The 57,671-nt window shown below is 32.3% G+C and carries 53 protein-coding genes (1 of these 53 running past the window's edge); 50 read left to right on the top strand and 3 right to left on the bottom strand.

Annotated features, from left to right (window positions below; translation table 11 throughout):
• The 6 genes in view from infA to rplQ are tightly spaced (at most 32 nt apart) and all read left to right on the top strand, a layout consistent with a single transcriptional unit that may run on beyond the window.
• On the top strand, nucleotides 1-147 hold the 3' portion of the coding sequence (gene infA / locus KJ971_07070) for a translation initiation factor IF-1 (GenBank protein MBU1145599.1). 75 nt of this gene lie to the left of the window's left edge; only the last 147 of its 222 coding nucleotides appear in the window; its start codon lies off the left edge, out of view; its stop codon occupies nucleotides 145-147.
• 32 nt (nucleotides 148-179) lie between these two features.
• Nucleotides 180-296 carry a 50S ribosomal protein L36 gene (gene rpmJ / locus KJ971_07065; protein MBU1145598.1) on the top strand — a complete coding sequence of 39 codons (117 nt, stop codon included), beginning with the start codon at nucleotides 180-182 and terminating at the stop codon, nucleotides 294-296.
• 11 nt (nucleotides 297-307) lie between these two features.
• Nucleotides 308-673, top strand: a complete 366-nt coding sequence (gene rpsM, locus KJ971_07060) for a 30S ribosomal protein S13 (GenBank protein MBU1145597.1) — start codon at nucleotides 308-310, stop codon at nucleotides 671-673.
• Nucleotides 674-689: 16 nt separating this feature from the next.
• A complete protein-coding gene (gene rpsK, locus KJ971_07055) occupies nucleotides 690-1,076 on the top strand; it encodes a 30S ribosomal protein S11 (protein MBU1145596.1) in 387 nt (128 codons plus the stop codon).
• 21 nt (nucleotides 1,077-1,097) lie between these two features.
• Entirely contained in the window at nucleotides 1,098-2,039 is a 942-nt protein-coding gene (locus tag KJ971_07050; protein MBU1145595.1) for a DNA-directed RNA polymerase subunit alpha, read from the top strand.
• Between the two features lie 17 nt (nucleotides 2,040-2,056).
• Complete coding sequence (gene rplQ / locus KJ971_07045; protein ID MBU1145594.1) at nucleotides 2,057-2,416, top strand: 50S ribosomal protein L17; 360 nt, start codon at nucleotides 2,057-2,059, stop codon at nucleotides 2,414-2,416.
• Between the two features lie 99 nt (nucleotides 2,417-2,515).
• Here the strand turns inward: rplQ and KJ971_07040 are convergent, their stop codons facing one another.
• Entirely contained in the window at nucleotides 2,516-3,694 is a 1,179-nt protein-coding gene (locus KJ971_07040; GenBank protein MBU1145593.1) for an NADP-dependent malic enzyme, read from the bottom strand.
• Nucleotides 3,695-3,879: 185 nt separating this feature from the next.
• Between KJ971_07040 and KJ971_07035 the strand changes: the two genes are divergently transcribed.
• From KJ971_07035 to KJ971_07005, 7 genes are all read left to right on the top strand, one after another.
• Entirely contained in the window at nucleotides 3,880-4,596 is a 717-nt protein-coding gene (locus tag KJ971_07035) for a CBS domain-containing protein (protein ID MBU1145592.1), read from the top strand.
• Nucleotides 4,597-4,684: 88 nt separating this feature from the next.
• Nucleotides 4,685-5,494, top strand: coding sequence for an energy-coupling factor transporter ATPase (locus KJ971_07030; protein ID MBU1145591.1), 810 nt, complete (start codon nucleotides 4,685-4,687; stop codon nucleotides 5,492-5,494).
• On the top strand, nucleotides 5,470-6,327 hold the full coding sequence (locus tag KJ971_07025) for an energy-coupling factor transporter ATPase (GenBank protein MBU1145590.1): 858 nt from the start codon (nucleotides 5,470-5,472) through the stop codon (nucleotides 6,325-6,327). Before KJ971_07030 ends, KJ971_07025 begins: the two co-directional genes overlap by 25 nt.
• On the top strand, nucleotides 6,327-7,292 hold the full coding sequence (locus KJ971_07020; GenBank protein MBU1145589.1) for an energy-coupling factor transporter transmembrane protein EcfT: 966 nt from the start codon (nucleotides 6,327-6,329) through the stop codon (nucleotides 7,290-7,292). The genes KJ971_07025 and KJ971_07020 overlap by 1 nt, the downstream gene beginning before the upstream one ends.
• Nucleotides 7,289-8,272, top strand: coding sequence for a tRNA pseudouridine(38-40) synthase TruA (gene truA, locus KJ971_07015; GenBank protein ID MBU1145588.1), 984 nt, complete (start codon nucleotides 7,289-7,291; stop codon nucleotides 8,270-8,272). Before KJ971_07020 ends, truA begins: the two co-directional genes overlap by 4 nt.
• A gap of 112 nt (nucleotides 8,273-8,384) precedes the next feature.
• Nucleotides 8,385-8,942 (top strand): helix-turn-helix domain-containing protein, encoded by a 558-nt coding sequence (locus KJ971_07010; GenBank protein ID MBU1145587.1) that lies wholly within the window; start codon nucleotides 8,385-8,387, stop codon nucleotides 8,940-8,942.
• Nucleotides 8,939-9,298: a hypothetical protein gene (locus tag KJ971_07005; protein ID MBU1145586.1), complete on the top strand. Its 360-nt coding sequence runs from the start codon at nucleotides 8,939-8,941 to the stop codon at nucleotides 9,296-9,298. Before KJ971_07010 ends, KJ971_07005 begins: the two co-directional genes overlap by 4 nt.
• Before the next feature lie 71 nt (nucleotides 9,299-9,369).
• Here KJ971_07005 and KJ971_07000 read toward each other — a convergent pair whose 3' ends face one another.
• Nucleotides 9,370-10,236 (bottom strand): metal ABC transporter permease, encoded by an 867-nt coding sequence (locus KJ971_07000; protein ID MBU1145585.1) that lies wholly within the window; start codon nucleotides 10,234-10,236, stop codon nucleotides 9,370-9,372.
• Entirely contained in the window at nucleotides 10,236-10,907 is a 672-nt protein-coding gene (locus tag KJ971_06995) for an ATP-binding cassette domain-containing protein (protein ID MBU1145584.1), read from the bottom strand. Before KJ971_06995 ends, KJ971_07000 begins: the two co-directional genes overlap by 1 nt.
• Nucleotides 10,908-11,020: 113 nt before the next feature.
• Between KJ971_06995 and tmk the strand changes: the two genes are divergently transcribed.
• The 37 genes from tmk to nusG all read left to right on the top strand — a co-directional run bounded on the left by tmk (nucleotide 11,021) and on the right by nusG (nucleotide 57,505).
• A complete protein-coding gene (gene tmk, locus KJ971_06990) occupies nucleotides 11,021-11,644 on the top strand; it encodes a dTMP kinase (GenBank protein MBU1145583.1) in 624 nt (207 codons plus the stop codon).
• A 15-nt stretch (nucleotides 11,645-11,659) separates the two neighbouring features.
• The gene (locus KJ971_06985; protein MBU1145582.1) at nucleotides 11,660-12,694 is read left to right on the top strand and encodes a hypothetical protein; all 1,035 of its coding nucleotides are present in this window, start codon (nucleotides 11,660-11,662) and stop codon (nucleotides 12,692-12,694) included.
• Complete coding sequence (locus tag KJ971_06980) at nucleotides 12,663-13,523, top strand: stage 0 sporulation family protein (protein ID MBU1145581.1); 861 nt, start codon at nucleotides 12,663-12,665, stop codon at nucleotides 13,521-13,523. The genes KJ971_06985 and KJ971_06980 overlap by 32 nt, the downstream gene beginning before the upstream one ends.
• 14 nt (nucleotides 13,524-13,537) lie before the next feature.
• Nucleotides 13,538-14,284 carry a methyltransferase gene (locus KJ971_06975; protein MBU1145580.1) on the top strand — a complete coding sequence of 249 codons (747 nt, stop codon included), beginning with the start codon at nucleotides 13,538-13,540 and terminating at the stop codon, nucleotides 14,282-14,284.
• 5 nt (nucleotides 14,285-14,289) lie between these two features.
• Nucleotides 14,290-15,144 (top strand): 16S rRNA (cytidine(1402)-2'-O)-methyltransferase, encoded by an 855-nt coding sequence (rsmI, locus tag KJ971_06970; GenBank protein MBU1145579.1) that lies wholly within the window; start codon nucleotides 14,290-14,292, stop codon nucleotides 15,142-15,144.
• Between the two features lie 33 nt (nucleotides 15,145-15,177).
• The gene (locus KJ971_06965) at nucleotides 15,178-15,744 is read left to right on the top strand and encodes a DJ-1/PfpI family protein (protein ID MBU1145578.1); all 567 of its coding nucleotides are present in this window, start codon (nucleotides 15,178-15,180) and stop codon (nucleotides 15,742-15,744) included.
• Complete coding sequence (gene metG / locus KJ971_06960; protein MBU1145577.1) at nucleotides 15,741-17,678, top strand: methionine--tRNA ligase; 1,938 nt, start codon at nucleotides 15,741-15,743, stop codon at nucleotides 17,676-17,678. The genes KJ971_06965 and metG overlap by 4 nt, the downstream gene beginning before the upstream one ends.
• 6 nt (nucleotides 17,679-17,684) lie before the next feature.
• Nucleotides 17,685-18,557: a YitT family protein gene (locus tag KJ971_06955; GenBank protein MBU1145576.1), complete on the top strand. Its 873-nt coding sequence runs from the start codon at nucleotides 17,685-17,687 to the stop codon at nucleotides 18,555-18,557.
• 118 nt (nucleotides 18,558-18,675) lie between these two features.
• Complete coding sequence (gene rplM, locus KJ971_06950; GenBank protein ID MBU1145575.1) at nucleotides 18,676-19,098, top strand: 50S ribosomal protein L13; 423 nt, start codon at nucleotides 18,676-18,678, stop codon at nucleotides 19,096-19,098.
• A 27-nt stretch (nucleotides 19,099-19,125) separates the two neighbouring features.
• A complete protein-coding gene (gene rpsI, locus KJ971_06945) occupies nucleotides 19,126-19,506 on the top strand; it encodes a 30S ribosomal protein S9 (GenBank protein MBU1145574.1) in 381 nt (126 codons plus the stop codon).
• Nucleotides 19,507-19,720: 214 nt separating this feature from the next.
• Nucleotides 19,721-21,334, top strand: coding sequence for an alpha-glucosidase (locus tag KJ971_06940; GenBank protein MBU1145573.1), 1,614 nt, complete (start codon nucleotides 19,721-19,723; stop codon nucleotides 21,332-21,334).
• 33 nt (nucleotides 21,335-21,367) lie between these two features.
• Nucleotides 21,368-23,491, top strand: coding sequence for a glycoside hydrolase family 3 C-terminal domain-containing protein (locus KJ971_06935; GenBank protein ID MBU1145572.1), 2,124 nt, complete (start codon nucleotides 21,368-21,370; stop codon nucleotides 23,489-23,491).
• 32 nt (nucleotides 23,492-23,523) lie between these two features.
• A complete protein-coding gene (locus KJ971_06930; GenBank protein MBU1145571.1) occupies nucleotides 23,524-24,765 on the top strand; it encodes a hypothetical protein in 1,242 nt (413 codons plus the stop codon).
• 1 nt (nucleotide 24,766) lies between these two features.
• Nucleotides 24,767-25,726, top strand: coding sequence for a LacI family transcriptional regulator (locus tag KJ971_06925; protein MBU1145570.1), 960 nt, complete (start codon nucleotides 24,767-24,769; stop codon nucleotides 25,724-25,726).
• Between the two features lie 123 nt (nucleotides 25,727-25,849).
• Nucleotides 25,850-28,237 (top strand): glycosyl transferase family 36, encoded by a 2,388-nt coding sequence (locus KJ971_06920; protein MBU1145569.1) that lies wholly within the window; start codon nucleotides 25,850-25,852, stop codon nucleotides 28,235-28,237.
• A 17-nt stretch (nucleotides 28,238-28,254) separates the two neighbouring features.
• The gene (locus KJ971_06915) at nucleotides 28,255-29,703 is read left to right on the top strand and encodes a hypothetical protein (protein ID MBU1145568.1); all 1,449 of its coding nucleotides are present in this window, start codon (nucleotides 28,255-28,257) and stop codon (nucleotides 29,701-29,703) included.
• A gap of 36 nt (nucleotides 29,704-29,739) precedes the next feature.
• Complete coding sequence (locus KJ971_06910) at nucleotides 29,740-32,688, top strand: extracellular solute-binding protein (protein ID MBU1145567.1); 2,949 nt, start codon at nucleotides 29,740-29,742, stop codon at nucleotides 32,686-32,688.
• A gap of 88 nt (nucleotides 32,689-32,776) precedes the next feature.
• Nucleotides 32,777-33,613: a sugar ABC transporter permease gene (locus KJ971_06905; GenBank protein ID MBU1145566.1), complete on the top strand. Its 837-nt coding sequence runs from the start codon at nucleotides 32,777-32,779 to the stop codon at nucleotides 33,611-33,613.
• Nucleotides 33,610-34,488, top strand: a complete 879-nt coding sequence (locus tag KJ971_06900) for a carbohydrate ABC transporter permease (protein ID MBU1145565.1) — start codon at nucleotides 33,610-33,612, stop codon at nucleotides 34,486-34,488. The genes KJ971_06905 and KJ971_06900 overlap by 4 nt, the downstream gene beginning before the upstream one ends.
• 8 nt (nucleotides 34,489-34,496) lie before the next feature.
• Nucleotides 34,497-36,530, top strand: coding sequence for a DUF1282 family protein (locus KJ971_06895; protein ID MBU1145564.1), 2,034 nt, complete (start codon nucleotides 34,497-34,499; stop codon nucleotides 36,528-36,530).
• Entirely contained in the window at nucleotides 36,517-38,808 is a 2,292-nt protein-coding gene (locus KJ971_06890) for a hypothetical protein (protein ID MBU1145563.1), read from the top strand. The genes KJ971_06895 and KJ971_06890 overlap by 14 nt, the downstream gene beginning before the upstream one ends.
• Nucleotides 38,801-39,676, top strand: coding sequence for a sugar ABC transporter permease (locus KJ971_06885; GenBank protein ID MBU1145562.1), 876 nt, complete (start codon nucleotides 38,801-38,803; stop codon nucleotides 39,674-39,676). Before KJ971_06890 ends, KJ971_06885 begins: the two co-directional genes overlap by 8 nt.
• Nucleotides 39,676-40,593, top strand: coding sequence for a carbohydrate ABC transporter permease (locus KJ971_06880; GenBank protein ID MBU1145561.1), 918 nt, complete (start codon nucleotides 39,676-39,678; stop codon nucleotides 40,591-40,593). The genes KJ971_06885 and KJ971_06880 overlap by 1 nt, the downstream gene beginning before the upstream one ends.
• Before the next feature lie 182 nt (nucleotides 40,594-40,775).
• On the top strand, nucleotides 40,776-42,032 hold the full coding sequence (locus tag KJ971_06875) for a hypothetical protein (GenBank protein ID MBU1145560.1): 1,257 nt from the start codon (nucleotides 40,776-40,778) through the stop codon (nucleotides 42,030-42,032).
• A gap of 74 nt (nucleotides 42,033-42,106) precedes the next feature.
• Nucleotides 42,107-45,901, top strand: coding sequence for a hypothetical protein (locus KJ971_06870; protein MBU1145559.1), 3,795 nt, complete (start codon nucleotides 42,107-42,109; stop codon nucleotides 45,899-45,901).
• A 215-nt stretch (nucleotides 45,902-46,116) separates the two neighbouring features.
• Nucleotides 46,117-47,892 (top strand): ABC transporter ATP-binding protein/permease, encoded by a 1,776-nt coding sequence (locus KJ971_06865; GenBank protein MBU1145558.1) that lies wholly within the window; start codon nucleotides 46,117-46,119, stop codon nucleotides 47,890-47,892.
• Between the two features lie 45 nt (nucleotides 47,893-47,937).
• Nucleotides 47,938-49,701, top strand: coding sequence for an ABC transporter ATP-binding protein/permease (locus KJ971_06860; GenBank protein ID MBU1145557.1), 1,764 nt, complete (start codon nucleotides 47,938-47,940; stop codon nucleotides 49,699-49,701).
• Nucleotides 49,702-49,825: 124 nt separating this feature from the next.
• Nucleotides 49,826-51,346, top strand: a complete 1,521-nt coding sequence (gene cls / locus KJ971_06855; protein ID MBU1145556.1) for a cardiolipin synthase — start codon at nucleotides 49,826-49,828, stop codon at nucleotides 51,344-51,346.
• A gap of 21 nt (nucleotides 51,347-51,367) precedes the next feature.
• Complete coding sequence (locus tag KJ971_06850; protein ID MBU1145555.1) at nucleotides 51,368-52,654, top strand: DNA recombination protein RmuC; 1,287 nt, start codon at nucleotides 51,368-51,370, stop codon at nucleotides 52,652-52,654.
• A 111-nt stretch (nucleotides 52,655-52,765) separates the two neighbouring features.
• Nucleotides 52,766-52,963 carry a cold shock domain-containing protein gene (locus KJ971_06845; GenBank protein MBU1145554.1) on the top strand — a complete coding sequence of 66 codons (198 nt, stop codon included), beginning with the start codon at nucleotides 52,766-52,768 and terminating at the stop codon, nucleotides 52,961-52,963.
• A 207-nt stretch (nucleotides 52,964-53,170) separates the two neighbouring features.
• Nucleotides 53,171-54,508, top strand: coding sequence for a cysteine--tRNA ligase (gene cysS / locus KJ971_06840; GenBank protein MBU1145553.1), 1,338 nt, complete (start codon nucleotides 53,171-53,173; stop codon nucleotides 54,506-54,508).
• Nucleotides 54,505-54,882 (top strand): ribonuclease III, encoded by a 378-nt coding sequence (locus KJ971_06835; GenBank protein ID MBU1145552.1) that lies wholly within the window; start codon nucleotides 54,505-54,507, stop codon nucleotides 54,880-54,882. Before cysS ends, KJ971_06835 begins: the two co-directional genes overlap by 4 nt.
• Before the next feature lie 90 nt (nucleotides 54,883-54,972).
• The gene (gene rlmB, locus KJ971_06830) at nucleotides 54,973-55,689 is read left to right on the top strand and encodes a 23S rRNA (guanosine(2251)-2'-O)-methyltransferase RlmB (protein ID MBU1145551.1); all 717 of its coding nucleotides are present in this window, start codon (nucleotides 54,973-54,975) and stop codon (nucleotides 55,687-55,689) included.
• A gap of 3 nt (nucleotides 55,690-55,692) precedes the next feature.
• The gene (locus tag KJ971_06825) at nucleotides 55,693-56,232 is read left to right on the top strand and encodes a sigma-70 family RNA polymerase sigma factor (GenBank protein ID MBU1145550.1); all 540 of its coding nucleotides are present in this window, start codon (nucleotides 55,693-55,695) and stop codon (nucleotides 56,230-56,232) included.
• 61 nt (nucleotides 56,233-56,293) lie between these two features.
• Nucleotides 56,294-56,440 carry a 50S ribosomal protein L33 gene (rpmG, locus tag KJ971_06820; protein MBU1145549.1) on the top strand — a complete coding sequence of 49 codons (147 nt, stop codon included), beginning with the start codon at nucleotides 56,294-56,296 and terminating at the stop codon, nucleotides 56,438-56,440.
• Nucleotides 56,441-56,449: 9 nt separating this feature from the next.
• On the top strand, nucleotides 56,450-56,944 hold the full coding sequence (gene secE / locus KJ971_06815; protein MBU1145548.1) for a preprotein translocase subunit SecE: 495 nt from the start codon (nucleotides 56,450-56,452) through the stop codon (nucleotides 56,942-56,944).
• A gap of 18 nt (nucleotides 56,945-56,962) precedes the next feature.
• Nucleotides 56,963-57,505 (top strand): transcription termination/antitermination protein NusG, encoded by a 543-nt coding sequence (gene nusG / locus KJ971_06810; protein MBU1145547.1) that lies wholly within the window; start codon nucleotides 56,963-56,965, stop codon nucleotides 57,503-57,505.
• Nucleotides 57,506-57,671: the final 166 nt, after the last annotated feature.

Below are 57,671 nucleotides of genomic sequence, written 5' to 3'. Positions count from 1 at the left end.
GAGCTAGAAATCGGACACCGAATTCTCGGTCACGTTTCTGGTAAAATCCGTATGCATTACATACGCATTTTACCAGGCGATAAAGTCAAAGTTGAACTATCAACATACGATTTAACACGTGGACGAATAACGTATCGCATGAATTAAAAATAAAGAAAGGTTTTAGGGAGGTAAATGGTATGAAAATTAGACCATCTGTAAAAAAAATCTGTGATAAATGTAAGGTAATTAAGCGCAATGGCAATGTTATGGTCATTTGCGAAAATCCAAAACATAAACAAAGACAAGGAAAATAGGAGGGTATTCGATGGCACGTATTGCAGGAGTAGATATTCCTAGAGATAAACGCGTGGTTATCTCTTTGACCTATGTTTTTGGTATTGGCAAGTCGACATCAATTAAAATTTTGGCGGCTGCAGGAATATCAGAGGACAAAAGGGTTAAAGATTTAACAGAAGACGAAATCGTAAGAATTCGTCAAGAGGTTCAAAAATTAAGAGTTGAAGGCGATTTACGTCGTGAAGTTGCATTAAACATTAAACGTTTAATGGAAATTGGATCGTATCGTGGAATTCGTCATCGTAAAGGTTTACCAGTACGTGGGCAAAACACGCGTAATAACGCGAGAACACGTAAAGGTCCAAGAAAAACCGTTGCGAACAAAAAGAAATAGAAGGAGGATATAGAATATGGCACGTACTATTACAAAAAAACGTCGCGTGAAAAAGAATATTCCTTCTGGGGTAGCACACATTCATTCGACTTTCAATAACACAATTATAACTATTACTGACAGTGCAGGTAACGCCATTGCTTGGAGTTCTGCAGGCGCTATTGGATACAAGGGCAGTCGTAAATCGACGCCATTCGCTGCAGGTCTTGCTAGTGAAGCTTGCGCAAAAGCAGCAATGGATAACGGTGTTCAAAGAGTTGAAGTTTCGGTAAAAGGACCTGGTCCTGGTAGAGAAGCAGCCATTCGTAGTTTACAAGTGGCAGGACTTGAAATCACCGCAATTAAAGATGTAACACCAGTTCCCCATAATGGATGTCGTCCACCAAAACGGCCTCGCGGATAGGAGGTAATTATATTGAAGGACTTGAAATTCGAAAAACCAAAAACAATTACTGAAGAAATTGATGAAAATTATGGCAGGTTTGTAATCACACCTCTAGATCGTGGATTCGGTATAACACTTGGAAATTCCTTAAGACGAGTTTTATTGTCTTCACTACCTGGTGCAGCTATTATAAACACGGTCATTGATGGCGTTGAACATGAGTTCACCGCAATTGAAAACGTTGTTGAGGATGTCACCACGATTGTATTAAATTTAAAAGGAGTTATCTTAAACATTGATTCTTTAGTTCCTACAGTTGAAAAACGGATGGAGATCATTGTAGATGGTCCTTGTGATGTTCATGCATCAGATATCATCGCTGACGATGAAGTCTTAATTGTGAATCCAGATCATTTTATTTGTCATGTAAATAAAGGCAAACGTTTCCGCATGGTTATGCATGCAAAAAAAGGTAACGGGTATGTCAGTGCTGAAAAAAATGCAGCGTATGATAATATGGTCGGTGTCATTCCGATTGATAGTATTTATACACCAGTAATTCGTTCGAATTATACAGTGGATAAAACTAGAGTAGATGACAGTGCAGATTATGATAAATTGACAGTTGAGGTTTGGACAAACGGTTCAATTGGGCCAAAAGAAGCTATTGGTATGGCCGCTAAAATGTTAATTGATCATTTATATTCTATCGTTGAACTATCTAATAGAGCAATGGCTGAAGATTTCATGATTGAACGTAAAAGCGAAGAAACTACAAGAAACTTAGAAAAACCAATTGAAGATTTAGATTTATCAGTAAGAAGCTATAATTGTTTAAAACGCGCTGGAATTCATACTTTAGGTGAACTAATTGAAAAAACCGAAGAAGATATGATGAAAGTAAGAAACTTGGGTAAAAAATCTTTGAAAGAGGTTAAGCAAAAGCTTGAAGAATTAAATTTAAGCCTTGCAAAACATTAACTGTTAGGAGGTAAATCATGGCTAGAGGATATAGTAAACTTAATCGTAGTAGCGATAATCGTAAAGCGCTTATTCGCGACCTATCTACACAATTGATTTTACATGGGAAAATTGAAACTTCCGTTGTGAAGGCAAAAGAACTAAAACGCACCGTCGAGAAACTAATTACACTTGCAAAAAAAGGTGATTTGAATTCTTTAAGAATCGCAGGAGCTACTGTTAGAGGGTTAGAACTTAACAATCAAACAGCATTGCAAAAGCTATTTAAAGAATTAGGACCTAAATACCTTGAAAGACATGGCGGTTATACAAGAATTTATCGTATTGGACATCGCTTAGGCGATTCATGCCCAATGGCAATCATTGAATTCGTATAAAAAACTAAAAGTTAAGTATTGAGATTTCTCAATACTTTTTCTTTATAATAAAAGCACATGGATTGTGTTCCATGTGCTTTTATATTATGTGAATGGTGTTTAAGGATGTATTCTTGATACTTTGGAAGTTACTGCAGCGCTCGCCACCGCTTTTGCCACCGCTTTATGAACTTTTGGGTCAAATGCGAAAGGAATAATAAAATTAGGTGCTAATAAATCCTTGGTAACCAAAGAGGCAATAGCGTAAGATGCCGCTTTCATCATTTCTAAATTGATATCGCTCGCTCTTTCATCTAAAGCTCCTCTAAAAATTCCTGGAAATACAAGAACATTATTAATTTGATTTGGATATTTGGAACTGCCTGTTCCAACAATATAAGCACCTGCTTCCTTAGCGTCTTCATAAGAGATTTCAGAAACGGGATTTGCAAGCGGAAAAACGATTGAAAAAGGATTCATACTTTTAATCATTGTTTTTGTTACACAATTTGGACCTGAGACGCCGATAAAAACATCGGCTCCTTTTAATGCGTTTTCCAAAGTCCCTGTCAAATGATTTTTATTTGTACGTTTCGCAATTTCTCTATGAATAGGACTTAACGTTAGGTCGTTTTCATCAATAATTCCAAATTTATCACAAAGAATAATATCTTTGATTCCATAATGAAGCAAATAATCGGCGATTGAAATTCCTGCCGCTCCGGCACCATTAATGACAATTTTGACAGACGGCATCTTTTTATTTGCAAGGGATAAAGCATTGATTAATGCAGCACATACAACAATTGCCGTTCCGTGTTGATCATCATGAAATACAGGAATATCTAAAATGGCTTTCAATTTTTTTTCAATTTCAAAGCAACGAGGAGCAGAGATATCTTCTAAATTAATACCACCAAAACTTCCAGACAAAAGTGAAATCGTTCTAACAATTTCATCTGGATCTTTTGTTTTTAAACAAAGAGGGAATGCATCAACTTCTCCGAAGGTTTTAAACAAGACGCATTTTCCTTCCATAACGGGCATTCCCGCTTCAGGCCCAATATCACCTAGTCCGAGAATAGCTGTACCATCTGTAATAACAGCGACTAAGTTATGCCTTCTAGTATAAACATAACTTAATTCAATATTTTTTTGAATTTCTAAACAAGGTTCAGCAACTCCTGGAGTATAAGCCAAAGAGAGTTCATAGCTATTTGATACAGAGACACGGGGAGAAATCTCGATTTTCCCTTTTAATTTTTCATGTAATTTTAAGGATTCGCTTAATATATCCATTTTTTATACCTCATAAGTTATTTTAACATATTTATAGGGCGTTCAAAAGTGGTTTTTACATGGTTTTTTGTTTTTGCTAAAGTTATTATCAAAACGAAGCATTGTTTTTTCATCTTTAAATATCTTAGATTTGGATGTATAATAGATTTAGAAGGTAAATTTCTTTTTGAAACGAGGTGTTTATATTGTCAAGAAGAGAAGAGTTTTTAAAGTTATTTAATGATTTAGAACGATATTTACGAATCGAATACAGTTATGGAAAATACAGTGAGTCTAGTTTCATGGGGACTCTTTATAAAATAAGGGCCAAAAAAAGTAATGCCTTAATTGGAAATAAAGCAAATTTTGATACGTTATCACAAGCTGCCCAACTAAGAAATATAATGGTTCATAACGAAAACATCGCCGTTCCTTCTGAAATCTTTTTAAACGAATTTAAAAGTATTGTTAAAAAAATCACTCATCCTAAAAAAATATATCAAGTTATGATGCCCATTCACAAAATGAAAGTAGTCTCTTTAGATTCTTCCATTGAAGAAGTCATGCTTTTAATGAAAACAGAAGACTATTCAAATGTCCCTGTTGTATATGAAGAGGCATTGGTTGGCGTATTTACTGAACGAACTTTATTTCATTTTTTTGCTTTGAAGAAAGATGTTTCTATTGGAAAAGACATGAAAATGAAAGAATTATTGGAAGCAATGGATTTGGATTATGATCCAGCAAAATACTTTGCATTTATAAAACGAAGTGCAGATATTTACGAAGCACTAGATTTGTTTAATCGTGATTTTAAAGAAGACAAAGAATTAGAAATGCTTTTTGTAACGGAAAACGGATTGTCTTCTGAAAAAATACTAGGGATTGTTACTTTGTGGGATTTAGAGCATGCGTTTATGTAAAGAAACGTTTATTTAAAATTTGGGCGAGTTAACGATGTTTAATTCGCTTTTTCTTATAATATTTGATATAATATTTAGGCCGGTGGTGATGTTTATGAGTTACATTGAAGTAAATGATTTATCTTTTTCATACAATCAAAAACGCATGATTTTAAAAAATATTAATTTACACATCAATAAAGGCGAGTGGATTGCTATTTTAGGGCACAACGGATCTGGAAAGTCCACACTTGCAAAAACCATGGTGGGTTTGCTTGAACCATCAAGTGGAGAGGTCATTGTTGATGGGTTAAAATTACAAGAAGATACCGCCTATGATATTAGAAAAAAAATAGGAATTGTTTTTCAAAACCCTGACAACCAATTTGTAGGAGTCACGGTAAGAGATGACATTGCTTTTGGAATGGAAAATTTATGTTTTACAAAAGAAGATATGCTTCATAATATCGATTTTTATGCAAAAAAAGTAGATATGTTGGATTTTTTAGATAAAGAGCCATCATCCCTTTCGGGGGGACAAAAGCAACGAGTAGCTATTGCGGGTATATTAGCAATGAAAACAGAAGTCATTATTTTTGATGAAGCCACCTCTATGTTAGATCCTTATGCTAGAGAAGACTTAATGAATTATATTAAATTATTACACAAAGAAGGACTTACTATTATCATGATCACACACGAAATCGAAGAAGCGTTACTTGCTGATCGATTATTTATATTAAAAAATGGAGAAGTATATCAAGATGGGAAAGCGGCGTCCTTAATGAAAGATCCTTCTATATTTCATGAAGCATTTTTAGAGCTTCCAATGGCTTTAAAAATTGCAAATCAACTAGGAGATTCTTCTTTATCTAATGAAGTGAAAGGATTTTTATGGGAATACAGTTTAGAAAAGTAAGTTATCAATATGCCGCAAATCAAAAAGGATTTTATCAAGCGATTAAAGATATTTCATTTTCCATAAATTCGAAAGATGAGTTTATCAGTTTAATTGGGCATACGGGATCAGGAAAATCAACTCTCGCTCAACACATGAATGCACTTATTTTTCCAACAGAAGGCGAAATTGATATTTTTGGATCATTGATAAAACAAAAAAGAGATAAACACATTAAATACAATAGTCTAAGAAAAAAAGTGGGATTAGTTTTTCAATTTCCTGAATATCAATTATTCGAAGAAACAGTTGAAAAGGACATCATGTTTGGACCGCTTAATTTTAAGGTTTCCGTTGAGGAGGCCAAACAATTAGCAAAAACCGCTCTTCAACTTGTAGGACTTGATGAAAGTTATTTAAAAAGAAATCCATTTAATTTATCTGGTGGAGAGAAAAAACGAGTATCCATTGCGGGTATTTTAGCTCTTGACCCAGAAATACTAGTTTTAGATGAACCAACATCAGGACTAGATCCTCTTGGAAAAATACAAATGATGGAATTGTTTAAAAGTATTCAAGAATCTACCCATAAAACCATAGTCGTCATTACACATGATATGGATTTGGTTTATGCATATTCTTCAAGAGTGTTAGTTTTAAAAGAAAGCAAGCTTGTTTTTGATGGTTCTCCTGAAGCTTTATTTCATAACGATAATTTAGCACAATTTCATTTAGATTATCCTTCAACGATTAAAGTTTTGCGAGAAATTAAACGTCATTTTCATCTTGAAATCAATGAATATCAAAAAACATCAGATGAAGCGGTTATGGAACTAAAGAAGGTGTTGCCCTAATGAAAAATATTATCATTGGACAATACGTTCCAGGGGAAGGATTCTTTTACAAGCTAGATCCTAGAACTAAAATCATTGCCATCGTTGTATTAATGGTCGCCATTTTTATGCTTGAAACAATCACTCAACTTCTTATAACGCTTGGATTCGCTCTTCTTATTTTGATTGTAGGAAAACTTTCAATTATAAGAATTATAAGGGGATTAAGACCAATCTTTGTTTTATTGATATTTACATTTATCTTTCAGATTGCATTTAATAAAGACGGAATTATCCTTTTAAATAAAACGCTTTCTTTTTCTGTTTCGAGTGTGATAGGAATCGTTTTATTAACCGTTCTTTGGCGGTTTTTAGCAAGCTTTAAACGGATGAAAATTATATTGTTTTTCTTATATATTTTGGGGATTTATTTTATAATGGTTTACTTTAATTATTTTCAAACCTTTACCTCGTTTCAATTAATTATTTACGAAAAAGGAGTTGAAATGAGTATTTTTGTGGTAATCAGACTATTAATTGTAATTACGTTATCTACCGTTTTAACTTTGACCACAAAACCAACTGATTTAACTCAAGGATTAGAAAAATTAATGAGACCTTTAAAAGTGATTGGACTTAATTCAGAAGACTTTGCTTTAATTATATCCATTAGTTTACGATACATTCCCACCATCTTGGATGAAGCCAATAAAATCATGTTAGCTCAAGCAAGTAGAGGTTCAGATATTTCGGAGGGTAAATTAAAAGATAAAATTAAGCAAGTAGTATCGCTGCTTGTTCCGATGTTTATTATCGCTTTTAAGCGAAGCGAAGAATTAGCAGATGCAATGGAATCAAGAAATTTTATTCCGGGAAAATCTCGAACCAGAATCAATGAATTATCTTTTCGGTTATTAGATTTTATTACGGTATTTCTTTCAATCGCTTGTTTGGGAGCGAGTATTTTAGTGAAGGTCCTATTATGATGAGTTATAGCCTTGAATCGATTGATTCTATTTTGTCAGAGGATGTCGGATTAAAAGTTGATGCATTGGTTGTCTTAAATAAAGAGAATGTATCGAAATATATTCTGGAACATTCTGAATTGTTTTCTGAGATTTTTGAGAATGTAAACTTGGATTTTAACATGAATTATGGATTTTCTTCATTAGGATTTCCTTATAAAGTAGGTATCTTAAATAATAAAATCAACCGTCTTGTTTTATCAAGAAAAACCACGCATCTTCAAAGAGTACAATTAAAAATAAGGTATGATGGAACGGATTTTAACGGATTTCAAATTCAAAAAAATTCACGTTCAGTTGCAGGTGAATTAACAAAATTAATTTCTAAAATCAATGATTGTCCAACGGTTTGTTATGGAGCTTCACGGACAGATTCAGGGGTACACGCGATAGAACAAATCGTGCATTTTGATACATCCAGAGATTTGAGTGTTAAAAAATGGAAACACTATTTTGAAAGTGAATTGCCAAAAGATATTACGATAGAAGACGTTAAATTTGTTCACCCACTCTTCCATTCAAGATATGATGTATTTACCAAGGAATATCGTTATCTTTTAAATACGGCTGAATACGACCCCTTGAGAAGGCACTTTGAATGGACGGTAGGAAAACTTGACGAAAATAACTTAGAGAAGAATTTAAATCTCTTAATTGGAACGTTTGATTTTACTAGCTTTTGTACAGGAGAAAAAAATTCAAAAATTAGAACGATTTTTGAAGCTTCATTTATAAAGAGAGAAAACACTATCGAACTTGTGTTTGTTGGAAACGGGTTTTTGCATCATATGATTCGATTGCTTGTTTTTCAACTAGTGAAAATGGCTAAACAAGAGATCCAGGATGATATTTTGCAGATTATAAATGAAAAAAGCAGAAAACATACGACAAAAATTGCGCCTGCAAACGGACTATATTTAACAAAAATCACATATGAATAAAAGTTCGAAACATTCGAACTTTTATTATTATAAGCAAAATTAATAAATTACAAGTTCAACTTTTAGTTGCTTTAATTTATATTTACAAGTGTTATAATAAAGGTGTCAGAAGATGATGAAAGAAGGTGTTCTCTTGCTAGATTTATTAAGAATAGGACAAAAGTTATTTGATTTAAGACAGACAAATGGATTCACACAAGCACAAATAGCAGATCAATTGTTTGTTTCACATCAAGCAGTCTCTCGTTGGGAAACAGGAAAGACGTTGCCCTCAATTGATAATTTATGTGTATTGATGGGAATGTATCAATCAAGTTTAGAAGAAATTTTATGTTTGAATATTGATTCTAACATCCTTTCACTTAAACAATTATTTGAGGAGCATAGTCCAGAATGGGTCATTCATGAAATCATTCGTGGAAACATTAAGGCATTTAATTTTGCCGATGTGATTCATTTGCTTAGTCAAGAACAACGAGATTATGCACTATTTTTGTACATTGAGAATAATGTTTTGATTGAATGCAACCTGTGGCCAAGGTTAAGCATTGAAGAAAGAATGAGATTACTCATTGCGTACAAAACGAAAAAGTACCATCTTCCCATTGAACAAATATACCCACAATTCACTTATGCAGAAAAAAAGAAATTAAAGGAGAAAATAAAATGAAATTATTACGCATGTTACCATTTTTAGAAGAAGAAGAATTAGAAGAATTAGTTCAAAAAATTATAAATAAAGAATTCGATAATGAAAAAATCAACCCAGTATGTATCATTCCGTTCTTAAACGAAGAACAAGTTGCTCGTTTATTCAATAGTTCTCTTAAAGGAGAAATATCAATCAATCCAGAAAAATTCTTGCCTTTTGTCTCTGAAAAAGATTTAGAAGAAGTTCTTCGTAAAATTGAAGCAAATGAAATTGATACTATTTCAGCAGATTCTCTGCTTCCGTTCTTAAATTCGGATCAAATAAAAAAATTGTTTCAAGATATATTAAATGATTTAAAACCTCAAGATAAATAAGTTAGAAATCCATTTTTTATACAAAAAACCACTCACAAATTGATGAGTGGTTTTTTAAAATGAAGAATAAATTACTTATTTTGTTTTGCTGTCTGTCTTTTTACAGAAATTCTTTTAATAATTGCAACAATTAATAAAATAATTACATTAACAGATACAATGGCGGCTCCACTAGGAATGGTTAAAGAATAAGCCATCCACAATCCGAAAAAAACAGATAATTCAGAGAAGATAACGCTAGATATTAACGTTGATTTGTAGCTCCAACCCACTTTCATTCCAGCTGCTACTGGAATAATCATCATGGATGAAATCAATAATACTCCTGCTGATTCTAATAATACCGAAACAACAATCGATAACATAATCATAAAAATTATTTGAAAGATATTAACATTAACTCCTAAAAATTTGGCATTGGTTTCTTCGAAACTAACCGCAATAATTTGTTTTCCAAATAAAGCAAAGAGAATCCCTACTACGATAGCGGTTACTAAAATTAACACCACATAATAATCGGTTACCGTTAAAATAGAACCAAATAGATAATTATAAAGAGAACCAGTTTTTTTAGATAAAGAAAAGAAGATTGCACTTAAAGCAGCTCCGAGGCTTATTACGATAACCATCGAAATTTCCTTATAATTTTTATAAGATCTTCGAAATAATTCGATTAATAATCCACCTATTACTGAAAATAATAAGCCTAAATATATTGGCTTTTCAAAAAAGATTGAGATTCCAAAAGTAGATAAATATAAGCTAACTGCAATTCCAACTAAAGAGAAATGACCTAACGTATCGGCGATAAAGGATAATCGCCTGATAACAACTATGGAGCCAATAAGAGGAGCTAATATACCTAGTAAAATGCCGGCAGTCAGTGCTCTTAACATAAAATCTTGTTGAAACAAATCGGTGAAGAAGGACAGGAACATTACAAATTCACCTCCGATAAATCACACTTTTCTTTGGTTAGGAAGGTGAAAGTTGTATCTGATTTCATCGTTAATACATGAGAGTAAAGTAATTCTTCAAAAGCATCGGTATGTGTAATTAAGATAATGGTAATTCCTTGTTGGTTTAGCAGGTTGATTGCACGATAAAAAAATTCGGTATTTAATCGATCTATCGAAGCGGTAGGTTCATCTAAAATTAACAATTTAGGACTGTTAATCATAGCCTTTACAATAAAAACTCTTTGTAATTGTCCACCTGAAAGATTGTTAATATTTTGATTTATTAAATCTAAAATCCCCATTTGATCTAATAATTTTAATCGATCACTTTGTTTGGTTTTCTTTAAACTAGATACAGAAAGTAACTCATTAACAGTGATTGGAAACTCATAGTTAAAATCTTCAAATTTTTGGCTAACATAGCCAAAATTTGTCCAATCTTTAAAATTATTAATATCTTGATGGTCAAAAAAAATCATCCCATTTTTAACGGGGTTTATGCCTAATAAACATTTGATAAAAGTGGACTTTCCAGAACCATTCTTTCCTTTGACTATTAAGTAGTCGCCAGAGTTTAAAGTTAAGGAAAGACCATTGATTACTGATTTATGCCCATAAGCAAACGATAAATTATGGATGTCAATTTGCATACCATCACCATGCCTTTTGCTATATTGTATCATAATTAGATACTATAATAAAATAATTTATTCAAAATTCGGTCATTTTGTGAGATAATAGAAAGGTAAAGCAGGTGGATAATATGAAAGGAATCTTTATTTCGTTCGAAGGGACGGAAGGTTCAGGAAAAACATCCGTTATTAAACAAGTTGAAAAATATTTTACAGCCAAAGGATACCATGTTTTAGTCACAAGAGAACCTGGCGGAATTCGAATATCTGAAATGATAAGAGATATTTTATTAGATAAATCTCATATAGAAATGGATCCAAAAACAGAAGCATTATTATTTGCCGCTTCTAGAAGGCAACACTTAGTCGAAAAGATTCTTCCTTCACTTGAAAGAGGAGAACTAATATTATGTGATCGCTATATCGATAGTTCATTAATTTATCAAGGTGTCGCTAGAAATTTAGGAATTGAAGAAGTTTTTACAATTAATAAATTTGCGATTGATTCCAACATGCCAGATCGAACTATTTTTGTTGATGTTAGACCTGAAGTTGGTTTAAAGCGAGTCTTTAAAACTCCGAACCGCGAAGTGAATCGATTGGATTTAGAAGAAGTGGAATTTCACAAAAAAATATATCAAGGGTATATCGATTTGATGAAAAGATTTCCAAATCGAATTAAAAGAATTGATGGTGAAAAATCAATAGAGGAAGTCGCAAAACTAGCGATTCAATCTATTGAAGAAATCCTGTAGTTAGAGGTGGTAGTTTTGTTTGAATCATCATGGGAACAATTATCCATATATCAACAAGATATTTCTCGTATTTTAATAAATAGCTTTAAATATAACAAACTAGCTCATGCCTATATTTTTGAAGGGCCTTTGGGTACCAAAAGAATCGAGACAGCTTTTTTACTTGCCAAAACGCTTTTATGTAAAGACAAAGATGAATTATTCAATCCTTGTGGAGTGTGCCATAATTGTAAAAGAATTGATAATTTAACACATCCAAATGTTTTTTATATTCAAGCAGAAGGTGAAGTTATAAAAAAGAAGCAAGTAAAAGAATTATTAGATGAATTCTCGAAATCCGCGATTGAAGATGGACCTCGAGTTTATATTATTAATGAAGCAGATCGCTTTAATCAAGAATCCGCAAATACGTTATTAAAAACAATGGAAGAACCAGGAAATGAAATATACCAAATCCTTGTGACAGATCAAATAAATGTGTTACTAAAAACAATTGTTTCAAGAGCACAAGTGTTACACTTTAAACCAATAGATAAACATTTAATACAAAAAGACTTATTGCAAAAAAAAGTTGATCCTTTGGTCGCAAGTGTTGTCTCAGAATATACAAATAACTATGATGCTGCAGAAAGCATTGCAAATTCTAGCGAAATGGTTCAAGTAATTAAGTTTGTCACAAATTTATACAAATCACTTTTAGAAAAAAAACAATCAATGGTAATTATGTTCAAAGAAAATCACGATTTGATTTTATCAAAAAGTGATATGATTGATTACTTTTTAACTTTGATGATTTTTTATCAAAAAGATTTATTAAATTACAAATTAAGGCATTTAGACCAAATCATTTATAACACAGAAGAAAGCACAATAGAAAAGTTATCTGAAATGATTAGTCAAAATACAATTGAAGACAACCTAGACAAAATGCTTGGGTTAAAGTCGAGATTAAAGTATAATATCAACAGCCAGTTAGCGTTTGACAAAATGCTTGCTCATCTAGAAAGAGGTTTTAATTATGGAGTATCAAGTCGTAGCGATTCAATTTAATCGTTTAGGGAAAAAATATTTTTTTAGTACTGACAATATAGATTTAAAAAGCAAAGACAAAGTTGTAGTTGAAACAATCAGAGGGATTGAACTTGGATTTGTAGTTTCTGATATTTTAACCATTCAAGAATCAGATTTAGTGTCCCCTTTAAAACCCGTTTTACGGATAGCTACTGAAGAAGATTTAATGCAATATGAAGATAACAAAAAACACGAGGTTTTTGTTTTAGAAAAAACATCAGCTTACGTGTTTAAAAATAATTTGGATATGAAACTTTTAAACTGTGAATTTACATTAGATCGCTCAAAATTAATTATTTATTTTAATGCGGATGGACGTGTAGATTTTAGAGAACTTGTCAAAGATTTAGCAAATGAGTTTCATTTGAGAATTGAATTAAGACAAGTTGGCGCAAGAGATGGAGCTAGAGTTCTTGGAGGAATTGGGCCATGTGGATTATTAACATGCTGTACTACTTTTCTTGGAGAATTTGAACCAGTATCGATTAAAATGGCAAAGAATCAAAATTTATCGTTAAATCCTTCCAATATTTCAGGACTATGCGGTAAACTTTTGTGTTGTATCAATTACGAAGATTCTAATTATAAAGAATATCGAAAAATGATGCCAAAACTTGATTCTTACGTTGTAACGCCAGATGGAAGAGGAAGAGTTACACAAGTTAATTTTGTTACATTAATGGCAAAAGTTGATTTTGATAATGGAGGTTCACATACATTCCATGTGTCAGAACTTCAATTTAAACAAAAAGCCATTGAAGAGGATTTGGAAGCAAATGTAGAAAGCTTAAAAGATTTAGAAGAATAAATTTGGTGATAGTTATGAATAATAATGAAGAGGTTCTTCATGATTTACTAGGATATGACGGATTAAAAATCTTCCAAAGAAAAGACATGCTGTCTTTTTCTTTGGATTCTGCACTTTTGGCCGATTTTATTAGAATTACCCCAAGAGTTAAGAACATCATGGACTTCGGAACGGGTAATGCGCCCATTCCTTTATTTTTATCTTTAAGAACAACAAAACCCATTGTGGGAATTGAGATATTAGAAGATGCTTGTTTTTTAGCGAAAAAAAGTGTATCTTATAATCACCTTGAACACCAAATTACAATTGATAATATTGATATTTTAAACGTACACGAGCACTATTTACCAAGTAGTTTTGATATCATTAGTTGTAATCCACCCTTTTATAAAGTCACGCCTTCAAGCGTTACAAATAAATTAGATGCAGTAAGCATCGCAAAACATGAAGTTTTAATCGATTTGGAGCAAATCATTCTTCAAGCAAAAAGAATGCTAAAAATTGGCGGTTCTTTTCATTTTATTCACCGTGTGGAACGATTAGAAGAAATAATATTATTACTTCACAAACATCATTTTGCGATAAAAAGGATGAGATTTGTTTATCCTGTTAAAGGAAAAAAAGCAATGATGGTTTTACTGGAAGCGAATAATAATGGTAAAACGGGTAGTCTTGATTTGTTAGAGCCACTTTACATTTACAATGAAGCAAGAGAATACACAGAAGATGTTCTTAAAATATTTCGTATTGGGAAGGGTTGATTAATATGCAAAGACAATTGCATTATCAAAATAATATAGCAACTCTTTACCTTATTCCAACTCCAATTGGAAATTTAGAAGATATTACTTTTAGAGCAATTAATATCATGAAATCCGTTGATGTTCTGTATGCGGAAGATACAAGAGTGTCTTCTAAATTGCTTTGTCATTATGAAATTAATAAGCCTCTAAAAAGTTACCACGAACATAACAAACGTCTTCAAACAGAAGAAATTATAAGCGCTTTAGAAATGGGTCAACATATTGGATTAATGAGTGATGCAGGTATGCCTTTGTTTAATGATCCTGGATATGAAATTGCACAGGCCGCTATGGAAAAAGGATATAACGTTGTTTGTCTTCCTGGAGCTAATGCAGCTATTACAGGTTTGTTAATGTCAGGAATTCAGCCAACCCCTTTTCTCTTTTTTGGATTTTTAGACTCCAAAAAACTTAAAAGAATTGAAGAATTAGAATCTTTAAAATACCATGAAGAAACATTGGTGTTTTATGAAACCCCTCACCGTATAGAAGAAATGATTCAAGATATTTATCAAGTGTTTGGGGATAGAGTTGTTTCAATTATTAGAGAAATTTCAAAAACCTTTGAGGAAGTTATCAAGGGAAAAGTATCTGAATTATCTTTATTACAAGGATTAAAAGGTGAAATGGTAGTAGTAGTAGAAGGTTATGTTTCTAAAGTAGAATATGATACAAATATTAGTCTCGTAGAACAAGTAGATTATTTTATTGCTTCAGGATTATCAAAAACAGAAGCAATGAAAAAAGTATCGCAAATGACACGAATTCCTAAAAATAAAATCTATCAAGATTATTTAGAAAAAAAACTAAAAAAGTGATATAATAATAGATTGTTTAAGAGGTGATTATTCATGCGTTTTGTATGTTTATTAGCAGACGGATTTGAAGACATTGAAGCGATTGGTACCGTCGCTCTTTTAAAAAGAAGCGGAATTGAAGTGGAACTTGTTAGTGTTTTTGGAAAAAAAACCGTGACAGGGGCTTTTCAGACTGAAGTGGTTGTAAATACAAAAATGAGCTCAATTGATGTCGATGAGTATGATGGCATTTTTATACCAGGAGGCAGGCAAGCCTACGTATTAAGAGATACTCCAAGTGCTTTAGAATTAGTGATTAAATTTAGTGAACAACAAAAATGGTTGATGGCAATTTGTGCAGGACCAAGTGTCTTTGGAGTGATTGGGTTACTGGATGGGAAGCACTATACTTCTTTTCCAGGAACGGAAGTATATATGCCAAAAGGTATAAGAGAAAACGCATTAGTGGTGACAGACGGAAACATTATTACCGGAATTGGTGCAGGAGCAGTACATGAATTTGCGTTTGAGATTATTAAAAACGTTTTAGGAAAAGATAAAGCCGACGAAATTAAAAAAAGAACTTTATATAAAGCTTTTGAAACGAGGACAGAAGAATGAAAAAAACTTTTTATATAACAACCCCTATTTATTACACAAGCGGTAAATTTCATCTTGGGTCAGCGTATACTACTTGTCTATGTGATACTCTAAAAAGATACAAAGAATTACAAGGGTATGAGACTAGATTTTTAACTGGCACAGATGAACATGGGTTAAAAATTGAGGAAGCCGCAAAGGCAAATGGAAAAACACCAAAAGAATACGTAGATTATATCGCAACTCTTGCAAAAGATTTGTGGTCTTTACTCAAAATAAATAACGATGATTTTATTCGAACCACTGAAAAAAGACATGAAGATATTGTTCAAAATATCTTTGAAAAACTGCTTTCGCAAGACGACATTTATTTAGGAGAATACGTTGGAAACTACTGTATAGATTGCGAATCATACTTTACTCCGACTCAATTAGTGGACGGGAAATTGTGCCCTGATTGTGGAAGAGAAACTTCCATTGTAAAAGAAGAAACCTATTTTTTAAGACTAACAAAATATTCCAATCAATTATTGTCTTTTATTGAGAATAATCCTGATTTTATTACTCCTGAAACTCGTAAGAATGAAGTCGTTAAATTTATTCAATCCGGATTGACGGATTTAAGTGTTTCTAGGACAGCTTTTGATTGGGGAGTAAAAGTCAAAAGCGATCCAAAACACGTTATCTATGTTTGGATTGACGCATTGTCAAATTACATTAGTGCTTTGGGTTATGGTTCAGAAAAGGATGGGTTATTCCAAAAATTCTGGATGAATGGTGATGAAATTGTTCACATAATTGGTAAAGATATTTTAAGATTTCATGCAATTTATTGGCCGATAATCTTAATGGCTTTACATATACCGATTAAATTTAAATTATTTGTTCATGGGTGGTACTTGATGAAAGATGGAAAAATGTCCAAGTCAAAAGGAAATATCATTTATCCTGAACCACTTGTTAGTCGTTATGGATTAGATGCTTTTCGCTATTTTGTGGTGCGAGAACTTCCATATGCAAATGATGGATTATTTACTCCTGAAGATTTTGTTTCAAGAATCAATACAGATTTAGTAAATGATCTTGGCAATTTGATAAGCAGAACCATTAGCATGGTAAATAAGTACTTTTCGGGTTCTGTAAAAAAAACAAATCATAACCATGAACTAAAAAAAGTGGAAATCGAATTAGAAGAAATGATACAGTTTGCTTTTGAAAATTATCAAAACTATATGAATGATTTAAAAGTTAGCCAAGCTATTTTTGAAATCACAAAACTTGTTAGTAGAACCAATAAGTTAATCGATGAAACTTCCCCTTGGGATTTAGCTAAAGACGATGAACTTCTTGGTGTGTTAGAATCAGTAATGTATCACCTATTAGAGGCTATACGTGCCGCAACTATTTTATATATTCCGATTTTAATAGAATCCTGTGATAAAATTTTTGATTCTCTAAACGTTGAAAAGACGCTTCGTACTTTCGATACGTATGGATTTGGAGAAAAAAAAGAGTACCATGTTGTTAAAAAAGCAGATCATCTTTTTCCACGACTTGATAGTGAAAAAGAAATTGAGGTTATTAAAGAAATGATGAACCCTACACACAAAAAAGAATTAATTTTAAAACCAGAAATTTCTATTGATGATTTTGACAAAATTGAAGTTGTAGTTGGAAAAATTGAAAAAGCCGAAACACATATAAACGCTAAAAAATTATTAGTATTGCAAATTGATACTGGAGATAAAGTAAGACAAATCGTATCCGGAATAGCTGAGTTTTATCGTCCGGAAGATTTAGTAAATAAAAAAGTTTTGGTAGTCATAAATTTACAAAGTGTAAAACTTCGTGGAGAGTTAAGCGAAGGCATGATTTTATGTGGGGAAACAGAAAATCATACCTTACATATCATTGAAGCACCTAATTCGTTAAATACAGGAGATGTCGTTAAATAATAACTTATGAATAAATTAGATATGAAAAAAGAAGCAAAAACCTTGCTTTTAGTCGTTGTTGGAACGGCAATTTATGCTTTAGGAATTGTGTTTTTTATTGATCCCTCCAAATTGTATACCGGAGGTATCACTGGGTTATCTCAACTCTTCATTAATATAATTGAACAAGTCACATCAAATAATGTCATTCTCAACCTTGGAATATTATCATTTGTTTTACAAATACCTTTGCTTATATTTGGGTATTTTAAATTAAGCAAACGATTCATTGTTTATACAATTATTTCGGTTATTATTGCCTCTGTAATCTTTTTGTTTCGTGTGCCAGAGAGTATTTTAGGCAATGATATACTAACATGCGCCATCATTGGCGGAATGTTAGGCGGGCTTGGGAATGGAATTTTACATAATGTAGGAACTTCAGGCGGAGGAACTTCAATTATTTTTCAATATTGGAGCATCAAAACCGGAAAATCAGTAGGGTTTTATCAAATCATTTTTCATGGAGCAATTATCTTAGCTGCAGGCTTAATTTTCGGACTTAATATAGCTATTTATACCATCGTGTCTCAGTTAATATCGTCTATTGTTTTAGATAAAGTGTTTACAGGATATAATTTTATGAAACTTGAAGTTATTACAACTTGTGGAATTGAACTTGCGGATGAGTTAAAGACCAGACTTCCACACGGAGTGACGATGCTTGACGCTATTGGAGCTTATACACATCAAGAAAAAACGGTCATTTTTGCCGTGATTTCAACTCATGAAATCCAAAAATACTTAGCGATTATAAAAGAGATTGATCCAAATGCGTTTGTAGTAATGACGGGAGTCTCAAAAGTCAAAGGTAAATTCACGAAAAAGATTATTAATTAGAATCGATAATAGTTGACTAAAAAGGCCCTAGATGATATTATAGTTAAGGTACATTTTTTATTTTAGATCCCACAAGCTCTTTAATAAAAATTAAGGAGGAAATAAAATGAAAACTTACATGGCAAATGCACAAACAATTGAACGCAAATGGTTTGTAGTAGATGCAGCTGGAAAAAGATTAGGTCGCTTAGCTACCGAAGTCGCTAGTGTTTTAAGAGGAAAACATAAACCTACTTTTACACCACACGTGGATTGTGGAGATTATGTTATCGTCATTAATGCTAGTCAAATTGAATTAACAGGTAATAAATGGAATGATAAAATCTATTATACCCATTCAAATTATCCTGGAGGTTTAAAGACTAAGACAGCGAAAGTTATGATGGAAGAGAAACCAATTAGAATGGTTGAACTCGCTATCAAAGGAATGTTACCAAAAGGAAAATTAGGGGATCAAACGTACACAAAATTATTTGTCTATGCAGGACCAGAACACAAACACCAAGCACAACTTCCGGTTGTGATGGAATTGAAAGGATAGGAGGAACCAAGATTGGCTAAATCAGTAATGTATCGCGGCACAGGAAGACGTAAGTCAGCTGTTGCTAGAGTTATATTGAGACCTGGTAAAGGGTTAATAATGATTAATGGAAGAGAATTTACAAAATATGTCCCTTCATCACTTGCCCGCTTGGATGTCTCTCAACCTTTAGTTTTGACTGCAAACGAAAGTACTTTTGACATCTCTGTCAATGTAAATGGCGGAGGCTTAATAGGACAAGCGGGAGCAATTCGATTAGGAATTACTCGTGCTTTATTAGAAGTAAACCCTGAATACCGCAAAATTTTAAAACCAGCTGGATTAATCACAAGAGACCCACGCGTGAAAGAACGTAAGAAATACGGTCTTAAAGGCGCTCGTAGAGCACCACAATTTAGTAAACGTTAATCTGCCAAAACCAAAAAACACAGGAACCACATCCTGTGTTTTTTTAATTTTATAAAGATAAACTGATTCATTATTCTAAAAATGATCTATTTAAATACGATAAAAAATATAGATTTTGTTAAGGAAAAGAATTGTATTTTTGTATTTTCTCGTGTAAAATAGAATTGAAAATCGAAACGTTTCTATTTTCTGATTTAAGGAGTTTAATTTGAATATGAATGATTCTGTAAAGTGGTGGCAAAAAGCCGTTGTCTATCAAATTTATCCATTGAGTTTTAAAGATTCCAATCACGATGGAATCGGTGATATTTTAGGAATCATCGAAAAATTAGATTACATAAAAAATCTAGGGGTTGATGTTATTTGGTTAAGTCCGATTTATCAATCTCCGATGGAAGATAATGGGTATGACATTTCAGATTATTATCAAATTGATCCGGTTTTTGGAACCTTTTCAGATTTTTTACAATTATTAAAAGAAGTTCACTTAAGAGACATGAAGATGATTATGGATTTAGTCGTTAACCATACTTCAGATGAACATATTTGGTTTAAAGAATCAAAAAAATCACTTGATAATCCATATAGAGATTATTATATATGGAAAGACAAACCCACCGACATATCATCTGTGTTTTCTGGTTCTGCTTGGGAATTTGATGAAAATACAAAACAATATTATTTTCATTTATTTAGTAAAAAACAACCTGATTTAAATTGGCAAAATCCAAAGTTAAGACAAGTTATTTATGAAATGATTAATTACTGGTTGAATCTTGGAATCGATGGATTTCGGTTAGATGTCATCGATTTAATCGGAAAAGATATTGAACATGTTCAAATTGGAAATGGTCCTTTTTTAGACCAAAACTTAAAAGAACTTTATGATACTTGTTTTAAGGGAAGAAATATCATGACTGTTGGAGAAATGCCTACTCTTTCGATTCAAAAAGCTGCGCAAATAACCAATCAAAATGCGCCTTTACTAAACATGATTTTTCAATTCGAGCATCTTTCGTTAGATGAAATTCCAAAACGCGGTAAATGGATGCTTCAAAAATTAGATTTAATAGAATTTAAAGCTTATTTTGACAAAATACAAAAAACAAATTTTAATCATGGATGGAACAGCCTGTTCCTTTCAAATCATGATCAACCACGTGTTGTATCTAGATTCGGCAATCTTTCCTACCGCAAAGAAAGCGCGAAAATGCTGGCGACAATTCTTTATTCAATGCAGGGAACTCCTTATGTTTATCAAGGGGAAGAAATTGGAATGACAGGCGTTCGTTTTCAAAACATTTCTGAATATAAAGACGTTGAAACCTTAAATATGTATCATGAATTTTTAGATAAAAAAGTACCAATGAAAGACATTATGGAATCTATCTATGCAAAAAGCAGAGATAATTCAAGAACTCCTATGCAATGGAACAATCAATTATATGCAGGCTTTTCCGATGAAAATCCATGGCTTATGGTTAATCCAAATTATAAAGAGATAAATGCAACATTCGATTTAGAAGATCAAGATGGAGTTTTTTTCTTTTACAAGAAACTATTTGAAATTCGAAAATCATATACAGTCTTCGATTTAGGTGATTTCAATTTAATTTATCCAAAAGACGCTTTTCTTTTTGCTTATACTAGAAAGTACAAAGAGCAACTTATTTTAGTAATCGGTCATTTTAATAATCAAGAAGCAGAGTATGATTTAGAAGAGTTTAAAGACATGGATTGTTTATTAACAAATAAATCCTCATTAAAACTATCTAATAAGACGATGATTTCTCCTTATTACTGTGCAATTTATTATAAGAATCATTAATACGCTTTATACAAGGAAAAGAGGATTTATTTCATGAAAGACTTATTAAAACAATTATCCACAAAAGAGAAAATCGGTCAACTTTTACAAATAGCTCCTTTCTTCTTTGTAAAAGATTTAAAGAAAGAAGTATCTGGTCCTGTAGAAGACCTTCATTTGAATGAAGAGTTAATATTTTTAGCAGGATCTGTTTTGGGAGTGGGTAGTCCTGAAGAAATGATATTAGTACAAAAGACCTATTTAGAGAAAAGTCGTCATAAGATTCCACTTATCTTTATGGCAGATATTATTCATGGATATAAAACAATTTTTCCTGTTCCAATTGCACTTGCTTCTTCTTGGAATCCATCGCTTTTAGAAACCGTTGCAAGAATTTCGGCGCTTGAAGCATCTACTTCAGGAATTCATGTGACCTTTTCGCCAATGGCAGACTTGTCAAGAGATCCAAGGTGGGGAAGAGTGGTAGAAGGATTTGGAGAAGACCCATATTTAACGGGAAAATATGCAGAAGCAATGGTAAGGGGTTACCAAAATGATGGAATTGAAAAAGTAGGTTCTCTAGCTAGTTGCGTAAAGCATTTTGCAGGGTATGGAGCTTCAGAAAGTGGAAGAGATTACAATACAGTTGATTTATCTAGACAAACACTTCATGATCAATATTTTATAGGATATAAAAAAGCTATCGATGCGGGAGCAAGGCTGGTGATGACTGCTTTTAATGTAATAGATGGTGTTCCTTCAACCGCAAACAAGTATTTACTAAGAGATGTCTTGCGAGATACTTGGAATTTTAAAGGTGTTACCATTTCAGATTATGATTCTTTAAAACAAATAATTGCTCATGGATATGCAGAAGACATGGAAGAAGTAGCGCTGAAGGGAATCACAGCGGGGTTAGATATTGAAATGTCATCTTCTGCCTATAGCAATCACTTAGAAACACTTATTCAAAAAAAACAAGTACAGATGTCATTGTTAGATGAAGCGGTGCTTCGAATATTAGAATTAAAAAAAGATTTAGGTTTGTTTGAGAACCCATTTAAAGGAATCGAAAACGAATCAATGAAAAATCTTGTCTTATCTTTAAGTCATTTAGAGGCAAGTTTAAAAGTAGCGCATGAATCAATGGTTCTCTTAAAAAATGAAGACATTTTACCTTTGACAAAAGGTGCGACTTTAGCACTTATCGGGCCATATTCTACATCTAGAGCGACAGTTGGACCTTGGAGTTGGCATGGAAGAAGAGACACAAATACGACGCTTGAAGAGGCTCTTATTAAAGCGGACCAACGTTTGATTTTTGTAAAGGATAGTATCAGTTTATTAGATTATACGTTAAAGGATATAAAACAAATCCAAAGAGCTGATGTGGTAATAGTTGCTATTGGTGAAAACGAACGGTTGTCCGGAGAAGCGCACTCTCTATCTGATATTCACCTACCTTCAAAACAAGATTTATTAGTTAATATGGTAAAAGCTTTAGGTAAAAAAGTTCTAGTCATTTTGTTTAATGGAAGACCACTACTTCTAGAAAATATTTTAGATGCCGATGCTATTCTTGAGACTTGGTTTTTAGGCTCAAAAACAGCTGAAGCCATTACAGATGTATTAACAGGAAAAATTAATCCGTCTGGTAAACTACCAATGAGTTTCCCTAAAAGCATTGGACAAATTCCTATCTATTATAATCATTTGAATACAGGACGGCCTTATATTGGACCCAATGATGATAATGAATTCGTGTCAAGGTACCTTGATGTTTCGAACGAACCACTGTTTCCATTTGGATTTGGGCTTAGTTATTTAAAGTTAACTTATAAAGATTTAAGATTAGACAAACTAAAAATAACATCTCAAGAAACGCTTCATGCTTCGATTACAATTTCAAATGATAGTACGTTTGAAGGCTTTGAAATCGTAGAAGTATATATCCGCGATTATACTGCATCAATCTGTCGACCAGTAAAAGAATTAAAGCAATTTAAAAAAATATGGATTAATCGGCATTCAACTCTCACGGTTACATTTGACATTACGATAAATGATTTGATGTATACAATAGATGATGGAAGTAAAACATATGAGATGGGTCGTTTTTGCCTTATGATAGGACCTTCTTCAAACACGGTTTTGCAAAAAGATTTTTGGCTGAATTAAAACAATAAAATATTAAAGCGTTGGAGGAAAATATGTCACTACTTGAATCAGAATTATATCATAGTTTCTTGTATTTTATGAACGAAACAAACAACGATGAATCCTCTTTAGGATATGGCTTAATTCGTGATAACACAAAAGACAAAGACATGGCGTCTGTGGCGTCTGTTGGATATGGTCTTAGTGCATATGTGATAGGCGTTGAAAATGGATATATTACATATGAAGAAGGAAAAAGACGAGTTATAAAAACATTACAAACCTTTGATACAAACATCGATCATTATGAAGGATTCTTTCTTCATTTTGTTGACATGACTTCGGGAAAACCATTTCGAAAATCTGAATTTTCAACCATAGATACTACTCTATTTTTAAATGGAGCTTTAACTTGTGATGCTTATTTTGATGAGGTTGAAATTCACGAATTATTTCAACGAATATTTCAAAGGGTGAATTGGGGAAAATTCATTCATGATTTCAATGGAAAAAAGGTATTTAGAATGGCCTATAATCCAATATCTGGTGGTGATTATAGAGGCGAGTCCAACGACCCATGGATTTATCAATGGCATATGTATGCAGAACAACTTTCAATGTATTTTTTGGCCGCAGCAAGTGGTGATATTTCCAAAACTGATGCATTAGCACTTTTTAATGGGTTTGAAAGAAAACTTGGGAAATATGATGAATTTGAGTATTATTACTCTCCAACAAACGCTCTTTTTGTTTATCAATTTTCACATGCTTGGTTGGATTTTAAAACGATAACAGATGCTAGTGGTATTGATTGGTTTGAAAATTCGAAAATAGCAACTCTCGCTAATCAAAGATGGTGCAAAAACCACCAAGATCAATATAAAACAATAAGTGAAACTTGTTGGGGGTTGACGGCTTGTTTAACACCTAAAGGGTATCGAAATCAATGCATCGATCCAAATGATTTGAAACCGAAAGAAGAACACGTCTTTGGAGTTTTGCCTCCGTGCGGAAGTTTAGGATCTATCGTTTTTACACCGAATGAATCTAAAATGGCAATAGAAGAAATTTATAAACTCTATCCAAAATCATTTCAAGATTATGGCTTTACTGATGGAATCTTAAAGCAAAACAAAAAGAAAACTTGGATAAGTAAAGATTATGTGGGAATCAATAAAGGGATTTCTTTATTGATGATAGATAATTATTTACATGGAACCACTTGGAAATACTATATGAAGCATCCTTTAATTCAAAAAGCACTTCAAAAATTAAATTTTGAGAGGAAACAATAAAATGTCTACAATCAAAGATGTTGCAAAAGCAGCGAGTTGTTCTATATCTACGGTTTCTTATGCTTTAAACAATGATAAAAGAATTCCCGATATTACCGCTAATAGAATTAAGCAAATCGCCGAAGAAATCGGATATTTTCCTATGGCAGCTGCCAGAAACCTTAAAAAAAGAAACACCGATACCATTTTAGTTGCCATCTCAGATTTTGGTGGGCCAGTTTATCATGAATTATTAGATGGAATTCAACATCAATTGGCAAAAAACGGGTACACCATGATTGTATCTACTGGAGTTTCATCAAATAGCTTATTAAAAGAACGTTCCGCTGACGGAGCTATTATTACAGACATTCATATAACGGACGAGTCGTTAATTCAACTGGCAAAAAACTTTAGACCGATTATCGTTTTGGATCGAAGACTTCACGATATTAATATTTTTAATATGACAATTGACAATCATAATGCGATGCTTTTAATGACACGACAAATTCTTAAAAAAGGCTATGTGAAACCCGCTTTTGTTCATGGAGTAAAAGATACTTATGATAACATAACTCGTTTTTCGGGATTTATGGAAGGATTAAACGAACAAAACATTGAATTGCATTCAGAATATTGTGGAAATTTTACGAAAGAATCAGGCATAGAAATTGCAAATTATATCATTCAAAACAATATTGATTTGCCAGACATCTTTGTATGTGCAAATGATGAAATGGCTATTGGAATTATGGAAACTTTTCAAAAAATAGGTAAAGAAATACCAAATGATTTTGGCATTTCTGGATTTGATGATATTGAATTAGCAAGGTATGTTAACCCGAAATTATCGTCCATTCGAATTGATCACTTTTTCTGGGGAAAAGCAATTGCAAACACAGTAGTAAGTTTGTTGAAAAAAGAAATAGTACACATTGAGAAGCAACAAGGCACTTTAATGTTTCGAGATTCATTTTGATAATCAGATTATTTCTGATTATTTTTTTATTATGGTTATGAAAACGCTTGTAAGAGAAAATAACTTGTGATATAATAAAAATGTAATCTTTATTGAAACGTTTCGATAGGAGAGTTTGATACTATGTATGCAAATAAATACGGACATTTTAGTAATAATGGATTGGAATATATCATCACAGATCCAAAAACGCCAAAACCTTGGATTAATGTGATTTCAAATAGCGACTACTCGTTTATGGTATCTCAAACAGGTGGCGGTTGCTCTTGGAGAGGAAACGCTGGGCAAAATCGACTTACAAGACTATATCAAGATATTATTAAAGATAATTACGGTAAATATTTATATTTACGAAATATAGACACTGGAAATTTTTGGTCATTAACGTTTCAGCCCGTTCAAAAAGAGTATCAACATTTTGAAGTGAGACACGGAATTGGGTATTCTATTTTTAAATACCAAGTAGAAGATGTTGTGTCCGAAATGAAAATGTTTGTTGTACCCGGAAAACCTTTAGAAATTATTGAAATTAAAATTAAAAATAAAAGCAATAAAATCAAACGGTTAGATATCACTTCTTATTTTGAGTGGGAAGCGGGAATTCATCCTGATGAACATCGTGAATTTCATAAACTATTTATGGATACCTCTTATGATGAATCTCTTAAGGCGATTAAATTAAAAAAATACAACTGGGGATTTGGCGATAAAGATGGATTAGCAAATAATGTTGATTGGGATTTTGTTGGATTTCATGCGGTTAATTTACCAGTTAAATCTTTTGAAACAGACAAAGAAGCTTTTATTGGGATGTATGGCCTTGAAAGAGATCCACTTGCAATGAAAAAACCAATGTTATCAAATAAAGCAGGACGATTCGGAGATCCAGTGGCTTCTTTACAAAGCGAATTTACTTTGCGTCCAAACGAAGAAATTGTAGTTGTCTTTACAATCGGAGTAACTTCTCTTGGAAAGAAAGAAATCTTAAATATTGATCAGGAATATGAAAATCCCGATTCATTAATCTTACAATATACAAATCCTGAAGCTTCCTTAAAAGCGTTTAAAGAAGTAGAAGAATTTTGGAAAGATTTACTAAGTGGAGATCACGTTGAAACTCAAGATAAAGCGTTTGACATTATGACAAATACATTTTCAAAATATCAAGCTATTAGTTGCCGTATTTGGGCAAAAACGGCTTATTACCAAACAAGCGGAGGCTATGGATTTAGAGATCAACTTCAAGATGCTTTAATTTTTCTAGAATCAAAACCTGAACTTACAAAAAAACAATTGCTTCTTCATGCTTCAAGACAATTCTTTGAAGGCGATGTCTATCACTGGTTTGTAACTTATCAAGGATGGGGCGCAAGAGGGAATTGTTCAGACGATTTATTGTGGCTTCCTTTCATAATGGAGTCCTATATTGAAGAAACTTTAGATTATAGCATATTAGATGAAATTGTTCCATTTGTTGATCAAAGCGAAGCATCGATGTATGAACATTGTAAAAGAGCCATTTTAAAATCTCTAACTAGATTTTCAGATAGAGGAGTCCCTTTAATGGGAGCTCATGATTGGAACGATGGATTGAGCGCTGTTGGTCATAAAATGAAAGGCGAGTCTTTTTGGATGTCTTCCTTCCTCTTTATGATACTCAATAGTTTTCAACGTTTTGCTAAAATGAAAAACGACTTAAGTTTCATAGAAAATATGAAAAAATATGCCTTACAAATTCAAAAAACGTTTAATGAGTATGGTTGGGATGGTGAATGGTATCTTCAAGCAACGACAGATGATGGATATCCACTTGGTTCTAACAATAATGAAGAAGGAAAAATCTTTTTAATGCCAAACTCATGGGCAATCTTAAGCGATATTTTACCAAAAAACAGAATCAATAAAGTTGTTAATTCCATTGATAAGTTTTTGTTAAGAGAATACGGAACTTTACTCAATTTTCCAGCCTTTACAAAACCAAGATCTGATATTGGATATGTAACAAGATACGCTCCTGGATTAAGAGAAAATGGTGGTGTTTACACTCATGCAGCTACTTGGGCAGTCTCGGCTTTTGCAAAAGCAGGATTCCCTGAATTAGCTTACAAAGCATATAAAGGGATTTGTCCTCCAAATCGTACGGTAGATCCTGATAGGTACCTTGCTGAACCTTACGTAACTTGTGGAAATTCAGATGGGCCTATTTCTCCTTACTATGGAAGAGGTGGATGGAGTTGGTACACCGGATCCGCACAATGGTTACACCGGGTAGCTGTTAGAGATATATTAGGAGTTAAAGCAACCTACACTGGTCTAAAAATCGAGCCAGTCATTCCTAAAAAGTGGACTGGATACCAATATAGTAGAAAATTTAGAAATGCAATATACAACATTGAAGTTCAAAGAGGAAAAAGCAAGAAAGTAATTGTGGATGGAAAAGAAATAAAAGGAAACATATTGCCAGATTTTAAGGATCATCTTACTCATCAAATAATGGTCACTATAATATAAAAGGAGACAAAAGAATAATGAAAAAAATAGTAGGGTTTATCTTAGTAATTGTATTTAGTTTTAGTCTGTTTGCATGTACTGAATTGACAACAACCACTACGACAACAAGTGGATCTGATACTTCCGAAACTACAACTTCTAATACTCCAGTTACAATTACGTATGCAGCATGGAATTTAGGAACAGTAGAATCAGTTAATTTAGAGCGACTTATGATTGATGCATTTATGGAAGAATATCCATGGATTACTGTAGAAATTATTGAAAGACCAAAAGTTCCAGATTCAACAGGAACATCAGAAATTGATCAAAATTGGAATGAGTTTTTAGGTGCGAGAGCCGCACAAGGATCTCTTCCTGATGTATTTTTTACCGATTCAACTGAAACAACTATTATGAATAACTGGGCAAAAGATGTCACTGAAATTGCTCACAATGATCCTGAATTTATGAACATTTCAGAAGACATCAGAGAAGCCGCTAATTATGGTGGAAAATTGATGGCATTGCCTTACGCAGTCTACTATTTTGGATATTACATAAATAAGACAATCTTTGAAAATGAAAATGCAGATGCACCTTTATTTGAAGACACATTTTCTGAATTTGTAGATAAAATCAAAGATGTTGCCAATCATAATGTAACAAATGGAACTGGAATTGCAGGTATTGTTGGACTTGATAGAATGTTAGAATGGTATCCAGCTCAATTAAATTCCGAATTAGGATGGTATACATATGATGGAACTTTACTACATTTAGATGGAATTGAATTTGAAACAACGCTTACGCTTTATCAAACGTTGATGCAAGATAAAACATTTGTATATGATGCTATGACGCCAGAAGAACAATTAGCAGCTTTTGGAACAACAAATGCTTGGGAATCTAGTCAACTTGCAGCATACTGGGAATATACACCTATTATAGGATCTATGCTTGATTACGATTTTGAAGTTGATTTCATTGGTACTCCTGGTACAGATGACGCTCATCAAATACCTATTGTTTTAGATTTGATGTGTATTTCTTCTCAAACTCAACATTTGACAGAAGCGTATTTACTTTCTAAATGGATGTCATTTGGAAAAGATGGATATTTACAAAGAATAGCATTCTCAACTGATGAAGAACTAGATATTGCTGCATTAAATATGACTCCTTTACAACCGGATGAAGAATTACTTGATGCTTTCTTTGCAATCTATTCTAGTTTTACAGAACTTCGAAAAGTAGTAGAATATGACAATTATATTCTCGAACCAAATAAATACGTTCCGGGATACATAAAAGCAAGATGGACCGAAGTATACGATGCAGAAACGACTTTAGGACAATTATTTGATAAAGTGCGTGCAGGTACCGTTAATTATGCAGACGTTAAAACTTCTTGGAATGAAATTGCAAATGATGCTTTAAGTATCGCAAGAGCGGCAGTATTTCAAAAACTTGGTGTAACTGAATAAAGAAATAAAGTGACTTTAGAAAGCGAGGTGGAAGTTGTGAGGAAAAGTTTCATTCTAGTCCTTTTCCTTTTCATGGGGATTGTCAATCTATCGATGCATTTAGTATTTGCAGATACAGTAATTGAAGACACAGATACAAGTCTTTTGCTGACTGGTAATTACAAAGAAATGCTTTCTTCATGGGAAAATGAAGAATTTTTAGACAACTCCAATTTCACTTCTACAATCCTTCCATCTGACTTTTCGGGGTTAGCTCTTACTAGTATTGAAAATAGTTTTGATTATACATCACCAGTATATGAATGGATTGATGAGACGAAAATTAACTTTACGGTTTCAACTGATTCTAAAGGCCTCTATCAATTTGCTTTGGATTTTTATTCTTTATCTGAGGATTACTTGGATTTAGAAATGATGATTTATGTGAATGGAGAAATTCAATATACCGAAGCTTCACAAATTATTTTATATAAACTTTGGGAAAATGAAAGTCAAGAATTTTCAATTGATCGATATGGAAATGACTTTTATGGAAACATCTTGCAAGTAAGTAGTTGGATTCGTCAAGACTTTTTTGACCCTATGGGACTCTTTTCACAGCCATTACTCTTTTTATTAGAAGAAGGAGAAAATGAAATTACGTTTGAACGAATCAAAGGCGATTTTTTAGTGGGGGATGTATTTGTTTCGGGAAAAGAACAATCTGTTTCCTATGAAGAATATATTAATGGAGGAATTGTTTCTACAAGCGAATTTTTCGAAGAAGTTGAAGCAGAACTTCCTAAGATTAAAAATTCTTCAAGTATTCAAGCAGGAATTTCTAGAAGCGTTTATGTGACTCCTTTTTCAGTTCGATATTTAAAATTAAATATGCTTTCTGGGGCGACATTTAATTCAGAAAGAGAATCTGTTACTTATGAAGTTGTGGTCGAACAGGCAGGATACTATTATTTAACATTTAAAGTGCTACAGTCTTCTATGGTAAATGGAGTTGTTTATAGGACACTTAGAATCAATGGAGAAGTTCCTTTTGAAGAAGCCTACTCTTTGCCAATTGAATACGATAATTCTTGGCAAAATTATACAGTAGGGCAAGATGCTCCTTATCTTATATATTTTGAAGAAGGGGTAAATGAAGTATCTTTATCGGTTAATTTAAGTCCTTATATGGAGGCATACTTCGAAATTCAGGATATTTTAAAATATGTGAATCAATTAACATTAAGCATCAAAAAATTAACCGGAAATCAAATCGATGAAGATAGAGATTGGGAAATAACCGAATTTTTACCAACAATCGTTTCTGATTTAAATGAAATTGCAAATGTATTAGAGTACTACCAAAGTTATTTAGCACAATTATCAAAGACAAATAAACTATCAGAGGCTGAATCAAGTATAAAAATAGCCATTCGGAATTTAAGATATCTTGCGGATAATCCAAATGACATTCCTAAGAATCTTTCTTTGCTTTCGACATCATCCTCTTCGGTGGCTGCTACCCTTGGAAATACAATTTCTTTAATTCTAAATAGTTCACTTGATATGGATAAGTTTTATGTACATACATCGTTTGATCTGCCCAAGGCGAATTCCAATTTCTTTGTTAGAGTGTGGGTAAACATACAACGATTCTTTATTTCATTTTTTGATCAACGATTTTCGAGCGATATCGCCGAAGATGAATTAGAAGTTTGGATTAATCGACCGAAACAATACGTAGATTTGATTCAAAAAATGATTGATGACACATTCACAGTAGATACTTCTATTAAAGTAAAAGTATCGGTGATGGCAGCAGAAGGAAAATTAATTCTCGCGAATTCAGCGAAAACAAATCCAGATGTCGCATTAGGTGTTGCATCTTGGTTGCCTTATGATTTAGGGATTAGAGGAGCCATTCAAGATTTAACTGCCTTTATTGATGATGAAGATTTTGCAACAGTTATAGGGTACTATCAAGCAGAATCTTTAATTCCTTTAATGTATGATTCTGGATTATATGGATTACCAGATACAGAAAATTTCTATGTATTATTTTATAGAACCGATATCTTAAGTGCGTTAAATCTTGAAGTTCCATCTACTTGGGACGATGTTACAGAAATGATGCCTATATTAAAACGATATGGAATGAATTTTTATCTACCTCTTTCCAGCGCAACATCTTTAAAATCATTTGATGCAACTCTTCCTTTCTTATTTCAATATGGATCCTCTATTTATTCGGAAGATTCTTTTACTGTGTCACTTGATAACGAAGAAACGGTAAATGCTTTAGAAATGATGACAGAGCTTTATACCATTTATAGTGTTGACGTGACTGTTTCAAGTTTTTATAATGATTTTCGTCTTGGACTTTGTCCTATTGGTGTAGGTGACTTTGGAATGTATACAACATTACTAAATGCAGCACCAGACATCCAAGGACTTTGGAAAATAGCTTTGCTTCCAGGAATAGAACAAGAAGACTCAACGATTGATCGCAGTGCAACAGGTGCGCAAACGGCAAATATGATTTTTAAAAACACCGATAAACTAAACGAATCATGGGAATTTTTGAAATGGTGGTCTTCGACAGATACTCAATCCACTTTTTCTTCTTTACTCTTATCTACTTTAGGAAAAGAGTACCTATGGAACAGCGCCAATGTTGAAGCGTTTCAAACTTTAAACATGAACGCTGATGATTTAGCTATCGTTTTGGAGCAATGGACTTATTTAAAAGAATTACCAAAGGTTCCCGGCTCTTATCAAGTGGAACTTGAAATATCCAATTTATGGAATAGCGTGGTCATAAATCGAGAAAATTTAAGAGTTGGTTTAAATGATGGCATTATTAAAATGAATAAAGAAATCATGAAAAAAATGTCTGAATTTGGATACGTAGATAAATATGGAAATATTATAATGGCTTATGAAAAGGCGTCTCTTTCTCAAATTGAAGAGTGGCTTTCTTTGACGGGAAGTGATTCTTCTGAATAGTCTACTTTATCGCTTGAAAGCGAAAAAATCAAGAGGATTAAAAGATCAACATACGATTGCTTATTTATTTGTTTCTCCTTATTTAATTATGTTTTCAATCTTCATAGTCATTCCAGTCATTGCTGCTATTTATTTATCGTTTACCTATTTTGATACGGTAAGAGCTCCAATCTTGATTGGCTTTGGAAACTACATCAACATTTTGACGAATGATGATGTGTTTATGCAATATGTCATTCCTAACACGCTCAAATACGCTATTATTGTTGGGCCTGGCGGCTATATTTTATCTTTTTTGCTTGCTTGGATGTTAGCTCAACTCGCTCCAAGAATTAGAACGGTTTTAGCTTTGATTATATACTCACCTTCTTTGACATCGGGAGTTACGATGGGCGTTTTATGGCGAGTCATTTTTGCGGGAGATAATACCGGATATCTAAATAGTGTTTTGCTCAATTTAGGAATTATTGTTGAACCGATTATTTGGCTTCAGTCTCAGGATTTCTTATTAACAATTATGATTGTTGTAACGCTTTGGAGTTCAATGGGAGTTGGATTTTTAGCAATGCTTGCAGGTATCTTAAATGTGAACCAAGAACTTTATGAAGCGGGATATATTGACGGTATTAAGAATAAGTTTCAAGAAATGATTTATATTACCATTCCTTCAATAAAACCTCAAATGTTATTTGGGGCAGTCATGGCAATTGTTGGAACCTTTTCTGCTTCAGGAATAGGGGTGGCGCTTTCTGGCTCGAATCCGACACCACAATATGCAGGGCAATTAATCGTAAATCACATTGAATATTATGGTTTTTATAAATATGAAATGGGATATGCGGCAGCTCTTTCGGTGATTTTATTATTGATTGTTTATTTGTTTAGTCGATTTGCTTTTAAACTGTTTGGAAGTAAAGACGAATGAGAAAACAAAAATTCCAAGGAACTAAAATCAATCCGAAGAGATTCCATAAGAGCCAAATACGTTATATTTTAATTATTATGCCAATAGCATTATTTATGTTACTTCCTCTAGTCTATATCTTTAACCATGCTTTTAAACCATTAGAAGAATTGTTTTATTATCCTCCAAGATTTTTTGTGGAACAACCAACCTTAGGAAACTTTGTTAGTTTATTTCAAGTAACCGGATCTTCAGGAATTCCAATGAGTAGGTATTTATTCAACAGTATTATTGTCACGGGATTAGTCTTGTTTGCATCCGTTTTGATTTCAACCATGGCAGGATACGCTTTATCTAAATTGAATTTTAAGATGAAAAAAACCATTAACGAAATCAATACAATTGCGTTAATGTTTGTAGGAATCGCTGTTATGATTCCTAGGTATTTAATTATTGAAAAACTTGGTTTAATAGATAACTTTTTTGTACATGTTCTTCCATACTTAGCAGTTCCAGTTGGTTTATTTTTGGTGAAACAATTCATTGATCAGATACCAAATGAATTGATTGATGCTTCTAGAATCGATGGAGCTACAGAGTGGCAAATTTATCATAAAATTATTTTACCTTTGATAAAACCTGCCATTGCCACGATTGTTATTTTATCGTTTCAAACCGTTTGGAATTCTGCGGATACATCAACTACTTATATAAACAATGATGTTTTAAAAACATTTGCTTTTTACATGAACACATTAACTGCGAATTCGAATGGAGTTGCGGGTCAAGGGATGGCAGCTGCTGCGTCACTTATTATGTTTTTGCCAAATCTCATTATCTTTATTTTAATGCAATCTAAAGTGATGGATACAATGGCACATTCAGGAATCAAGTAGGTGATATGATGAAAAAAATTCTTATTGTCATTAACCTTATGCTTCTTTGTTTTCTATTCATCCCTTCTAGCTTTGTTTTAGCTGATACAGTATTTTATGAAAACGAATATCCTTATGATACGTTTACAGTAGATTATGAAGGTAATTTAACGTTCACACAAACTGCTTATACACCAGTTGGTGTCTTAAACCGTGATGTTGTGTTGTTAAATCCTGAAGATCTATACGTAAAAGACGACCTTGTTTATATTGCTGATACGGGAAATCATCGTGTTGTTGTGCTTGATTATTCAGGAAATGTAATCTTGGAAATTGGTGCAGATGTTTTAAACCAACCTACCGGAATTCATGTATCTCTCGAAGACTATCTTTATGTTGCAGACAAGGGAAATCAATTAGTATATAAGTTTGATTTAGATGGAACCTTGATAAGAACATTTGGACGACCAACGGAACCGTTATTCGGAAGTGGATCGCCTTATGTTCCGATTAAAGTAGTAGTCGGAAGTGGAGAAAACATTTACGTAATTGGGGATGGGTCAACAAGTGGAGTCATTCAATTAAATTATGATGGATCCTTTTTAGGCTATTTTGGAGTTAATCTTTCAAACAAATCCGTTATCGAACGGATTGCAGATCTATTTGTTTTACCAGGAGAATATGCAAGAAATATGCCACCTTCTCCTACAAATATTGCGATTAATCCCAAGTCGCTGGTTTATACTTCTACACCAAATACGATGTATGCATTAAAGAAACTAGATGTGAATGGGAACGATATTTTAACCGCTTCCAATTATAATGTTGAACAAAATGTTGTGGATTTAACGGTAAATACTGAAGGATATCTTTATGGTATTTATGATGATGGATTGATTGTAGAATACGATCCTTCAGGGAACCTATTGTTTGCGTTTGATGTAATGAAATCCAACTCAAATGTTTTGGGATTAATTCAAAGCCCATCTGCCATTCAAATAGATGATTACAATAATCTATTTGTACTTGATATGGGAAAAAATGAAGTTGTCGTTTATCAACCTTCCAGTTTTGCAACTTTGGTTCATGAAGCCATTGATATGTATAATCAAGGAAAGTATTTAGAAAGCACCTTGCTCTTTGAATCAATCTTAGATCAAAACAATAATTTTGCGTTGGCTCATAGTGCTCTTGGAAAAGCGTATTATCAAGACGAGCTTTTTGATAAAGCATTAGAAGAATATCTTCTTGCAAATGATTTGCCAGGCTATACAGAAACCTATTGGAAAATTAGAGACATCTGGCTAAAGGATAATTTAAGCCTTGTTTTTAGTTTAATACTTGGATTCATTTTTGTTTTTCAAATTGTAAAAGTTGTTAATAAAAAAACTCAAGTGTTTGCAACAGTAAATCACCAATCAAAGAGATTTTTTAGTCTTCCGTCTGTCAGGAAATTTACCTTGATTTTCTATGTAACAAAACACCCAATTGATGCTTATTATGAAATAAAAAGAAAAAAACGATCAGATGTTTTAACTAGCGTAATTATATTACTTGTCTTGTTTATTGAGTATTTATGTTTACTTAAATTTACTGGATTTGTCTTTAATCATTATGCTGATAATATTAATCTTTTCTTTGAAGCAATCAAGTTTTTTGGTGTGATTGGATTGTTCATCTTTTCAAATTATTTAATTGCTACTTTGTCGGATGGAGAAGGATGGCTTAAGGATGTCTTCATTGCAAGCGTATATGCGTTAAGTCCCTTATTGTTAGGAATTATTCCACTTATCATTTTATCAAACATCTTAACTCTTAATGAATCTGTCTTATACGATTTATTTCTATATTTTATTATTATTTATACGTTAGTCTTGGTATTTTTAGGAATCAAAGAAATTCACAATTACGAAATTAAAGAAACAATAAAAAATCTTTTACTGACTATTTTTACCATGTTTATTATCATTTTAATTTTATTTATCATTTACGTGTTTGGTTCTCAACTTTGGGACTTTATTTCGTCTTGGACTAAGGAGGTGTTCTTCCGTGTATTCAAATAAAATTTTAAAGAAATTAATTTTATTAGTGTTGATTATACCTCTTGTGTTTTTATGTATTCCTCTTTTAGCAAAAATGAGTCCATCAACTATAGAAAGTGATTCTCTTCCCGAAACCGAAACATTATTAGATGAGACATTTCTTTCTTCAAATCAATTTACTCAAGCAGATGACCTAGCTGTCGTAAATAATTTCTTAACCATTCCTAATACCTATATTTTAGTGGGTGAAACAGATAGCTTAGCTTTATACTTTGAAGAAGAGAGTTATGCCATTCGAATTTTGAATAAGGCAGATAATTTTATTTATGGTTCCTCATTATCAACAAAAGATGATAACTTAGAAAACTTTAATACAACTTGGGAAGGCATCGTTAATTCTGCAGTAACGATTAAATATTATTCATACAGCGATACTTCTGGAGTGTATACCAGTTTAGAAGAAAGTATATTAAAAAGTAATCTAACAACAACAAGTTATACTCTCATCGAAAATGGATTTGAAGTGGACATCTTATTCGGAGAATCTGGCATAGGTTTAACTTTAAGAGTTTTTATTGAAGGAGAATATCTAAGAGTTGAAGTTCCAAACGATTCAATATCAGAAGGAGATACCTTCAAATTAAGAAGCATTAAAACTTATCCATTCTTAGGATCCGTTTATGGAGACTCTATTCCGGGATATATTTTTGTTCCTGATGGATCGGGTGCATTAATTCGATACCAACCTATTGATACGATAACTGATATTTATGAATTTCGTTATTATGGAACAGATGAAGCTATTTCGACTAGTTTGGAATTCGAACCAAATCTTGCATTTCCTGTATCTGGTATGATTCAAGGAATAAACCAACATGGGTTTATTGCGATTGTGGAGGACGGAGCATTATTTGCAAATTTAGTTGTGAGTCCAGCAAAAAATAATCTTAAATATTACTATTCTTACAATGAGTTTTTATATCGCAGATTATACCAAGCTCCAACTTCTGAATCTCAAGCTCTTTCTGGTTCTGGAAGACAAGTAATTCAAGAAGACATTAATTCTTGTAATGTTGCGCTGAAATACCGTTTTCTTGCTGATGAAGAAGCAAATTACGTTGGAATGGCAAAGGTTTATCAAACTTACTTGTTAGAAGAATCTTTAATGACACAAAAAATAAATGAAACAGATGAAGTTGGTATCTTTTTAGAAGTCTTAGGTTCTGAAGATAAAGCCGGATTTATTTTTGACGAAACGATAGTATTAACTGACGTTTCAGATTTAGAGGCAATACTCGATGAACTTTCTTTAAGTGTCAATTCTATAAAGGTAGTCTATAAAGGTTTCTCTGATGGTGGATTTACTAGCTCGGGATTAGTCTATAAAAATCTTGATTCTCATTTAGGGACAAAACAAGAATTTCTGGATTTGGTTGAAAATTATGAAACAGATCAAATTGAATTATATTTCTATTTGGACACCATGAAGGTATATGAAAACGCAAGTTTTAGTACCTATCGAGATATCACACAAAAAATCAATCAAAACTTATTAAAATTAGATGGGTTCACAAAATCTTATTATTATGTATCTCCTACAAGAGTTGCTAGCGCATTTATAGAATCTGTTCGAATTTTAAAAGAAAAAGAATTAAATTATTTTGCCATCGGAACGATAGGTCATACCATTTATTCAGATTATAAAGATGAAAACAACGAAATAGATCGTAACGAAGCAATGGCAATCTATCTAAACATGTTAGAAGAAGCAGATATTGAATCGGTATTTTATCAACCATTTCTATATTTATTGAAGTATTCAAATGCTTACTTAATTACGCCAACGACTTCAAATAAGTATCGGATTTATAGCGACAGTGTTCCATTTGTTTCTTATGTGTTAAGTGGAATTTTAGAAGCTTATGCACCTTTCCAAAATTTTATTACGAATCAAAGATTTGAGTTACTTAAGATGATTGATTACCATTTGTATCCTTCTTATATTTTGACTCAAGAATCTTCTTACTTGTTACAAGATACAGAACTTCAACAAATATATTCATCTAGTTTTTCTACTTGGAAAAGTGAAATAATTTCTCAGTATGATTTTATTAACCTTGCTTTAAAAGACGTGGTAAATGCATCGGTTTTACAAAGAAATTATTTAGATGTTGGTGTATATCAAGTAGTTTATGATAATGGAGTATCGATTTACATAAACTATACGAATATGCAACAAACATTTAATTTAACTACGATTGAACCCTTAAGTTATAAGGTGGTGACATCTAATGACTAAAAAACCAATGAATCGAAATCTTCGTCAAAATTTAGTGGGTTGGTCTTTTCTTTCCATATGGGTTATCGGATTTTTAGTGTTTACTTTGTATCCAATATTAATATCATTTTATTACAGTTTTGCAACGGTTACGTTAGACCCAGAAGGAATCCAAGCGACTTTAAATGGCTTTGAAAACTATCGAAGGATTTTTACTTCAGCTGAAGGCTTTAGTTTCTTACAATCGGTTAGTGACTTTGCGATTGAAATTTTATTTAAAGTTCCAATTATCACTGTGTTCGCTATTATCATTGCAGTTATGTTAAATCAAAAAATGAAATTAAGAGGACTCTTTAGAGGAATATATTTTCTACCAGTCATTATTGCTTCTGGTCCAGTAATTAACCAATTAGTAAATCAAGGAGCCGCAACAATTCCTTTGGTAGAACAGATGGGGATTATTAATTTAATTAATGAAACTTTTACTGAAAGTTTGGCAAGACCTATCGCAAACATTTTCTCTGAATTAATCGTTATCTTATGGTTTTCTGGAGTTCAAATATTATTGTTTATTGCAGCACTTCAAAAAATTGATAGAGCCACTTATGAAGCCGCAATGATTGACGGGGCCGGACCTTGGGAATCTTTTTGGAAGATTACCATGCCATCTCTGAAAAGCATGGTAATGGTATCTGTCGTTTTCACCATTATTAATCTTGCGACATTCTCTGAAAATGAGGCGATTGGTCACATTAAAAATAACATGTTTTTAAATGGATTTGGTTTTTCATCAGCAATTGCTTGGGTGTATTTTCTTGCGCTTGCTATTATTTTAGGAATTGCAGCACTTGTACTTGGTGCGTTCTCGAAAGATAAGGTGAGAAGATAATGCAAAAAAAGACAAAACTAAAAATTAAACGCGTTCTTTTAGGAAAAAGTTTAAGTGAAGGATTAATTGGAAAAACCATTTTATACATCATTTTAATGATTATTGGGTTTGTGTATTTGTATCCAGTTATTAAAATGTTTACTTACAGTATTAAAGATTTAGCGGATTTAGTGAATCCAATCGTTGAGTGGATTCCAACGAAAATCTATTTAGAAAATTATCGCACTTCTTTTGTTGTTTTGAATTATGGTAGAACACTTCTATTTAGTTTATCAGTTACATTGATTCCAGCCATTTTTCAAACAATCACAACAAGCATTACGGGATACGCGTTGGCGAAATTTCAAATGAAGTTTAAAAAAGTGATTATTATCCTAATATTAATAACCTACTTAGTGCCAACTCAAGTATATATGATTCCAAAATATTTATTGTTTGATCGTTTAGGAATTCTTGAGACTGCTTGGTCGGTTATATTCCCCGCAACATTTGGGCAAGGATTATCTTCAGCAATTTTCATATTAATATTTTATCAATTTTTCAGGATGCAACCCATTGCTTTGGATGAATCAGCTGAGATTGATGGAGCGAATCCTTATCAAGTCTTCTTTAAAATAGGTGTGCCTTTGGCACTACCGGCTTATATCACTTCATTTTTATTTTCATTTGTATGGTATTGGAATGAAACTTACATGTCTTCGTTATTTTTAGGCCCCAATCTATACACGTTACAATTAAAATTACTTAATTTTTCATCTCAGTTTTCGTTAGCAGAAGGAATTAGTCAAACTGCGGTGAATGAGGCTATTAAGTTTAGTGCAACCATTTTAATCATTGCCCCTGTTTTGATTGTATATCTCATTATGCAAAAATGGTTCGTTGAAGGAATTGACCGAACCGGTGTTACAGGAGAATAGGAGAATATCATATGATAAAAAAAGGATTTTTAATTAGTTTTACGCTATTGTTAGCTTTCGTATTATTTGCTTGTGATAATGTAACTTCATCTTCCATATCAATCACAACTACGACGACTTTAATAAGTGAAACAACCTCTTCAACTACGACGATTTCGGCTGAGGAATATGTTTATAATCCAATAGACGTCCCTGATTATGTATTGGAAGAAGAAAGACTATCTTTTAAGTTTTTTTGGGAAGTAGTCAATGGAGATCTTGAGTCAGATGGGTATGGATTAATTGCGGATCGAATCAATGTTGATACGTTATCGTTTGGAGATGCGTCCATTGCATCGGTTGGGTATGGGCTAGCGGCTATTTCGCTTGGGATCGAGAATGATTGGATTTCTTATGGCGAAGGATACGAAAGAGTTTTACATACCTTATATACTTTAGAAAATATGCAACGAACCCATGGGTTTTATTACCATTTTGTAGACATGGAAACCGGTCTAAGATCTGGAACAACTGAAGTATCTATTATTGATACCGCTATATTAATTTGCGGTGTAATCATGGCAGGAGAATATTTTGGTGGAGAAATAAAAACCATTGCAAATGAATTGTATCAAGCCATTGAATGGAATTGGTATTACAACCAAGATCGAATGATGTTTTATATGGGCTATACCCCAGAAGATGGGTTTGAAGGATATTGGGATATGTACAGTGAGCAACTTATGCTTTATTTTCTTGCCGCAGCCTCAGATAATTATTCGGTAGGAAAGGAAGCTTATGATATGATGAAATCTAGTTCTACTAGAAAAAAATATGGGACATCGGATTATTTTTATACATCATATCCAGGAACACTTTTCACTTATCAGTTTTCACATGCTTTCTTTGATTTTAGAACGGTATTAGATAAAGAAAATTATAATTGGTTTACAAACTCGATTAACGCATCAATCGCAGCTTATGATTACGGAGTTTGGCAATCGCAAAACTATGATACGTATAGTACTCTTTCTTGGGGAAACACGGCTTCAGACGGACCTGATGGGTACCGAGCATACGGAAATTTACCTGCGGTTGGAACGATTTATGTCGATGGAACGTTAGCTCCTTGCGGAGCAGTAGGATCAATTGCTTTTGTTCCTAATTTAGTAATTCCAGCTATGGAAAACTATGCATCTATAGTAAGCCTTCAAGGAAAATATGGATTTAGAGATGCTTATAATCTCGGATTAACAGAATCTGCTAGCACCTCGATTATAAGACCAAATAGAATACTTCCAGTAAATGGATGGTTTGCAACAGATGTTATTGGTATTGATAAAGGTATTACCGTTTTAATGATTGAAAATTATCGATCGAATTTAATATGGGATTTCTTTATGCAAAGCGAAATCGTCCAAAAAGGATTTGAGGAATTAGAATTTACAATCTTAGCTTAGGTCTATACAATTCTTAAAGAATTGTTTACAAATAGATTATTATTTTTAAAAATAGATAAAGGAGGATTCAAAAAATGAGATTCAAAAAAGGATTATTGTTTTTAGTTGCTTTTGGTTTTGCTTTTGCGTTATTGGCTTGTAACGAAGTTACTACCACAACAACTACAGCAGGTACCACAACGACTACAACTACAACAGAAACTACAACAACGACAACCACAACAGTACCTACCACACTAAAATTAAGTATTTTAGATGGATGGGTTGATGGAGCAGATGGTGTAAATACAATTACACAAAGCGCTACTCAATTAGCAGTTACCTATGACAAAGCAGGTTTTTCATGGGCAAGTATGACAAACTCAATGGCCGAAGAAGACTTATCAGCTTATAATAAGTTAGTTTTTACTGTAAGCGGACAAGGAACTTTGATGGTTAAAATTGAAGGAGCAACTTCAAATTTTGAAGTTTCCATTCAACTTACAGCTGGAGAAGTAACCTACCAACTTGACCTTCGCGATTACGATGTATTTTTAGGCGGAGTTACACAAGTTGTTTTATTCGGAGCTCCTGGAAAAGCAGTAGGAACTGGTAACTTTACAATGACAAAATTTGAATTTGATGAAGGAACAGCTTTTGGAATCGTTTTAGATAATGGAGATTCCAATATTCCTGAAAACGAACAAGTTTATGATGGAACTGGAGAAACATTTGATTTTTCTTTAGGTTTTGTTGACAATGGTGACGGAGTATATGAAATTGACAATTCTGGAGACAATCCAGTTGTCACTTATACAAAAGGCGGTTTTGATTGGCCTTATATGTTATCAACCGTATCAGGAGATTTTTCTGATTTCGATTATGTTGTTTTGACCGTTAAGGGCATTACAGCTGGATCAGTAATGCTCAAGGCGGAATTGAGCACAACGGTTAAAGAAGAAATTTCTGGTTCTTTTGCAATCGATGAAGAAATCACTTTGTGTTTAGATTTATCATTATGGACAAACGAACAACTAGATGCTTTAACTAAAATTTTAATTTTTGCTGAAGGTGGATCTACCACTGCAACAGGAGAATTTGAAATCTTAGGAGCTTATTTCTCAAAAGTATACGTTGGTGAAATCGTTGAAGAAGGAGTGTATAATTTTATTGATGGTTGGGAAGAACTTGACCTTGGTTCATACACTTTCTCAACAACAGTTGATGATACAACACTTGTAACTTACACAAAAGGCGTTGGACAAACATATATATTTATGAGAAACGATTTTGCAGCAGAAGATGTTTTGGGATTAAATACAATGACACTTGTTGTAAAAGGAACAGTAGATAAAACAATTTTATTGAAACCAAACAATAACGGCGCTTTAGAACAAACCGTTGTATTTACAGGTGAAGAACAAACAATCGTTATATCCGCAGAATCCTTTACAACTATGTTAATTTGTGCTGAACCAGGTACCGAAAGTGTATCAGGAACTTTTGAAATTATTAGTGCAAAATTAACATATATTGAACCAAATTATGACTTTACGACTGTCTGGGTAGAAAATGATGTAGATACTTATACATTCACAACGACAGAAGAAAACACTACAACAGTAGATTACGTTAAAGATGCATTCCAAGCTTGGGCATTTATGAAAAGCGATTTTGTAGCTGAAGACGTAGATGGATTTAACACAATGACTTTAATTCTTAAAGGTACTATTGGAAAATCAGTTATGTTAAAACCAAATAACGATGGCGGATTAGAACAAACTGTTACCTTTACAGGCGAAGAACAAACAATCGTTATTTCTGCTTATTCCTTTACAACAATGGTGATTTTTGCAGAAGCAGGAACTGAAAGTGTATCAGGATCATTTGAAATCATCAGCGCTAGATTAACCTACGTTGAACCAGATCCTATTGATGCATCTATCGTTGTTGATGTTAATGTAAACTGGCTTGACAATGATGGCGGAATTTATACTTTCACAACCGTTGATGGTGTTGTTACAGTAGATTATACAAGAACATCAGAACAAACATGGGCATTTATTAAAACGGTATTCTTAGATAATTTATCAGACCATGATATGATAGAAATGGTAGTTAAAGGTACTCTTGGAGACCAATTAATTATCAAACCTAATAATAATGGAGCATATGAACAAACCATTACCTTTACAGGCGAACAACAAGTAGTAACCTTTACATTAACAGATGCTCCAACTTTCATTTTAATACTTGTTGATCCAATTTTTGGAAGTTTAACTGGAAGCTTTGAAATCATTAGTGCAAAAGTTACGTCCTCTACACTGGGTTATGATTTTACAAAAACATGGGTAGAAAATGATGTTGACACTTATGACTTTACAATTTTGAGCAGTGGAACAACTCAAGTAGATTATACAAAAGGTGTTGACCAAGGCTGGACATTCATGAAATCTGATTTTGTGGCAGAAGATATTTTAGGTTTAAATACATTAACGATTATTCTTAAAGGAACACTTGGAGAATCGATTATGTTAAAACCTAACGATGATGGAGCTTTAGAACAAACCGTTGTATTTACAGGCGAAGAACAAACAATCGTGATTACAGCAGCAGCATTTACTTCAATGGTTATGTTTGTACAACCTGGCACAGCTGAAGTTTCAGGAACATTTGAAATTATTAGCGCAAAATTAACTTACATCGAACCTTGCTATGATTTTACAACTGGTTGGGCAGAAAATGACGTTAATACTTATAACTTTACAACTCAAGAAGATGGATCCGTTCTTGTAAATTATACAAAATGGTCAGATCAAGCTTGGGCATTTATGAAAAATGATTTTGTTTCAGAAGAAGCACAAGATTTTAATACAATGACAATTATATTAAAAGGCCCTATTGGAAAAACATTATTAATTAAACCAAACGATAATAACTCTTTAGAACAAAACATTACCTTTACAGGCGAGGAACAAACAATTATCATTACATCAGTTGATGAATTTACAAAAATTTTAATGTTTGCTGAACCTAATATTGGTCTTGTTAAAGGGTCATTTGAAATTATTAGTGCAAGATTAACATATATTCAACCAGCACCAATTGATCCTTGGGTAGATGTTGTTTTAGGAGATAATTGGGAAGATGTAGATGGCGGAATCTATACTTTCACAGATGTAGAAGGATCCATTTTAGTAGAATATGATAGAACTTCAATTCAAACTTGGGCTTCGATTAATTATGTCTTTGAAGATAATTTATCAAGACATGATACAATTGTAATCGTTGTAAATGGTACTGCTGGAGCTCAATTAGTTATTAAACCAAATAATAACGGAGCGTATGAACAAACCATTACTTTTACAGGGGAAGATCAAACGTTTACCTTTACACTTACAGATACTCCAATTAATATTTTGATATTTGTTGATCCAATAATTGGAAGTTTAACTGGAAGTTTTGAAATCGTTAGTTGTACGGTAACTTCAACCATGGATACACTTAATTTCATTGATGGTTGGGCTGAAAATGATGTAGATACTTATACATTCACTCCACAATTAGATGATTCACTTCTTGTAAATTATACAAAAATTGCTGGTCAAGAATGGGCATTTATGAAGTATTTGTTTGATGAAGATTTAGCTTTAGGAATGAACACAATGACTTTAGTAGTTCAAGGAACTGTGGACAAATCCATTCTGTTAAAACCAAACGATAACAGCGTAAATGAACAAACTGTTACTTTTACAGGTGCAGAACAAACCGTTGTTATTTCACTTGATTCTTTCACTTCAATGGTTATGTTTGGAGAAGCGGGAATCACTGATGTTACAGGATCATTTGTAATAATTAGTGCAGTGCTTTCTTATACAAACCCAGAATAGGATAAAAAAGATTTTAGTTAGATTCTAAATTTAAAACCAGCTATATTAGGAAGATTGTTTCCGAAGATAGCTGGTTTTTTTGTTTTAGGATGCATAAGTATGGATAAAGGCGATAAAAACATATGAAAAAGATATCAATCTTTTTGTTTTTTTAAATTGTAATTTCTTACGAGATGAAGTACAATAAATCTGTTTCTTTCTTGGGGGTGCGTAATTTGATTTTTGGAAAACACGTCAATAAATTTTATCTAAAATACGGGTTTTTCTTTTTAATCGGTGTTGCAGCATTAGTTGCAGTAGATTTCTATCAATTGCTTATTCCAGATATTACTGGAAGCATCATAGAAGGCCTCGAATATGAGACGTTAACTTCAGAAGTATTAAAAGCATTTATGATGGATTTGATTAAAATCGCTCTAATTATAGTAGGAGGAAGATTCTTGTGGAGAATCTTCATTTTTGGTACATCTAGAAGAGTAGATTATGAACTAAGAAATATGATGTTTTCTCATGCAGAAAAATTAAGTCAACGCTATTATCAAGAAAAAAAATCCGGAGGATTAATGGCTCTTTTTACAAACGATCTAAATGCGGTTCGTATGGCCTTTGGTCCAGGACTAATGATGTTTTTTGATGTGTTTGCTTTAGGTGGAATGGCATTTTATAAAATGTATGCTTTAGATAAGACAATAACGTTTTTCGCTCTGATTCCTTTAACCCTAATAGCGATTATGGCTACGTTTATTTCTAGAATTACAGGAAAAAAATTCAAAGCGAAACAAAAAGCGTTTGAAAACATGAGCGACTTTACCCAAGAAAATTTTTATGGGATAAGCGTAATAAAAGCATTTGTGAACGAAGTAAAAGAAATGAGAGCTTTTGGAAAAATCAATAAAGATAATCAAGATAAAAACGTTTCATTTGTAAAGGCATCCACTTTAATGAGTGTATCAATTGAAATGTTTATAACCTTAATACGGATTATGATGATAGGAATTGGTGGATATCTAGTTTACCGGACTGTTGCTTTAGATATTACAGACCCATTAAAATTTTCCATTGGAGATTTAACGAGGTATGTTGCTTATTTTGGAATGCTTATTTGGCCAATGATGGCAGTAGGAAGATTAATCAATATGCGTTCTCAAGCCAATGCTAGTCTTCAAAGAATTAGCGGATTTTTAAATGAACCTATTGAAATTGTTGATGACGAATCTTGTGTTGAAATTGATCACATTGAAGGAAAAATTACATTCAATAATTTAACCTTTTCATATCCTGGAACAAGAGAAAAAGTACTAAAAAATATCAATTTTGTAATTGAAAAAGGACAAATGGTTGGAATTATAGGTAGAACTGGTTCTGGAAAAACCACGATTGTCGATTTGCTTTTACGACTTTTTAATTTAAAGACAAACGAAATTCTGATTGATGATTATGATATTATGAAATTGCCAATTAAACAATTAAGAGATTCCATTGGATATGTTCCTCAAGATAACTTTATTTTTTCTGATATCATAAAAAACAATATTTCGTTTTCTACCGATTTTGCTGATTCAGAATTAATTGAACAAATGGCAAAATACAGTGATGTTCATGAAAATATTATAGACTTTCCTAACCAATATGATACCATGGTTGGAGAAAGAGGAGTCACATTATCTGGCGGGCAAAAACAACGTATTTCGATTGCGAGAGCCTTGCTTAAAAATCCACAGATTTTAATTATGGATGATTCTTTTAGCGCGGTAGATACAAAAACAGAAGAGGAAATCATACAAAATCTTACAAAGCTTAGAAAAGGAAAAACATCCATCATTATTGCTCATAGAATTTCAACCATCAAAAATGCAGATAAAATCATTTTGATTGATGAAGGTGAAATTCTCGCAATTGGATCTCATGATGAATTACTAAATTCATCAAAACTGTATGCTGAAATGGTACTTCATCAACAATTAGAAGCTGAAATTGCGGGGGTGGAGTAAATGGCGCGTTCCTTTTTAGATATTGACACATTAACAAACCGTCAAATGAACGATTGGACGATTATCAAGCGATTATTATTTTATGTTAAACCATTCCTAAAACAATTATTTATTGCAACGATACTCGTCATTATAGTTGTTGCTTTGGATTTAGTTGGGCCATTATTTTTATCTGAAGTATTAGATGCTTTAGGAGAAGACCAAATTCAATTTTCTAAAATTATTTTAATAGTTGTTATATATTTAATCGTTTTGATTGTTGCGGCATTTGTATCTTATAAACAAACGATTTTATTACAAACGACTGGACAAAAAATCATTTATAATATTAGAGAAGATGTGTTTAATCATATAGAATCTTTATCAATTTCTCAATTTAATAATGTGCCAATCGGAAAACTTGTTACAAGAGTCACCTCTGATACAGATACATTAAACATGTTATACACCGACGTTATAATTAATCTATTTCGAAATATAATATCAATTGTAGGAGTGTTCGTAATTATGTTTGTTATGGACGCTAAACTGACACTCTATATCTTAATTGTTGTACCATTTATCGTTGTCGCATCTTTTGTTTTTCGTAAATATTCAAGGCAAGCTTATCGAAAAGTTCGAGCAAATGTTTCAATGATTAATGCTTTTTTATCCGAACATCTTTCTGGAATGAAACTCATTCAAATTTTTAATCGAGAAGAAAAAAAATATCAAGAATTTAAACAAAAAAATAAAACATTAAATCGAAGTTATTTAAGACAAACATTTACATTTAGTTTGTATAGACCTTTTATGTACATGTTATATGTCGTCGCCTTAATAATTGTTTTATGGTTTGGATCTTTACAAACCATAGCCGGAGTAATCACATTTGGAATGTTATTTGCGTTTACACAGTACATTTCAAAGTTTTTTAATCCAATTCAAGACTTGGCCGAAAAATTTGATGTCCTACAAGCCGCTTTTACCTCAGGAGAGCGCATTTTTGAGATTTTAGATACTCTTCCTACGGTAAGAGATAAGAGTTCAACTAAAGAGATTGTAGAGCTTAGAGGAAAGATTGAATTTAAGAACGTATGGTTTGCATACAACGAAGGAGATTGGATTTTAAAAGATGTATCTTTTGTCGTCAATCCAAAAGAAACACTTGCCTTAGTTGGAGCTACTGGATCAGGCAAAACAACTATTATTAGTTTGATTGTAAGAAATTATGATATTCAGCAAGGTCAAATTTTAATTGATGATATTGACATTCGAGAAATAAAACTAGGTACTTTAAGATCAAAAATTGGCCAAATGTTACAAGATGTTTTCTTGTTTTCTGGTACCATTGAATCTAATATTCGTCTTCGAGATGAAACCATTACAGATTCAGAAATTCTTTCAGCGTGTAAATATGTAAATGCTGAAAAATTTATTGACCGGTTACCAAACAAGTACGATGAATTAGTTAGAGAAAGAGGCAATAATTTTTCATCAGGACAAAGACAGTTGCTTTCGTTTGCACGAACGATTGTACACAAACCTTCCGTAATGATTTTGGATGAAGCAACTGCGAACATTGATACCGAAACCGAAGAACTAATTCAAGAATCTTTAAAAAAGATGATGAATATTGGCACTATGTTAATTGTTGCTCATAGATTATCCACTATTCAACATGTCGATAAAATATTAGTTATGCAAAAAGGCAAAATTATCGAAGAAGGAAGTCATCAAGAATTATTGAAGCAAAAAGGACACTATTATAATTTATACCGATTACAATATGATTCTTTGGTTGAAGGAAATCAACCAATTGTTTTCTAGAACCGCTCATTTGAAACGAACAAGAAACGTCTTCTAACAGACGTTTTTTCTTTCTTTACTTGTTATATTAAAAAAGAAAGATTTATGGTAAAATAGAGTAAGAAAATGTATGATGGAGGAGATTATGAAACGGATCTTTTTGGTAGTAGCATTGATAATTGTTGCATTGTTTCTATATACAATTACAATATTACAATACATTTATATCACTTCAATCAATAGCGTTTTACCTAATCGAATCATTTTATACGTTGTCGTTGGCTTTTTTGGAGTTTTTGCGCTTTTTCTAGCAATTAAAATTATCTTAAAGCAAACGTATGCTTACAATAAAAGCTATTGGATTATTATTATCTTGTTGAATCCAATCTTAGGAATAGTGCTTTACTTTATTTTTGCAAGGGATTTTGTAACAAAAAAATTCTTCAAGACAAGACCGTTAATTTCTTCAAAAGCCTTTTTAGGATTAGAAGAACTGACAAATCCGACTTATGAAAAAAGCCCCTATGGAGACATTTTCCGATTTGTTCATGAGACGACAGGAAGATCAGTATATGAAGACGACACCTTTGTTGAAATATTAAACAATGGAGATGTTTTTTTCCCAAGATTGATTGAAGAGTTAAATAAAGCAAAAGATTATATTTTCATGGAATTTTATATCATAAAAACAGATTGTATTGGAAGACGTGTATTAGATGTTTTAAAAGAAAAAGCACTTCAAGGTATAAAGGTTCATTTAATATATGACCATTTTGGTAGTAACAAACATCTTGATTTTAAGTATATGAAATCTTTAAAAGTAGCCGGGGTTCATATAGGGATTTTTGATCCTCAAAGCATATCGCTGTTTAATAGTAATGTTAATTTTAGAAATCATAGAAAAGCTATTGTGATTGATGGTTATGTTGGATTCTTGGGTGGAATCAATTTAGGAGATGAATACAACCACCAATCTTTAAAATTTGGATTTTGGCGCGATACTCATATTTTAATGATGGGTAATGGAGTTACTAGTATACAAAATGTTTTTATCAAAGATTGGTATTATATAACAGGAAACGTCATTGATAGACCCATGGATAAAACAAACGAACATTTCCCAGGATTGTTTTCTGTTGTGGAATCTGGACCGGATTTTGAAAATGGATTGATTAGAGATATTTATTTGAAAATGATATTTTCAGCAAAAAAATCCATAAAAATAGTAACGCCTTACTTGATTATCGAGCCAGAATTAATGGCCGCAATTAAAATAGCTAAGAAAAGCGGAGTTGAAATCTCATTGCTATTACCAGGAAAACATGATTTTTTTGTTGTTGGATTTGCTACTGAATCTTATTACGAACAACTCTTAACTATGGGAGTAAAAATATATGAATACATCGATTGTTTTGTTCATTCCAAAATACTAATTATCGATGATGAACTAGCCTCAGTAGGATCGGTTAATTTTGATCCAAGAAGTTTTCATCTCAATTTTGAAGTAACCGGAATTTTTGCAAATAATGCAGTAAAAGTATTGGTAAATAGTTTTAGTGAAGATATTAGCAAATCAAATCAAATAGATTTAGAAGTTTGGAACAAAAGAGGACTTATAAAAAGAATCATTGAAGGATTATTTAATTTATTCAGTCCAATTTTTTAGGACATTTAAAGGAGCATTGTTATGACTACACCAGAAATATTAGGATTAATCAGCGTAATCTTTGGAGCAGTTTCCGTGGGATTACTGTTTATCATTTTTTTAAGAAAACACAAAGAATCGCCAATGAATTCAAATTTAGATGCATTAGAAAATTCGCTTACCAAGCAGGTCGATGAATTAAAAATGACGATTACAAAATCGCTTTTTGAATCGATGTTTGAATTTAACAAACAAGTCAATCATCAACTACTAGATACTTCACAAAAATCATCAGATAATATCACTGAATTTCGATTAAATGTCAATAAAGAATTGGTTGGATTTCAAGAGAAAATTAATGAAAAATTGACCGTTGATTTTAAATCCTTAACAGATACCATTGATCAAAAAATGTATAAAATCAATGAAAAAGTAGAGGAAAGACTTACCAAAGGATTTAGCGATACCAATCAAACGTTTTTACAAATTGCTGAAAGAGTAAAAGTTATTGATGACGCACAAAAGAAAATTGAAAGTTTATCAAATGAAATGATAGGACTTCAAAACATTTTGTCAAACAATCAAGCAAGAGGATCATTTGGAGAATATCAATTAAATCAATTGCTTTACAGCGTGTTTGCAGATAATGATAAATTATATCAAACTCAATATACGATAAAGGAACAACGAGGAAAACAAGAATCCGTCAGAGCAGATGCGGTTGTATTTATGCCACAACCAAATAAAATGATAGCAATTGATTCAAAATTTCCGTTTTCATCCTATTCCAAACTTTTTGATAACAAAGAATTATCCAAAGAAGATGAATTAAAATTAATTCAAAACTTCGGAGCTGAAGTAAAAAAACATATCACTGATATTTCTTCTAAATACATTATATCTGGAGTTACAGCTGATTACGCACTTATGTTTGTTGCAAGTGATGGAATATTAGCTTTGCTTCATTCTAAACTTACTAATGTAATTGAATATGCAAGAAACAAATATATAACCATTGTTTCACCAACAACATTGATACCTTTGCTTTCTTCTTATAAAGCTGTTTATATTGATCACGAAAGAAGCAAATATGCAAATGAAATTAATCTTCAATTGTTGATGTTAAATAAAGAGTTTAAACAATTTGGAAGTGAGTGGAACAAACTCAATAGCAACATTCAAAACTTAACGAAACAAAGTGATAGTGTAAATATAAGAGTGGAAAAAATAAATTCTAAGTTCAGTCAAATCAAGAATGTAGACTTTTTAGATGAGGAAAACCCCCAAAAAATGATATCTAATTCTACCGATGAAGAGGAGAATTTATAGTTTTTTGGCGATATTCTACCTACATTCATTATTCAAATAAATTTGACTTGCAATTTATAGGATATCGCGGTATAATACCTTTAGCATCAAAATTAATTTAAGGAGAAACAAATGAACGGAACAGTAAAATGGTTTAACGCAGAAAAAGGTTATGGATTTATCACTGATGAAAATGGGAAAGATATTTTCGCACATTATTCAGCAATCCAAGGCGATGGTTACAAAGCTTTAGAAAACGGTCAAGCAGTACAATTTGACGTAGTTGATGGAGCTAGAGGCCCTCAAGCTGCAAATATAGTAAAACAATAGTCGAACTATAAACAACTTGTAAGTTAAACAAAAAAAGAAAAAGCATCTTTTAAAAGGTGCTTTTTTTCATAGTATTTATATTTTTTTATGCACAAAGAGAAAAACGATATAATTGCTTCAGTTCTGTTTTAGAATGAAAACTCAATTTTGCTTGATAAAAACAGCAATTTTGCTATAATTATAGTCATAGGAAAGGAAGTGCAATCCTTGAAAATATTCAATACATACACTAATTCATTAGAAGAGTTTATTCCGCATCACTTAAATCATGTTTCTATTTATGTTTGCGGTCCAACGGTATATAACTACATTCACATTGGCAATGCAAGGCCTGTGGTTTTTTTCGATGTGGTCAGACGCTATTTTGAATCGAAAGGATACTTTGTAAAATTCGTTTCTAATTTTACAGATGTTGATGATAATATCATTGAAAAAGCGCAAGCAGAAAATGTCTCAGAACTTGAAATCAGCAATCGATATATAAAGGCATTTCTAAATGATGTAGAATCACTAGGATCTAAAACGGATTATATAAAACCAAAAGTCACGGAGTACATGGATGAAATTATCTCATATATTAATGATTTAATTTTAACAGGATTTGCCTATGAAGTCGAAGGGGATGTCTATTTTAGAGTTTCAAAAATTAGTGAGTATGGAAAGCTTAGCAATCGAAAACTAGACGATTTGATTAGCGGGGCAAGAATAGAGATTAATCCTTTAAAAGAAAATCCTTTAGATTTTAACTTATGGAAAAAAACAAGCAAAGGAATAAATTGGGATTCTCCATTTTCACAAGGAAGACCTGGTTGGCATACGGAATGCGTTGCCATGATTGAAGATCTTTTTGGTGAAGAAATTGATATTCATGGTGGAGGGTCAGATTTGATTTTCCCTCATCACGAAAATGAGATTGCTCATTCATTTGCTAAACACAATCATAATGTTGCTAAGTACTGGATGCATAATGGAAGATTAAATTTAGAAACCGAAAAGATGAGTAAAAGTTTAGGAAATGTTATTTTCGTAAAAGATCTAACAGTAAATAAAATGGCATTTCGTCTCTTCATATTATCTACACATTACAGAGCCCCTTTAAATTTTAATTATGACAATTTATTATCGGTTGAAAAAGAATGGATTAAACTGGAAAACACTGTAAAATCGCTGTTTCGCAAAATTGAACTTCATTCTGATGATAAGCCTTTGACAAATGTCTCATCAGAAGAAATTAACAAGTTTCTTCAAGACTTCGACGAAGCAATGGAACTTGATTTTAACACACCAAATGCCATTACTGCTCTACAAGCGTTGATTAAATATTGCAACATTTTGTTGCGAGAAAAAGCAAACATTACTCTGTTAAAAAGCGCGCTAAGTGCATGCCAATTCATGTTAAACATTTTAGGTCTTTCTGTGGAACTTACTTTGTTATGTGAAGAAGACAAACAATTGCTTTCAAGATGGAAAGAAGCGAGAAAAATGAAAGATTTTGCATTGGCTGACAAATTAAGAGAAGAACTTACTCTAAGGAATTTAATATGATTTTACAAAACGGACTTACGCTAGCTTATATTGGTGACGCTTATTTTGAACTTAAAATTCGAAGATATTTATTGGATAAAGGAATTACAAAAGTGAATGAATTACATCAAGAAGCTATCAAGTTTACTCAAGCATCAGGACAAGCCAAAGCTATATTTTCTCTTTTAGATGATTTCTTAAATCCGGAAGAAATAGCTGTCTACAAAAGAGGAAGAAACATGTCCTCGACACATAAACCAAAAAATGCTGATTTAACAACTTATCGTCATGCTACTGGTTTTGAAGCAATGCTTGGATATCTTTACTTACAAGATGAATGGGATCGACTTGAAGAAATTATGAAAAGAAGTATAGAAATTATTGAAGAACTCTAATGATAAAATATGAGTTCTTTTGTCTCTAATTTGGATATTTTTTCAAGTTAGATATCAGATCAAATATGATATAATTAAAGTGGTGATAAAATGAGTGTATATATATATGGAAAGAACCCAGCTAAAGAAATCTTAGAAACTGATAAATTAATAATCAAAGCCTATTTTATGGATGACACAAAATCAGATTTATTTCTTGAAGTAAAACGAAAACAAATTCCGTTTGAAACTTTAAGTAAAAAGGAATTTGAAAAACGATTTTCTGGAAATACTCAAGGCATTGTTTTAGAAGTTGAAGATTATAAAACAGTTTCTCTTGAAGAGGTAATGAAAGATCTTGATTTGTCTTTGAATCCTTTTTTTATCATGCTTGACGGAATCGAAGATCCACATAATTTTGGAGCTATTATTCGTAGCGCAGAAGCGGGAGGGTGTTCTGGAATTATCATTCCGAAAAATCGAAGTGTTAAAATTACTGGAACAGTTGCTAAGGTATCCTCTGGTGCTATAGAATACATTAAAATTATTGAAGTTGTAAATTTAAATCAGACCATTGAGAAACTTAAAAAAAAATCTTTCTGGATTATTGGAACTGATGTGAATTCAGAAAAAAGTTACCAAGACATCTTCGTTGATAGGCCACTATGTTTGGTTATTGGAAGTGAAGGAAAAGGATTAAGTAAATTAGTCAAAGAACATGTCGATTTTAATGTTAAAATACCAATGATAGGAAAGATTAATTCGCTTAATGCATCAGTTTCTGCAGGCATTCTTATCTTTGATATTTTAAGAAGAAAAACGGAATAGCTTATGAATTTTCGCAATTATAATGATTATGAAATCATCAATTTAATTAAACAAGGTCATGAAGAAGCACTTAATTTGATGGTTGAAAAGTATAAGTTATTTATTGCGAAAAAGATTGGAAAATTCAACCTAGCTATTGAATACGATGATTGTTTTCAAGAAGGACTCATTATTTTGTACAAATCCGTTATTCAATTCGATGAAAGTTATAATAAATCCTTCACTCGGTATTTTGAGCATAATTTAGAAAATCGTTTCATATCAATTTTGCGTTCAAGAAATAGATATGGCAAATTTATTTATGAAAAATTACCTGTTCTTTTTGATTATGAAGTAAACGAAATTGAAAAAACCTATTTTTGTAAACAAGAAATGGAAGAAGTCTTTGAATCGTTTTCTACGTTTGAAAAATCGGTTTTTGAAAATAAGTTTTTAAAACACTTATCGACAATTGAAACAGCAAATTCTATGAATTGTGAAGTAAAAAAAGTCTATAATGCTATTGACAGGATAAGACAGAAGTTAAAAATGCATTTAGAGTAATGATTTTCTTGACATTTCAACGAATTTTTGATACATTTAATAAAGCAAGTGAGTTGATAAAATGAAAAATAAAGCTATCTTGATATGTCAAGAATGTTTATCTAGAAATTATGAAATAAAAAAAGACAATAATCATATTGTAAGATTTGAAGTAATGAAATATTGTAATAAGTGCAAAAAGCACACGCTACATAAAGAAAGCAAGTAGGAGGATATTATGGCTGATATCAAGAAAGAAAAGAAAGTCAAATTAGCAAAACCCAAAAAAGTAATCACTGAAGAAAAACAATCCCGTGTGATGGAGATTCTTAAAAAAGAATATGCCTTCGAAAACTGGCTTTTAGCCATTTTATCACCAGTACTTGTTTTATATGGTATTTATATTGTAATGGGCACATTTGGAAGCGTCGATCTAACCGCTATATTGGGAACTTCAGGAATAGGATTTGTCGATTTTTTCTTTGAAACAGATTTAAAAAGAATTCTTACAGGAGTCTTCTTAATTCTAATAGGCACATTAGTTATTGTTTATTTGGTCATTCCAATTTTAAAACCAAGTATTCAAGAAATGAAAAAAGTAAGCTGGGCTTCAGGAAAAATACTTGCAAGAAATACAACTCGAGTTTTTGGATTTTTGGTCTTTTTAATGGTGGTTTTTACGCTATACGGTTTTGTTCTTGACCCACTATTTAAATGGCTATATAGTTTGTAAAGGTCGTAGGCGGTACTGATGGATAACAATAAACGTTTATGGTATATCGTACAAACGTATTCCGGAAAAGAAAATTCGGTTAAGGATAATATTTTAAGACGGATTGAGACCATGGAAATGGAAAACCTTATTTTTCAAGTGATGATTCCAGAAGAGTTAAAAACTGAAAAAAAAGCAGATGGATCTTTAAAAGAAAAAATGGTTAAAATGTTTCCAGGATATGTATTTCTTGAAATGATTGTGACAGATGATTCATGGTTTGTCATCCGAAACACTCCTGGTGTAACTGGATTTCTTGGTAGTAGCGGAGGCGGAACGAAACCAATCCCTTTGTTGCCAGATGAAATTAATCCAATCTTGAAACAATGCGGATTGTTATCCGTTCAAAAATTAAATGCAAAACCTGGTCAAAAAGTTAAACTTGCCGCAGGGCCTTTCGCAGGTCAAGTAGGAATCATTGAAAGCATTGATGACGAAAAAGGTCAAGTGATGGTTCTAGTTGATATGTTTGGAAGAAAAACACCTATTGAATTAGATTTTGCAGAAATTGAAGTTATTTAAAAGTCGAAGAAATTCGACTTTTTTCTTTATTTAATAGGAAATTGTATTTTAAAAACAGATAAGAGTCAAAAGCAAAAAAGCCTACAGGAAGTAGGCTTAAGAAGATGAAGTTAAGAAATTACTTTATGTGTTTTTTCTTATTATAAACATCCAAAGGAACAACCTT

Source organism: Bacillota bacterium, from assembly GCA_018818595.1.
Lineage (GTDB): Bacteria > Bacillota_I > Bacilli_A > Izemoplasmatales > Hujiaoplasmataceae > JAHIRM01.
Note: the sequence above shows the minus strand (reverse complement) of the source record. Positions and strands in the feature narration are given on the sequence as shown.

What these genes read in the sequence shown, in the direction of transcription:
- rpmJ (MBU1145598.1), top strand. Translation starts at nt 180, where the DNA reads ATGAAAATTAGACCATCTGTAAAAAAAATCTGTGATAAATGTAAGGTA.
- rpsM (MBU1145597.1), top strand. Translation starts at nt 308, where the DNA reads ATGGCACGTATTGCAGGAGTAGATATTCCTAGAGATAAACGCGTGGTT.
- rpsK (MBU1145596.1), top strand. Translation starts at nt 690, where the DNA reads ATGGCACGTACTATTACAAAAAAACGTCGCGTGAAAAAGAATATTCCT.
- rplQ (MBU1145594.1), top strand. Translation starts at nt 2,057, where the DNA reads ATGGCTAGAGGATATAGTAAACTTAATCGTAGTAGCGATAATCGTAAA.
- KJ971_07040 (MBU1145593.1), bottom strand. Translation starts at nt 3,694, where the DNA reads ATGGATATATTAAGCGAATCCTTAAAATTACATGAAAAATTAAAAGGG.
- KJ971_07030 (MBU1145591.1), top strand. Translation starts at nt 4,685, where the DNA reads ATGTTTATGAGTTACATTGAAGTAAATGATTTATCTTTTTCATACAAT.
- KJ971_07025 (MBU1145590.1), top strand. Translation starts at nt 5,470, where the DNA reads ATGGGAATACAGTTTAGAAAAGTAAGTTATCAATATGCCGCAAATCAA.
- KJ971_07020 (MBU1145589.1), top strand. Translation starts at nt 6,327, where the DNA reads ATGAAAAATATTATCATTGGACAATACGTTCCAGGGGAAGGATTCTTT.
- truA (MBU1145588.1), top strand. Translation starts at nt 7,289, where the DNA reads ATGATGAGTTATAGCCTTGAATCGATTGATTCTATTTTGTCAGAGGAT.
- KJ971_07010 (MBU1145587.1), top strand. Translation starts at nt 8,385, where the DNA reads ATGATGAAAGAAGGTGTTCTCTTGCTAGATTTATTAAGAATAGGACAA.
- KJ971_07005 (MBU1145586.1), top strand. Translation starts at nt 8,939, where the DNA reads ATGAAATTATTACGCATGTTACCATTTTTAGAAGAAGAAGAATTAGAA.
- KJ971_07000 (MBU1145585.1), bottom strand. Translation starts at nt 10,236, where the DNA reads ATGTTCCTGTCCTTCTTCACCGATTTGTTTCAACAAGATTTTATGTTA.
- KJ971_06995 (MBU1145584.1), bottom strand. Translation starts at nt 10,907, where the DNA reads ATGCAAATTGACATCCATAATTTATCGTTTGCTTATGGGCATAAATCA.
- tmk (MBU1145583.1), top strand. Translation starts at nt 11,021, where the DNA reads ATGAAAGGAATCTTTATTTCGTTCGAAGGGACGGAAGGTTCAGGAAAA.
- KJ971_06980 (MBU1145581.1), top strand. Translation starts at nt 12,663, where the DNA reads ATGGAGTATCAAGTCGTAGCGATTCAATTTAATCGTTTAGGGAAAAAA.
- KJ971_06975 (MBU1145580.1), top strand. Translation starts at nt 13,538, where the DNA reads ATGAATAATAATGAAGAGGTTCTTCATGATTTACTAGGATATGACGGA.
- rsmI (MBU1145579.1), top strand. Translation starts at nt 14,290, where the DNA reads ATGCAAAGACAATTGCATTATCAAAATAATATAGCAACTCTTTACCTT.
- KJ971_06965 (MBU1145578.1), top strand. Translation starts at nt 15,178, where the DNA reads ATGCGTTTTGTATGTTTATTAGCAGACGGATTTGAAGACATTGAAGCG.
- metG (MBU1145577.1), top strand. Translation starts at nt 15,741, where the DNA reads ATGAAAAAAACTTTTTATATAACAACCCCTATTTATTACACAAGCGGT.
- KJ971_06955 (MBU1145576.1), top strand. Translation starts at nt 17,685, where the DNA reads ATGAATAAATTAGATATGAAAAAAGAAGCAAAAACCTTGCTTTTAGTC.
- rplM (MBU1145575.1), top strand. Translation starts at nt 18,676, where the DNA reads ATGGCAAATGCACAAACAATTGAACGCAAATGGTTTGTAGTAGATGCA.
- rpsI (MBU1145574.1), top strand. Translation starts at nt 19,126, where the DNA reads ATGTATCGCGGCACAGGAAGACGTAAGTCAGCTGTTGCTAGAGTTATA.
- KJ971_06940 (MBU1145573.1), top strand. Translation starts at nt 19,721, where the DNA reads ATGAATGATTCTGTAAAGTGGTGGCAAAAAGCCGTTGTCTATCAAATT.
- KJ971_06935 (MBU1145572.1), top strand. Translation starts at nt 21,368, where the DNA reads ATGAAAGACTTATTAAAACAATTATCCACAAAAGAGAAAATCGGTCAA.
- KJ971_06930 (MBU1145571.1), top strand. Translation starts at nt 23,524, where the DNA reads ATGTCACTACTTGAATCAGAATTATATCATAGTTTCTTGTATTTTATG.
- KJ971_06925 (MBU1145570.1), top strand. Translation starts at nt 24,767, where the DNA reads ATGTCTACAATCAAAGATGTTGCAAAAGCAGCGAGTTGTTCTATATCT.
- KJ971_06920 (MBU1145569.1), top strand. Translation starts at nt 25,850, where the DNA reads ATGTATGCAAATAAATACGGACATTTTAGTAATAATGGATTGGAATAT.
- KJ971_06915 (MBU1145568.1), top strand. Translation starts at nt 28,255, where the DNA reads ATGAAAAAAATAGTAGGGTTTATCTTAGTAATTGTATTTAGTTTTAGT.
- KJ971_06905 (MBU1145566.1), top strand. Translation starts at nt 32,777, where the DNA reads ATGTTTTCAATCTTCATAGTCATTCCAGTCATTGCTGCTATTTATTTA.
- KJ971_06900 (MBU1145565.1), top strand. Translation starts at nt 33,610, where the DNA reads ATGAGAAAACAAAAATTCCAAGGAACTAAAATCAATCCGAAGAGATTC.
- KJ971_06895 (MBU1145564.1), top strand. Translation starts at nt 34,497, where the DNA reads ATGAAAAAAATTCTTATTGTCATTAACCTTATGCTTCTTTGTTTTCTA.
- KJ971_06885 (MBU1145562.1), top strand. Translation starts at nt 38,801, where the DNA reads ATGACTAAAAAACCAATGAATCGAAATCTTCGTCAAAATTTAGTGGGT.
- KJ971_06880 (MBU1145561.1), top strand. Translation starts at nt 39,676, where the DNA reads ATGCAAAAAAAGACAAAACTAAAAATTAAACGCGTTCTTTTAGGAAAA.
- KJ971_06870 (MBU1145559.1), top strand. Translation starts at nt 42,107, where the DNA reads ATGAGATTCAAAAAAGGATTATTGTTTTTAGTTGCTTTTGGTTTTGCT.
- KJ971_06860 (MBU1145557.1), top strand. Translation starts at nt 47,938, where the DNA reads ATGAACGATTGGACGATTATCAAGCGATTATTATTTTATGTTAAACCA.
- cls (MBU1145556.1), top strand. Translation starts at nt 49,826, where the DNA reads ATGAAACGGATCTTTTTGGTAGTAGCATTGATAATTGTTGCATTGTTT.
- KJ971_06850 (MBU1145555.1), top strand. Translation starts at nt 51,368, where the DNA reads ATGACTACACCAGAAATATTAGGATTAATCAGCGTAATCTTTGGAGCA.
- KJ971_06845 (MBU1145554.1), top strand. Translation starts at nt 52,766, where the DNA reads ATGAACGGAACAGTAAAATGGTTTAACGCAGAAAAAGGTTATGGATTT.
- KJ971_06835 (MBU1145552.1), top strand. Translation starts at nt 54,505, where the DNA reads ATGATTTTACAAAACGGACTTACGCTAGCTTATATTGGTGACGCTTAT.
- rlmB (MBU1145551.1), top strand. Translation starts at nt 54,973, where the DNA reads ATGAGTGTATATATATATGGAAAGAACCCAGCTAAAGAAATCTTAGAA.
- KJ971_06825 (MBU1145550.1), top strand. Translation starts at nt 55,693, where the DNA reads ATGAATTTTCGCAATTATAATGATTATGAAATCATCAATTTAATTAAA.
- rpmG (MBU1145549.1), top strand. Translation starts at nt 56,294, where the DNA reads ATGAAAAATAAAGCTATCTTGATATGTCAAGAATGTTTATCTAGAAAT.
- secE (MBU1145548.1), top strand. Translation starts at nt 56,450, where the DNA reads ATGGCTGATATCAAGAAAGAAAAGAAAGTCAAATTAGCAAAACCCAAA.
- nusG (MBU1145547.1), top strand. Translation starts at nt 56,963, where the DNA reads ATGGATAACAATAAACGTTTATGGTATATCGTACAAACGTATTCCGGA.